Origin of the sequence: Arthrobacter subterraneus (assembly GCF_900099735.1) — a bacterium.
Lineage (GTDB): Bacteria > Actinomycetota > Actinomycetes > Actinomycetales > Micrococcaceae > Arthrobacter_D > Arthrobacter_D subterraneus.
The window spans coordinates 1-43,445 of record NZ_FNDT01000021.1; the positions used below are offsets into that span (position 1 = coordinate 1).

At 64.7% G+C, this 43,445-nt stretch carries 39 protein-coding genes; 22 read left to right on the forward strand and 17 right to left on the reverse strand.

The window, feature by feature from the left end:
• From BLS52_RS18700 to BLS52_RS15580, 11 genes are all read left to right on the forward strand, one after another.
• Window positions 1-210: HNH endonuclease signature motif containing protein (locus BLS52_RS18700; RefSeq protein WP_217636775.1), on the forward strand; the 210-nt coding region annotated here is incomplete at its 5' end.
• A gap of 307 nt (window positions 211-517) precedes the next feature.
• Window positions 518-874, forward strand: coding sequence for an ArsR/SmtB family transcription factor (locus BLS52_RS15535; protein ID WP_026545338.1), 357 nt, complete (start codon window positions 518-520; stop codon window positions 872-874).
• Window positions 871-1,350, forward strand: coding sequence for an SRPBCC family protein (locus BLS52_RS15540; RefSeq protein WP_090587934.1), 480 nt, complete (start codon window positions 871-873; stop codon window positions 1,348-1,350). Before BLS52_RS15535 ends, BLS52_RS15540 begins: the two co-directional genes overlap by 4 nt.
• A 15-nt stretch (window positions 1,351-1,365) precedes the next feature.
• The gene (locus BLS52_RS15545) at window positions 1,366-1,989 is read left to right on the forward strand and encodes a flavin reductase family protein (protein ID WP_090587935.1); all 624 of its coding nucleotides are present in this window, start codon (window positions 1,366-1,368) and stop codon (window positions 1,987-1,989) included.
• A 78-nt stretch (window positions 1,990-2,067) separates the two neighbouring features.
• The gene (locus tag BLS52_RS15550; protein WP_090587937.1) at window positions 2,068-3,183 is read left to right on the forward strand and encodes an acetylxylan esterase; all 1,116 of its coding nucleotides are present in this window, start codon (window positions 2,068-2,070) and stop codon (window positions 3,181-3,183) included.
• 221 nt (window positions 3,184-3,404) lie between these two features.
• Window positions 3,405-4,349 carry a carbohydrate ABC transporter permease gene (locus tag BLS52_RS15555; RefSeq protein WP_090587938.1) on the forward strand — a complete coding sequence of 315 codons (945 nt, stop codon included), beginning with the start codon at window positions 3,405-3,407 and terminating at the stop codon, window positions 4,347-4,349.
• Window positions 4,339-5,271 (forward strand): carbohydrate ABC transporter permease, encoded by a 933-nt coding sequence (locus tag BLS52_RS15560; RefSeq protein ID WP_026545343.1) that lies wholly within the window; start codon window positions 4,339-4,341, stop codon window positions 5,269-5,271. The genes BLS52_RS15555 and BLS52_RS15560 overlap by 11 nt, the downstream gene beginning before the upstream one ends.
• Window positions 5,272-5,302: 31 nt before the next feature.
• On the forward strand, window positions 5,303-6,613 hold the full coding sequence (locus BLS52_RS15565) for an ABC transporter substrate-binding protein (RefSeq protein WP_026545344.1): 1,311 nt from the start codon (window positions 5,303-5,305) through the stop codon (window positions 6,611-6,613).
• 56 nt (window positions 6,614-6,669) lie between these two features.
• On the forward strand, window positions 6,670-7,980 hold the full coding sequence (locus BLS52_RS15570; protein ID WP_026545345.1) for an ABC transporter substrate-binding protein: 1,311 nt from the start codon (window positions 6,670-6,672) through the stop codon (window positions 7,978-7,980).
• A gap of 25 nt (window positions 7,981-8,005) precedes the next feature.
• Window positions 8,006-10,051, forward strand: coding sequence for a DUF6807 family protein (locus BLS52_RS15575; protein ID WP_090587940.1), 2,046 nt, complete (start codon window positions 8,006-8,008; stop codon window positions 10,049-10,051).
• Entirely contained in the window at window positions 10,048-11,154 is a 1,107-nt protein-coding gene (locus BLS52_RS15580; RefSeq protein ID WP_090587941.1) for a M24 family metallopeptidase, read from the forward strand. Before BLS52_RS15575 ends, BLS52_RS15580 begins: the two co-directional genes overlap by 4 nt.
• A gap of 103 nt (window positions 11,155-11,257) precedes the next feature.
• Here the strand turns inward: BLS52_RS15580 and BLS52_RS15585 are convergent, their stop codons facing one another.
• The 7 genes from BLS52_RS15585 to BLS52_RS15615 form a co-directional block, all read right to left on the reverse strand.
• A complete protein-coding gene (locus tag BLS52_RS15585; RefSeq protein WP_245702898.1) occupies window positions 11,258-12,667 on the reverse strand; it encodes a glycoside hydrolase family 32 protein in 1,410 nt (469 codons plus the stop codon).
• A gap of 97 nt (window positions 12,668-12,764) precedes the next feature.
• Window positions 12,765-14,375 (reverse strand): ABC transporter substrate-binding protein, encoded by a 1,611-nt coding sequence (locus BLS52_RS15590; RefSeq protein ID WP_090587944.1) that lies wholly within the window; start codon window positions 14,373-14,375, stop codon window positions 12,765-12,767.
• Window positions 14,376-14,413: 38 nt separating this feature from the next.
• Window positions 14,414-15,394, reverse strand: coding sequence for a carbohydrate ABC transporter permease (locus BLS52_RS15595; RefSeq protein WP_026545317.1), 981 nt, complete (start codon window positions 15,392-15,394; stop codon window positions 14,414-14,416).
• A 7-nt stretch (window positions 15,395-15,401) separates the two neighbouring features.
• The gene (locus BLS52_RS15600; RefSeq protein WP_090587946.1) at window positions 15,402-16,367 is read right to left on the reverse strand and encodes an ABC transporter permease; all 966 of its coding nucleotides are present in this window, start codon (window positions 16,365-16,367) and stop codon (window positions 15,402-15,404) included.
• Window positions 16,364-17,398 (reverse strand): LacI family DNA-binding transcriptional regulator, encoded by a 1,035-nt coding sequence (locus BLS52_RS15605; protein ID WP_245702899.1) that lies wholly within the window; start codon window positions 17,396-17,398, stop codon window positions 16,364-16,366. The genes BLS52_RS15600 and BLS52_RS15605 overlap by 4 nt, the downstream gene beginning before the upstream one ends.
• A 204-nt stretch (window positions 17,399-17,602) precedes the next feature.
• On the reverse strand, window positions 17,603-18,232 hold the full coding sequence (locus BLS52_RS15610) for an alpha/beta hydrolase (RefSeq protein WP_026545314.1): 630 nt from the start codon (window positions 18,230-18,232) through the stop codon (window positions 17,603-17,605).
• Window positions 18,229-19,227: a ring-cleaving dioxygenase gene (locus BLS52_RS15615; RefSeq protein WP_090587949.1), complete on the reverse strand. Its 999-nt coding sequence runs from the start codon at window positions 19,225-19,227 to the stop codon at window positions 18,229-18,231. The genes BLS52_RS15610 and BLS52_RS15615 overlap by 4 nt, the downstream gene beginning before the upstream one ends.
• A 100-nt stretch (window positions 19,228-19,327) precedes the next feature.
• On the opposite strand from BLS52_RS15615, the gene BLS52_RS15620 reads away from it, so the two are divergent.
• On the forward strand, window positions 19,328-20,416 hold the full coding sequence (locus tag BLS52_RS15620; RefSeq protein WP_090587951.1) for a phosphotransferase family protein: 1,089 nt from the start codon (window positions 19,328-19,330) through the stop codon (window positions 20,414-20,416).
• A gap of 52 nt (window positions 20,417-20,468) precedes the next feature.
• Here BLS52_RS15620 and BLS52_RS15625 read toward each other — a convergent pair whose 3' ends face one another.
• The 4 genes from BLS52_RS15625 to BLS52_RS15640 are packed head-to-tail and all read right to left on the reverse strand — an operon-like array spanning window position 20,469 to window position 24,797.
• Window positions 20,469-21,542, reverse strand: coding sequence for a mandelate racemase/muconate lactonizing enzyme family protein (locus tag BLS52_RS15625; RefSeq protein ID WP_090587952.1), 1,074 nt, complete (start codon window positions 21,540-21,542; stop codon window positions 20,469-20,471).
• Window positions 21,539-22,444, reverse strand: coding sequence for a 5-dehydro-4-deoxyglucarate dehydratase (locus BLS52_RS15630; protein WP_090587954.1), 906 nt, complete (start codon window positions 22,442-22,444; stop codon window positions 21,539-21,541). The genes BLS52_RS15625 and BLS52_RS15630 overlap by 4 nt, the downstream gene beginning before the upstream one ends.
• A gap of 3 nt (window positions 22,445-22,447) precedes the next feature.
• Entirely contained in the window at window positions 22,448-23,395 is a 948-nt protein-coding gene (locus BLS52_RS15635; protein WP_245702900.1) for an NAD-dependent epimerase/dehydratase family protein, read from the reverse strand.
• Entirely contained in the window at window positions 23,388-24,797 is a 1,410-nt protein-coding gene (locus BLS52_RS15640) for a Gfo/Idh/MocA family protein (protein ID WP_090587957.1), read from the reverse strand. Before BLS52_RS15640 ends, BLS52_RS15635 begins: the two co-directional genes overlap by 8 nt.
• A 154-nt stretch (window positions 24,798-24,951) precedes the next feature.
• Here BLS52_RS15640 and BLS52_RS15645 point away from each other — a divergent pair, with 154 nt between their 5' ends.
• On the forward strand, window positions 24,952-25,977 hold the full coding sequence (locus BLS52_RS15645; protein WP_090587958.1) for a LacI family DNA-binding transcriptional regulator: 1,026 nt from the start codon (window positions 24,952-24,954) through the stop codon (window positions 25,975-25,977).
• A 58-nt stretch (window positions 25,978-26,035) separates the two neighbouring features.
• On the forward strand, window positions 26,036-26,302 hold the full coding sequence (locus BLS52_RS15650) for a GlsB/YeaQ/YmgE family stress response membrane protein (protein ID WP_026545306.1): 267 nt from the start codon (window positions 26,036-26,038) through the stop codon (window positions 26,300-26,302).
• 114 nt (window positions 26,303-26,416) lie between these two features.
• On the opposite strand, the gene BLS52_RS15655 is transcribed toward BLS52_RS15650, so the two are convergent.
• The 5 genes from BLS52_RS15655 to BLS52_RS15675 form a co-directional block, all read right to left on the reverse strand.
• Window positions 26,417-27,790 carry an NAD(P)(+) transhydrogenase (Re/Si-specific) subunit beta gene (locus BLS52_RS15655; protein WP_090587960.1) on the reverse strand — a complete coding sequence of 458 codons (1,374 nt, stop codon included), beginning with the start codon at window positions 27,788-27,790 and terminating at the stop codon, window positions 26,417-26,419.
• On the reverse strand, window positions 27,787-28,098 hold the full coding sequence (locus BLS52_RS15660) for an NAD(P) transhydrogenase subunit alpha part 2 (RefSeq protein ID WP_026545304.1): 312 nt from the start codon (window positions 28,096-28,098) through the stop codon (window positions 27,787-27,789). The genes BLS52_RS15655 and BLS52_RS15660 overlap by 4 nt, the downstream gene beginning before the upstream one ends.
• On the reverse strand, window positions 28,098-29,243 hold the full coding sequence (locus tag BLS52_RS15665) for a Re/Si-specific NAD(P)(+) transhydrogenase subunit alpha (protein ID WP_090587961.1): 1,146 nt from the start codon (window positions 29,241-29,243) through the stop codon (window positions 28,098-28,100). Before BLS52_RS15665 ends, BLS52_RS15660 begins: the two co-directional genes overlap by 1 nt.
• A 175-nt stretch (window positions 29,244-29,418) precedes the next feature.
• On the reverse strand, window positions 29,419-30,435 hold the full coding sequence (locus tag BLS52_RS15670) for a LacI family DNA-binding transcriptional regulator (protein ID WP_090587963.1): 1,017 nt from the start codon (window positions 30,433-30,435) through the stop codon (window positions 29,419-29,421).
• 62 nt (window positions 30,436-30,497) lie between these two features.
• Window positions 30,498-31,727, reverse strand: a complete 1,230-nt coding sequence (locus BLS52_RS15675; RefSeq protein WP_245702901.1) for an integrase catalytic domain-containing protein — start codon at window positions 31,725-31,727, stop codon at window positions 30,498-30,500.
• Between the two features lie 240 nt (window positions 31,728-31,967).
• On the opposite strand from BLS52_RS15675, the gene BLS52_RS15680 reads away from it, so the two are divergent.
• The 5 genes from BLS52_RS15680 to BLS52_RS15700 all read left to right on the forward strand — a co-directional run bounded on the left by BLS52_RS15680 (window position 31,968) and on the right by BLS52_RS15700 (window position 38,529).
• Window positions 31,968-33,992, forward strand: a complete 2,025-nt coding sequence (locus BLS52_RS15680) for a beta-galactosidase (RefSeq protein WP_090587966.1) — start codon at window positions 31,968-31,970, stop codon at window positions 33,990-33,992.
• On the forward strand, window positions 33,993-34,925 hold the full coding sequence (locus BLS52_RS15685) for a carbohydrate ABC transporter permease (protein ID WP_090587967.1): 933 nt from the start codon (window positions 33,993-33,995) through the stop codon (window positions 34,923-34,925).
• Window positions 34,926-34,990: 65 nt separating this feature from the next.
• Window positions 34,991-35,824, forward strand: coding sequence for a carbohydrate ABC transporter permease (locus BLS52_RS15690; protein ID WP_090587977.1), 834 nt, complete (start codon window positions 34,991-34,993; stop codon window positions 35,822-35,824).
• A gap of 73 nt (window positions 35,825-35,897) precedes the next feature.
• Window positions 35,898-37,229, forward strand: a complete 1,332-nt coding sequence (locus BLS52_RS15695; RefSeq protein WP_090587969.1) for an ABC transporter substrate-binding protein — start codon at window positions 35,898-35,900, stop codon at window positions 37,227-37,229.
• A gap of 217 nt (window positions 37,230-37,446) precedes the next feature.
• Entirely contained in the window at window positions 37,447-38,529 is a 1,083-nt protein-coding gene (locus BLS52_RS15700) for a fatty acid desaturase family protein (protein WP_090587970.1), read from the forward strand.
• 129 nt (window positions 38,530-38,658) lie between these two features.
• Here BLS52_RS15700 and BLS52_RS15705 read toward each other — a convergent pair whose 3' ends face one another.
• Entirely contained in the window at window positions 38,659-39,423 is a 765-nt protein-coding gene (locus BLS52_RS15705; protein WP_090587972.1) for a FadR/GntR family transcriptional regulator, read from the reverse strand.
• Between the two features lie 217 nt (window positions 39,424-39,640).
• Between BLS52_RS15705 and BLS52_RS15710 the strand changes: the two genes are divergently transcribed.
• The 3 genes from BLS52_RS15710 to BLS52_RS15720 all read left to right on the forward strand — a co-directional run.
• Window positions 39,641-41,425: an L-lactate permease gene (locus tag BLS52_RS15710; protein ID WP_090587974.1), complete on the forward strand. Its 1,785-nt coding sequence runs from the start codon at window positions 39,641-39,643 to the stop codon at window positions 41,423-41,425.
• Between the two features lie 31 nt (window positions 41,426-41,456).
• Entirely contained in the window at window positions 41,457-42,710 is a 1,254-nt protein-coding gene (locus tag BLS52_RS15715) for an alpha-hydroxy acid oxidase (protein WP_090587975.1), read from the forward strand.
• 99 nt (window positions 42,711-42,809) lie between these two features.
• The coding region (locus BLS52_RS15720; RefSeq protein ID WP_281241730.1) for a biotin carboxylase N-terminal domain-containing protein at window positions 42,810-43,445 on the forward strand (636 nt) is incomplete at its 3' end.

A 43,445-nucleotide genomic window follows, 5' to 3' on the forward strand; every position in this document is an offset into this window, starting at 1 on the left:
TCCTGGACCTGCGAAATCGACCACCTCACCCCCTGGGCCCACGGCGGACACACCGCCCTGGGAAACCTCGGACCCAAATGCAAACTCCACCACATGATGAAAACCGAAGGGATTTGGCCCGCCGGCACAGACGAGCGCGGTGACCCGTACGTCACGTCATTGGGCGGGAGAACGTACACCACCCTCCCCGAACCACCACCGCCCTTCTAACGGGGCTTGGCTCACCACAGAGGCAGCGGGGTTTGGCCAGCGGAATGTCAGGGTCGGTCTCCTGCGTGCACTCCGGCCCGCGGCGCGCGCCCGATCTGCTGTGTGCACCCGGTCCCTGTGCACGCCCGTCCGCTGTGCACTCCGGCCTGCGGCGCGCGCCCGGCTTCCTACCACCCGGCTTCCTACGCGCCCGGCGTGGCGGCGCAATTCCTGCCCTTCAATGCCAGAGCAAAAAATCTGTTGACTCTGCGACTCGGCAGGCCTACATTGTAATCAACCGATTAGTTGATAAAGGGTTTGGTTGACAATGGATGGTAGCGACGAACGTCTCAATCTGGCCTTCATGGCCCTCGCAGACCCGGCACGCCGCAGCATCATTGCCCAGCTAAGCCGTGGCCCGGCCACTGTCAACGAATTGGCTGCTCCTTTCAACATCACCAAGCAAGCAATCTCCAGGCATATCCAGGTTCTTGAAAAGGCTGAGCTGGTGACACGCTCGCGTGATGCGCAGCGCCGCCCGGTACACCTGAACCCTGCGAGGCTGGAGGCGCTGACCGCGTGGATTGACCAATACAGGCTCGCCCGTGAAAGCCAGTTCCGCGCACTCGATGCTCTACTCGAATCACAGGCCAGGCAAGGCCCCACACCCAAGGACCAATCATGAGTAACCCACTGAAACTCTCGGTGCCCCAGGACGCTCCCTTCATAGACTTCGAGCGGGAGTTCGATTTTCCGGTCGAGGCAGTTTTCGAGGCTCACCGTGACCCGGAAGCAATCGCGCAATGGCTCGGCCCACGCGGGATGACCGCCACGGTTGACCATTACGATTTCCGCACCGGCGGCAGCTACCGCTACATCCACACGGGACCTGACGGCATTTCCTACGGATTCAGCGGTGTCTTCCATACCGTCAGAGAGAACGACTTCGCCATCCAGACATTCGAGTTCGACGGCTACCCAGACGTCGTGAGCCTCGAGTTTCTCCAGTTCGAAGACCTCGGTGACGGACGATGCAAACTGGTTGGCCACGCCGTCTACCCGACGCAGGAGGCCAGGGACGGCATGGCCCAATCGGGCATGGAAGGCGGACTGACCGAAAGCTACGAGCGGCTCGAGGAACTGCTGGGGAGCCACCGGTAGCCTTAGGCTCAATACATGCGCAGGGACTTCTACCGGGACCACCATTCAGCCGCGGCCTTCTACAAACTGCTGACCGCCACGGTGGTCCCGCGTCCCATCGCGTGGGTGACCTCCCGCTCGGTGGACGGCGTGGACAACCTGGCGCCGCACTCGTTCTATACCGTCGCGTCAACGGACCCGCCGATCGTCCAGTTCACCTCCGTGGGCGAGAAGGACAGCCTGCGAAATATCCGGGCAAGCGGCGAATTCACCGTGAACTTCACCCCCGAGGACCTCTTCGAACGGGTCAACGCGACCGGCACAGCGTTTGGCCCCGACGTCAGCGAGTTCGATGCCGCCGGCCTCCACCGCGAACAGAGCATGTTCATCACGCCGCCGCGGGTCCGCGAATCACCCGTATCCCTGGAGTGCCGCCTGCACAGCCTGATCCCCGTGGGCAATTGCACCCTGGTACTGGGCGAGGTGGTGCATGCCGCCGTCGCCGAAGACATGCTCGACGGCGACCACCCCCGGATAGAACTCCTCAAACCGCTCGCCAGGCTTGGCAGAAACGAATGGAGCACCCTCGGTAAGGTCCGCCGGATCGACAGAATCCGCCCGGAGGATTGGCCTGACTCCTTCCCGGCGGACCAGCGATGACGGCATTCCCCAGCCCGATCGCCGGCTTCGAGAACCAGCCATGACAGCACCCCCTCGCCCGATGCCTCGGGACCGACGATGACACACTCTCCCAGCCCCATCGCCGGCTTCGAGGACTGGCCCGAGGCCGTCCGCCGGCTGGGTAGATCCAAGGGCCACAACACCGCGAGCGGACTGCTGGCCCAGGCTCTCGGCGTGCCGGCACCCATTCCGACCCCCGCTGTCACCGTCCGCAGAACGCGCACGGTGGACGGTGTCCAGTTGCAGGACTTGGAATGGCAACTCCCGTACGGCCCGCCGACCCGCGGCTTCCTGCTCAGACCGACACAGGCGGAGGGGATCCTTCCGGGCGTTCTGTGGCTCCACTGCCACGGAGGCAACAAGTGGCTCGGCGCAGAACGCTTGATCGATGCGGGCACCGAGACCTCCGAAGAGGTGACCGCGCTACAGCAGAACCTCTACTCCGGACATGCCGCCGCAAACGATCTGGCGCGCGCCGGCTTTGCTGTTCTGGTCCACGACTCCTTCAGTTGGGGCAGCCGCCGATTCCTCCTCGACCCGCCGCCTGCGCGAGTGGCCGAGGGCCTGTCGGCGCAACGAGCGCTCTGGCGGGAAGAAGGCGTCAAGCCGACGCCCGCCCTTGAATACAACACGGCTGCGGCCCTGCACGAGCACACGGTGGCCAAGACCGCCGGTCTTCTCGGCACAAGTTACGCCGGCATGGTGGCCTTCGAGGATCTCGCCGCACTGGACATCCTGCGCGCGCTTCCGGACGTCGACGGCAACCGGGTGGGAGTCGGAGGGTTCTCCGGAGGCGGCGGCAGGGCACTCGTCCTATCCGCCCTGGCACCCAAGGTGCGCGCCGCCGTCGTCTGCTGCATGATGACCACCCTCAAAGGCCTGTTCCCCGCCCACCTGGACACCCACTCGTGGCTGCTGGCGACACCGGGGCTCGCCTCCACTTTCGAGTGGCCGGAACTCACACGCATCAACCGTGACTGCCGGTACCTCGTGCAGTTCGCCGGCGGAGATCCGCTGTTCTCCTCTGAAGGCATGCACGACGCCGACACCTGGCTCCGTGACGATGCCGCGGGTACGCCGAGTCGGTACACCGGCACTTGGTACGACACCGGACATGTGGTCACCCCCGCCATGCTGGCGGAGACGCTGGAATACTTCACAGTGTCGCTGTAGGGCGCCGAATCCAACGGTGAATCGGCGCTTCCCACCGCCTCAGAAAACGTTTTCCTTGACGTGTGGCGGATGACACACTAGGGTCGGATGCAATCTGAGAAAGCGTTTTCTCGCGAATATAAAAGCCACCAACCGGACAGAAGGTTTCCCATGAAGCTTCCCAACGACGCACTGGCGACGACGCCCGGCGCGCGTCTTCGCGATCGCGGAAAGGACCGGCAATGTCAGCTTTGAGTGAGATGTCGCGGCTCAAGAAGGAGCCGCAGGCGAAGAAGCGGAAGCTGACCGCCGCGGAGAAGAAGGAAGAGCGGGTCGGGTACCTGTTCCTCGCGCCGTGGCTGGTCGGGCTGGTTCTGATCACGATCGGTCCGATGGCCGCGTCGCTGTATCTTTCCTTCACCGACTACAACCTGCTCCAGCCGCCTGAGTGGACCGGACTGGACAACTACACGCGGATGCTCGAGGACACCCGGCTGCAGAACTCGCTGCAGGTGACCTTCCTGTACGTGTTCGTCTCGGTACCGCTCCAGCTCATCGCAGCCCTGGCGCTGGCGCTGATCCTGGACCGGGGCATGCGCGGCCTGAGCTTCTACCGCTCGGTCTACTACCTGCCCTCGCTGCTCGGCGGTTCGGTGGCCATCGCGGTCCTGTGGCGGCAGATCTTCGGAACCTCCGGACTGGTCAACCAGGTCCTGGCCCTGGCTGGCATCGAGGGCAAGGGCTGGATCGCGGATCCTTCCACCGCGCTGGGCACCCTGATGGTGCTGAACGTGTGGACCTTCGGCGCACCGATGGTGATCTTCCTTGCCGGCCTGCGCCAGATCCCCACCATGTATTACGAGGCCGCGTCCGTGGACGGCGCCTCGAAGGTGCGGCAGTTCGCCACGATCACCATCCCGCTGCTCACCCCGATCATCTTCTTCAACCTGGTCCTGCAGATCATCGGAGCGTTCCAGTCCTTCACCCAGGCCTTCGTGGTCTCCGGCGGAACGGGCGGTCCGGCGGACTCGACCATGTTCTTCACCCTGTACCTCTACCAGCAGGGCTTCGGCAACTTCAATATGGGCTACGCCTCGGCCATGGCCTGGTTGCTGCTGCTCATCATCGCCGCCTTTACCTTCATCAACTTCATCGCCTCGAAATGGTGGGTGTTCTATGACGACTAATATCGCGCCCCAGAAAAAGACCTCCGCTGCCCCGGCAGAGACCACGACGCCGGATTCACCCCCGGTCCACAGCGACGCTGATGACGAGCTGAGCGGGAGCCGGACACGGCGGCTGATCAAGCACATCCTGCTCACCGCGTTCGGCATCATCATGCTGTATCCGCTGCTGTGGATGCTCGCCAGTTCACTGCGGCCCAACGACCTGATCTTCCGCGAAGCCGGTCTCTGGCTCACCACCTTCGAGTTCAGCAACTACACCGAGGGCTGGAACGCACTCCAGTCACCGTTCGGGCACTACATGATGAACTCCATGGTGGTGGTGATCGGCTCCATCATCGGCAACCTGGTCTCCTGCTCCATGGCCGCCTACGCCTTCGCCCGGCTCAAGTTCCGCCGCCGCAGCCTGCTGTTCGCGATCATGCTCATGACGATCATGCTGCCCATCCACGTGATCATCGTCCCGCAGTACATCATCTTCTCCGAACTCGGCTGGGTGAACACCTTCATCCCGCTGGTGCTCCCCAAACTCCTGGCCACCGACGCGTTCTTCGTCTTCCTGATGGTCCAGTTCATCCGCGGACTGCCCAAGGAACTCGACGAGGCAGCACGGATCGACGGCTGCGGCCACGTGCGGATCTTCACCCGCATCATCCTCCCGCTGATGATGCCGGCCCTGGCCACCACCACCATCTTCACCTTCATCTGGACCTGGAACGACTTCTTCAGCCAGCTGATCTACCTGACCGACCCGGAAATGTACACGGTGCCCGTTGCCCTGCGCTCCTTCGTGGACAGCACCGCAACCTCCTCCTGGGGCTCGATGTTCGCCATGTCCATCGTCTCCCTCATCCCGGTCTTCCTGGTCTTCCTCTTCGGCCAGAAATACCTGGTCAAGGGCATCGCCACCACCGGCATCAAATAAACCCGTCCACAAACAGGAAAGAAGAAATTCAATGAGGAAGTTCTCTCGCCCACTCCGCGCCGTCACGGCGGCCTCCATGGCCCTCGTTCTCGGTGCCTCCCTGGCCGCCTGCGGCGGCGCAAGCGGTGAAAGCCAGTCCACCGGTGAGGCCAACCTTCGGTGGTCCTGGTGGGGCTCGGACCCACGGCATGCCGTGAACCAGGAGATCATCGAGGACTACACGGCAGCCAACGAAGGAATCACCATCGAAGGGGAGTTCTCCGATTTCTCCGGTTACTGGGACAAACTGGCGACAATGACAGCGGGACGGGATGCGCCCGATGTCATCACCATGGATGAGAAGTTCCTTCAGGAATATGCCTCGCGGGGCGCGTTGGCTGACCTCACCGAGTTGGAGAACCTGGACCTCTCCAAGTTCGACGACGCCGCGCTTGATCTCGGCAAGTTCGAAGATGGTCTTTACGGGCTGAGCACCGGCCGTAACGCTCTCACGGTAGTAATCAACGCCGATCTCTTCGAGGAAGCCGGCGTGGAGATTCCCGATGACACCACGTGGACCTGGGACGACTACTACCGGATCTCCAAGGAGATTTCGGAGAACCTCGACGGCGTCAGCGGCTCCGACTATGGCAACTCCCCCGACGGCAGCCTGCGGGTATGGCTGCGCCAGCACGGAGAGTCGCTGTACAACGACACCAGCGACGGCGTGGGCTACACGCCCGAAACCGCCGAAGCGTTCTTCGAACACCTCCTGAAGGTCCGCGACGAGGCCGGCGGCGCTACGCCGTCGGAGTGGACGGAAGCACAGGCCGGCACCTTTGAGGGCCAGAGCTTCCCCACCAACAAGACCGCGATGAGCTGGTACTGGTCCAACCAGTTGGGGCTCCTCCGCACGTCGACCGACAGCGACGTCCGGATGCTCCGCGCACCGTCACACACCGGCAACGAAGCCGATAACGGCATGTACTACAAGGCCTCCATGTACTGGTCCATCTCCAGCCAGTCCGAGAACAAGGATGCCGCCGCTGACTTCGTGAACTACCTGGCCAACAACGAAGAGGCCGCCAAGAAGATGCTGGTCGACCGGGGCGTTCCGGTTAACCCGGACATGGCCGCCGCTGTGCGTCCCGAACTCGATGAAGCCGCCCAGTCGGTCGTCGACTTCCTCGAAGAGATCGAACCCAACGTAGCGCTCAGCCCCTCGCCTTCACCTGCCGGAGGCGGCGGAGTACAGGACATCATCCTGCGGTACGACTCCGAGGTCCTCTTCGGCAACCTCACACCCGCCCAGGCGGCCGAACAGATGACCACGGAAATCGAAGCCCTGATCGGTGCTGCCTGATCCAGGCCGGAACACAACCGACAGAAACCTATCAATAAGACAGGAAGCAGTTTTCAATGAAGAAGTTCTCTCGCACAACACGAACGCTGACGGCTGCGGCAGCCGCCGTCGTCCTCACCGTGTCACTGGGCGCCTGCGGCGGAGGCGGCGGTGACAGCGCCGCCTCCGGTGACGGCAACCTGCGGTTCTCGTGGTGGGGCTCCGACCCCCGCCACGTGGCGAACCAGGAAATAATCGACCTGTTCGAGGCCGAGAACGAGGACATCACCATCGAAGGTGAGTACTCCGACTTCGGCGGCTACTGGGACAAGCTCGCAACCACCACTGCCGGCCGCGACGCCCCAGACGTCATCACCATGGATGAGAAGTACCTCCAGGAATACGCCGGGCGCGGCGCGCTTGCTGACCTCAGCACCCTGGAAGGACTGGACACCTCCAAATTCGATGAGGCATCCCTGGCTCTAGGGCAGTACGAGGACGGACTGTACGGCCTGAGCACCGGGCAGAACGCCTACGTGCTGATGGCCAACAGGGACCTCTTCGAGCAGGCCGGCATGGAACTCCCGGATGACACCACCTGGACCTGGGATGACTATTACCGCATTTCCGCTGAGCTGAGTGAAAAGCTGGGCGGCGACATCGTCGGCACCGATTACGGCGCCCAGGACGTCGATCTGCGGATCTGGCTCCGCCAGCACGGCGAGAACCTTTATAACGACGACGAGCCGGGCACCGTGGGCTACTCGCCGGAGAACGCCACGGCATGGTTTGAACACCTCCTGGAGGTGCGCGACGGCGGCGGACCCAGCGCCGCCCGGTACACCGAGGAAATGTCAGGCTCCTTCGAAGCCGGCGGCTTCGCCACCAACCGAGCAGCAATGGGCTGGTACTGGTCCAACCAACTGTCGGCTCTCCGCACCGCCAGCGGCAGTGACGTGACCATGCTCCGCGTCCCGTCGGACAGCGGGTCGGCCAGCGAGAACGGCATGTACTACAAGGCATCCATGTACTGGTCCATCTCCAGCCAGTCGGATGACCAGCAGGCAGCAGCGAAATTCGTGAACTTCCTGGCCAACGATCCGGCAGCGGCCAAGAAGATGCTGGTGGACCGCGGTGTGCCGGCCAACCCCGACATGGCCGCCGCCATTGCGCCGGAACTCGACGAGAACGACCAGACAGTGGTGGACTTCCTCGACGAAATCCGTCCCGACATGGCAGAGCCGCCGCTGCCCTCCCCCGTTGGAGCCGGCGGAGTCCAGGACATGGTCAAGCGCTACGTCTCCGAGGTCCTCTTCGACAAGCTCACCCCCGAGCAGGCCACTGAACAGATGACCGCCGAAATCGAAGGCATGATCAGCGCAGGCTGATCATCCCGGAACGGAACCTACGATCATGCTTGACCCCGCACCCACCCTCCACGACGCCCTGGAACAGCCGGCCGATAACGCGGGCCCTCAGGACCCGGTTGGCGCTCCACGTGTAGCCCTGGTGGGCGTCCACGGCTACGGTGCCCGGCACCTCGACAACCTTCGCCGGTTGGAGGAAAGCGGCGCTGCACGGCTGGTTGCCGTAGCGGACCCCCGTCCGCCCGGAGACGGGACGCTGGGTGACGGGGTCGGCGTGTTCGCAGATCTCGAGGGTCTTCTCGCGGCGGGGGTGGCGCCCGACGTCGTCGTCATTGCCGCCCCCATCCAGGCCCACGCCCCGCTCGCCCATGCGGCGATCGCGGCCGGCGCGGATGTGTACGTCGAGAAACCTCCGGTGGCGTCGATGGAGCAGTACGAACTGCTCCTCGCCGCTGCGGACAAAGCCGGCGTTGCCGTGCAGACCGGGTTTCAAAGCCTGGGCTCGGCGGCGCTGGACCGGCTCGACGATCTCGTGGCATCGGGAACGCTGGGCTCGGTCCGGGGAGTCAGCGCGTCCGGGGCCTGGGTGCGGACCCGGGGCTACTTCGCGCGCTCCCGGTGGGCAGGAAAGCGAACGCTGGATGGGGTGGACGTGGTCGACGGCGTGGCCACCAACCCACTCGCCCATGCGGTTGCGACCGCCCTGCGCGTGGCCGGTGCGCGCAAGGCCTCCGACGTGGCTACCGTCGAGACGGACCTGTACCGGGCGCACGACATCGAGTGTGATGACACCTCCACGATCCGGGTGCGTACAACATCCGGTGCGGTGGTCACCCTCGCGCTCACCCTGTGTGCCGCGGAGCAGACGCGCCCCAGCGTCACGCTTCACGGCACGCAGGGGACCGCCGTGCTCTATTACACCGAGGACGAACTGGCCGTCACCACGGCAGAGGGCACCGTCACCGAGCACTTCGGACGCGCCGACCTGCTGGAAAATCTGCTCGCACACCGGGCATCAGGTACTCCCCTGCTCAGCCCGCTCGCCTCCTCGGGAGCGTTCATGCGGGTTCTCGACGCCGTCCGGCTGGCTCCGCCGCCGCACCCCATCGCTGCGGAACATGTGACCTGGGAGGGGACAGGTGAAGATGCGCGCCCCGTAGTGCACGGCATCGAGGACCTCCTGCAGCGGGCCTGCCTGGCACAGGCGACCTTCGCCGAACTGGACCCGGGCTGGGCGCGGCCGGCGCCGTCGTCATCCGTGCCGCTGGTACTGGACGGCCGGGAAGTCGGCTCCTACCGGGACGGCACCGCCGTCTCCCCCTACCTTTCACCGCGCCCCTACCTGCATCCACTCCGGACGCGCGCCGGTGTGGCGGTCACCGACCACTTCGGCGCGGACCACGTCTGGCACCTGGGTGCCGGTGTTGCCCTGCAGGACGTCGACGGCGTGAACTTCTGGGGCGGCCGCACCTACCGCCGCGAGGAGCAGGGTTACATCTGGCGCCCCGACCACGGTCGGATCTCCCGCACCGCACTCACGCAGCACGGAAACTTCCTTGAGGAGACGCTGCGGTGGAGCGGACCCGACGGAACCACGCTGCTGCACGAAGCCCGCCGCATAAGCTGGCGCGGAGTGACTGACAGCATCTGGGCCCTCACGCTCGATTTTGCGCTGACCCCTGCCGGTGACAGCCCCGTTTCACTCGGCAGCCCCGGCTCGAACGGACGCGTTGGCGGCGGCTACGGCGGTTTCTTCTGGCGCCTCCCCGCCTGCGAAAACCCCACAATTACGACGGCGGATGCCTCCGGTGAAGCGGGCGTGCACGGCACGGTCTCGGACTGGCTCTGCTGGCAGGGCACCTTCCGCAGCAGCCCGGCAACGCTTCTGTTCCTGCCCAATGACAACGCGGCTGACCCGTGGTTTGTGCGGGCCGAAGGCTACCCGGGGGTGGGGCTTGCCCTCGCCTGGGACCGCCCGGTCCTCACCACCCGCGAGGCTCCCGTGGCCCGCTCCGTCACCGTCCTTGTTGCCGACGGCACCCTGACTCCCGACGCCGTCCGCACCCTCGCGGCCGAAGAAAGGCACCCATGACCACCATCCCCGCCCGCGTCCTGGACCCGCTCACCGGGTCCGACGCGGACCTCGCCGGCGAGCGCGCCGTCAAGCGCAGGCGCCTCCTGGACATCCTCGACCGCACCGGCCGGGATTTTCTGCTGCTCACCAGCAACACGGCGATGACCTGGTATCTGGGCGGAAGCCGACTCCACATCAGCCTCGCCGGCGACCCGGTGGCTGTACTGCTGGTTGACCGGGAACGGGACCATCTGGTCACTTTCAACAATGAAGCGGACCGGCTGATCCGCGAGGAGCTGCCTGCCGACGTCGTCGTGCATCCTGTGCCCTGGCACGGATCGATGCATGAGGTGGTGCGCCGGCTCTCCTCCTCCACGCCGTTGGATGAGGCGGAGGTGAAGCGGGAGCTTCGTGCGGCGCGGCAGTCGCTTCTTCCGGTTGAGGCTGCGCTCTATGAGGATCTCAACCGTGAGGTGGCCGAGGCCCTCACCGATGTGCTCTCGGCTGCCCGGCCGCACACCCCCGAACGGCAGGTGGCGGCCGAGCTGGGCGCGCGTGTCATCGCCATGGGTGCGGAGCCGCTGGTCCTGCTCTGCAACGGCCGGGAGCGCTCCGCGTTCCGGCATCCGCTGCCGACGTCGTCGCCCCTGGGGCGGCGGGCGATGGCCGTGGTGTGCGCCCGCCGCAACGGCATGGTTGCCAATGTGACGCGCTGGGTGCGGTTTGATGGATCGACGGCGGGCGAGCGTGATGCCGAGGCTCGGATCGCCGCCGTGGAAGCGGACATTTTCGCAGCCACGGTCCCCGGTGCACGGCTGGATGGGATCTTCGACGTTATCCGCAGTTCGTATGATGCCCATGGATTCGGGCCCGATCAGTGGCGGCTGCACCACCAGGGCGGACCCGCCGGCTACGCCGGCAGGGACCCGCGTGTGACGGCGTCGACCGATGACGAAGTGGTCCTGAACCAGGCGTTCACCTGGAACCCGTCAGGACCCGGCGTCAAGATCGAAGACACGGTGCTGTTGACCGCCGATGGGGTGCGCGTGTTGAGCGTGGACGAGCGCTGGCCCACCACCGAGGTGAACGGCCTGCAGCGGCCGGTGACCCTGGAGGTCTAGCGGAACTTTCGCGCAGCTCTGGCGGGTTTATGCCCCGCGAACCCACCAGAGCTGCGCGATAGTTCAAGGACGGCGGAGCCAGTCGGCGGCCGCCACCCCGCCGTCACCTGTCGCCGATTCCCCGTTCAATACGCAGGTCAATGAGCGGCTCGGAGGGGAAAACCTGCTCGGTGAAGGTGACAAGTCCTCCCGCGGCGTAGATCTCCACAATGGTGGAGTCGGCCACGATGAGCAGGTCAACCTCGTCACCCGTACCCGCCGGCAGCGGCGCCCAGTCGACGGAGGGGAAGTCGGCAGAAAAGCTGACCTCGCCGCTTCGGGTTCTGTCACAGGTGATGCTGCGGGCGCTCCCGTCAACGTTGATGACCAGTTCCTCATCATTTCCCGTGCCGGAGCTCAGGATCAGGGATGTCCGCTCGCCGTCCGTGCACGGAACGGTCACCTCGAAGACTTCGATGCCGGCAGTTTCCCCGGGCAGGACCGGACGCTGCGTCAGGCGGAGTCTCCCGTCAGCACACCGGTCGAGCTCCACTTCGCGTACCAGCGACATGGCGGACCGCCAGGGGCTCGTAGGGGTGAGGTCTGCATACTGCCAGTTGCTCGCCCACCCGATCATGAGTCGGCGCCCATCGGGGGCATCGTTGAAGGAGACCGCTGCGTAGTAGTCCCGTCCATAATCGAGCCAGTCGAAATCCTCGAGCCGGTCTGAGGCCACGATGCTTTCGGCGGTGAAGGTGTTTCCATCGAAATCGCCGACGAAGTACTGGGTTCCCGAGCCACCGGCGATGGCTCCCGGATTGAGGCTCACAATGAGCACCCACCGGGTTTCATCGGTACCCCGGATGCGGAGCGGGAACAGGTCCGGACATTCCCAGACTCCGCCCACCGCGTGGGCGGGACCGAAGGAGGACCGACGGGTCCAGGCCATCAGATCCGGTGAGGTGTAGATGGCAACGCGTCGCTCGACCGCTTCCACGACAACCATGACCCAATATCCGTCGTCGCCTCCGTACCAGAACACCTTGGGGTCCCGGAACTCGCTCGATCCGATGTCCAGCACGGGGTTGCCGGCGTAACGGGTCCACGTGGATCCGCCGTCCAGGCTGAAGGCCAGGGACTGCGACTGGGACGGAGGCCGGCTCCCTTCGCCGGTTCGGGCACTCGTATAGATCGCGACAAGGGCGGTCTGCCCGGGGCCCGCGAAGCCTGCCGTATTGCGCACATCGGCAACCGCACTGCCCGAGAACGCCATCTCCTCGGGGGTACACGGGATGGCGATGGCCTTCTCGTCCCAGGTCACGAGGTCGGTTGAGACGGCATGCCCCCACGAGATGTTGCCCCACGTATCGCCGTGCGGGTTCGTCTGGAAGAACAGGTGATAAACGCCGTCGTGATAGAGCAGACCATTCGGATCATTGAGCCAGGACTCAGCGGCAGTGAAATGGGCAGCGGGACGCACAGCGGTAGGCGTCGGCCTGAGTGCCACGTTGGTGTCAGGTCGGGCGGTAGTCACAAAAACTCCTGGGCTCATCGAGGTAAGGCAAGCGGGTGATTGGGCGGGCATGGGCGGTCCGGTGCAGGATCACTCGCCTGCACCGGACCTGGTTGGGTTACTTTCCGCCTTGCTGGAAGCGGTCGTAGGCCTGCTGGTAGGTGGCGGTCACATCATCAACGCCCATGGTCTGAAGCTGTGACACGTAGCCGTCCCACTCCTGGGCTACGGTCCCGTTCGTGATCCAGGAGGCGAACTTTTCCTTGACTACCGAGTTGATGTCGGTGACGGCAAAGGAAACCTGTTCCAGTTCCTCGTTGGAGAGCAGGACGGGCGGGTAGGCCTCATTCGCCTTGAAGGGGGCGTGGAACTCGGTGACGAGATCCTGACGCTCCTTGGCCCGGGGCTCGGGTGCGACGACGGTTTCGAAATGTTCCGCGGTGGTGATCTTCGGACCGCCCGGTGCCACCTGCTGGCGGCGCTCGCCTTCCGATTCGCCGGCCTTCGCCGGAATCTGCACGAGGACGCCGTTCTCGTCCTCCTCCAGGGTTACACCGATCGGCCCCCAGCTTGCCTGGGCGGACATCACCGGATCGTAAAGCCGGTCAGCCCACCGCATGGTTGCTGCCGGGTACTCGTTGGCGCGGGTGATCGCCATTGCACCGCGGCTTATCTCCTGGTTATTGGCAACGCTGGCCAGTTTTTCCCCGTTGACGCCTTCGAGGATGCCGACCATTTCATAGTCGTCGACTCGATCCTCACCGACCATTTCCTTCAGCTCCCACCAGAAGAACGACCCGAGGGTAGGCGTGGTGGACTTGCCTTTGGACAGGTAGGCGACGTCGTCCTGGGAGAAGGACTCGGGATCAATCAGGCCATCCGCATACCAGCCGGCCAGAGCTTCCACACCGGCCTTGTAGCCGTCCGTATTGGCAGTGAATTCCACTTTCCCGTCCCGGACAATGCGGTGGTCATTGTTCTCGGGCTGCCCGCCCAGGGCGGCGATGAGGTCATGCGGGTTGGCGCAGAAGGAGTCGGTGCGGAAGGACAACGGGATTTCGTCGGCCTCCCCGTTGCCGTTGGGGTCCTGGGTGGCGAACGCTTCCAGCGCCTCGCGGTACTCGTCGATCGTTTTGGGCATGGGCAGGTCCAGGGCGTCCAGCCAGGCCTTATTGATGTAGAGGAAATTCGGGTACTGCAGGATTCCGAGCTCTTCGATGGAGGGCAGGGAATAGATGTGACCGTCAGAAGCGGTGATCGCCGCCCGGATGTCAGGCCGGTCCTCGAGGATCTTCGAGAACGTGGGGGCGTGTTCCGCGATGAGGTCTTCGAGCGGCAGGAGGGTTCCGTTGCTGCCGTTCTGGACAATTTCGGCATCCGTCAGGCCCGTGTTGTAAAGAACTTCGGGAAGTTCCTCGCTGGCGAGCATGAGGTTCTTCTTCTCGGCGTACACCTGCTCGGGAAGGTTCTCCCAGGTGATGGCTACGTTGGTGTCCTTCTCCCACTGCATGACGAGTTCCATCCCGGAATAATCGGGGGCGAGCGCCGATTTGGTGCCGCCGAAGGTCAGCGTCAGGGTCTCGTCGACGATCGGCAGCCCTTCCGCGTTGAATCCGTAGTCGGCTGATTTGTCCTCGACGCTTGCGGTGTCTCCTCCGCTGCATCCGGCGAGGAGTGCGCTGCTGGCCAGGGCGAGGGACGCTGTCAGGTAGAAACGGCGGTGTCTCATGATGATTTCCTTTTTTCTATTCGGTGTTCGGAAGTGGTCTAGCTCTTGACGGCGCCGAGGAGGGCGCCCTTGGTGAAGTGCTTTTGCATGAAGGGAAGGACGATCAGCAGCGGGATCGTGGAGAGGACGATCATGCCGTACTTGATCAGTTCGCCGAGCCGCTGCGCCGCGGCGTATGAATCAAGCGCTCCGGCACCGCCGGCGGCCGTCACTTCGGACTGGATAAGGACGTTGCGCAGCACCAGCTGCAGCGGGTACTTGTTCTCGTCGTTGAGGAAGATCAACGCGTCGAAGAAAGCGTTCCAGTTCGCGACGAGGTGGATCATGATCATCAGGAAGATCAGGGGCTTTGACAGTGGCAGCACAACGCTGAAGAAGAAGCGGAAGTCGCTTGCTCCGTCCATCTGGGCGGCGTCGCGCAGTTCTCCGGGAACGTTGTTCTCAAAGAATGCCCTGGCGATGATCAGGTTCCAGACCCCTACCGCCCCGGGGAGTACGACTGCCCAAATGGAGTCGAGCATCCCCAAATCACGCACCACCAGATAGCGGGCAATGAGCCCTCCATCAATGAACATGGTGATGATGAAGAGCAGCATGAAGAAGGTTCGCCCGTACAGGTCCTTCCGGGAGAGCGCGTACGCAGCGCAGAGAATCGTCGCCACGCTGATGGCCGTTCCGACCGTCGTGTAGAGGATGGAATTGGCGAACCCCTGGAGGATGGTGGAGTCCGAGAAGATCCGCGTGTAACCCTCGATCGTGAATCCGGCCGGCCACAGCCAGACGTTGCCGTTGAGGATTTCGGACGGTTCGCTGAACGATGCGATCACGATGAAGTACATCGGATAGATGATCACGAGGATTGCCAGGAGCAGGGTTCCGATGGCAACGGTGTTGAACAGCGGATCGGCGAAGCGGTCGCGTTTCCTTCCCCGCTTTGCCTGCTGCTGGGGGCCGCCCTGGGTTGAGACGGGTGTCTCTGCGGGCAGGGATGTCTTGACGATAGGGAATGTGTTGGTCATCGCTTCTTCACCAAAGGCTCGATTGGCCCGCGCGCCGGGCAACCCAGTTAAAGGTCATCAGCAGGGCGAGATTGATAAGGGAATTGAACAGTCCGATGGCGGCCGAATAACTGAATTGCGCTTGCTGCAATCCGGCCTTGTAGACGTAGGTCTGGATTACCTCCGAGGTGGGGAGGTTGAGGTCTGTCTGCATGATCAGGACCTTCTCGAAGCCCAGATTGAAGAGATTTCCGATTGCGAGGATGAACAGGATGGTGATCACCGGCATGATTCCAGGGATGTCTATATGCCGGATCCGCTGCCACTTGTTCGCACCGTCAACACGGGCCGCCTCGTGCAGGGCGGGGTCTATTGCGGTGAGTGCTGCAAGGTAGACAATCATCGAAAAGCCCGCGTTCTGCCAGATGTCCGACCCGATGTAGAGCGGGCGGAACCATTCAGGCGCTCCCATGAAGAAAATGGGGTCGCCGCCGAAGGTGACAATCGCGTTGTTCACGATGCCCGAACGCGGCGAGAAGAGGAGGTGGATCATGCCCACCACCACGACGACGGAGATGAACGACGGCGAATAAAGCACCGTCTGCGTGAATTTCTTGAACCGCTCGCTTTGCAGCTGATTCACGATGAGTGCCAGAATGATCGGCACCGGAAAAGCGATCAGCAGGCCAAGCGCGTTCAGGGTAAGGGTGTTGACGAGGAGCCGCTCGAACTGGAACGAGGTTACGAAGCGTTCAAAATGCTCCAGTCCCACCCACGGGCTGCCGGCAAACCCGTCTGAGGGGTTGTAGTTGCGGAATGCGATTTGCGCCCCGTACATCGGCCAGTACTTGAAGACCAGGATGTAGAGCACTGCTGGTAGTAGTAATACGTATAACTGCCATGACCGCGCCAATAGACGCAAGCGAGTATGCAGGTCGATGGATGAACGGGTTGGGCGCCGCGGACGGCTCTTTACTGATGATTCTGTGCTCATGCTGGCACCTTTGCACTAGCCACTGATTCACGGGGAATCAGCGAGCATTCGATGGGAAATTGATTGGGCCCGCTGCCTCGTTTGTCGAGGAGCAGCTGGACCGCCGTGCGCGCCATTCGCTCGAATGGCAGTTCGACCGTGGTCAGGCCGGGGCTGAGATAGGGAGCAATGGTGTCCTGGTTATCGAAACCGACGATGGAGCAATCGAGGGGAGCGCTCATTCCGAGCGCCTCCAGGGCGCGATAGGCACCCCAGGCCGTTCGGTCATTGCCGCAGAAAATGGCCGTCGGACGGTTCCGCTGATCCATCAGGTTGCGGGTGTGCTCCAGCCCGTCTTCCACGATTCCAGTGCCGTAACGGATGAACCGCTGGTCGACGTCGAGCCCGGCCTCATTCAGGGCGCGCTCATACCCGGCGAGCCGGCCGATTCCTGCGGGGAGGTCGCTGTCCGCAGGCTGGATGTTGATCATGCCGATGCGCGTGTGCCCGGCCTCGATGAGGTGCCGCGTGGCTGAGTATCCGCCGAGCTCCTCATCGGGAAAGACGCTGGGCACCAGGCCTGCCCTGTCCTGGGCGTTCAGGACAACGACGGGCAGCTCCTGCAATGAGGCCGGGACATCGATCACCCGGTGATACATGGAGGCGTACACCACGCCTTCAACACGGTAGGAAAGCATCATGTCAATGGCGGCGGCTTCAAGCTCGTTCTCATTGAAGGTGTCCACGCCCAGGATGACATTCCCGGCTTCCCACGCGCACAGCTGGGCGCCTTTGAGCAGCTTGCCGGCGAAGGGGGCACTGGCAACCTCATCAGAGATGAAACCGATCATCCCTGACTGGCCGCTGCGGAGCGACTTCGCATACGCGTTGGTGCGGTAGCCGAGCTCATCGACCGCCGCCATGACCCGGGCCTTCGTTGCCTCGGCCACGCGGCCGCCGTCCACCTTGTTGAGCACCAGAGAAACGGTTGCCTGGGAGACGCCCGCACGCTCGGCGACTTCCCACATGGTTGGCGTAGAGTGCTTTTTCACCGTTCCTCCTTTCGTCGGTCTTCTGTCGGCACTGTCAGTTTTCTGTAGCTCACTGGAGACCGCTAGTTATTCGTATAACTAGATAGTAGAGCACTGCCGCCTGTGACGTCAACCACACAAGGGATATTCGTCTCACCCTGCAATTTTGGGCACCTCTGGTGGGCCCACGTCGCCCGGACCCACCAGAGGTGCGCAAATCTTCCGTCAGGGACGGCGCTTCAGCCAGTCCACCGCCGCTTCCAGGTCGGAGCGGTCGACACCGTGACCGCCGTCGCGCAGAATCTGCCCGACGTCGGCGCCCCGGCGTTGGAGCTCAGCCACCAGGGTGGTGACGCTGGGCAGCGGCGCCATCGGGTCCGACCGTCCATTGAGCACGAGGAATCTGCTCCCGGACAGGGTGCCCTCCAACGCTCGATCACCGAACGGGTACATCCCCGAAAAGGAGATGACCCTATCCACGGTTTCGGGGTGCAGCATGGCCGTTGCCAGCGCGATGTTTGCACCGTTCGAAAATCCGACGGCGATAAGCATCCGGTCACCGAGGCCGTAATGTTCCCGTGCGTCGGCAACAAAACCTGCCAGCTCACCGGCACGCAGGATGACGTCGTCGACGTCGAACACTCCCTCACCCCGGCGAGCGAACCAGCGGAGCATGCCGCTCTCCGGCACCCGGCCGCGCGGAGCCAGCACCGCAGCGGCGGGGTCCAGCTCCGCTGCCAGAGCCGCGATGTCCTGCTCGTTCGAGCCAGTGCCGTGCAGCATCAACAGCACGGGATGGTCAGCGGCGCCCTCGCGGTACAGGTGCGGCCAGTCAGGAAACCGGGGTGCACTCATCCGGCAATACCTCCAACCGGCTGATCATTCTGCGGAGCGAGCTCGTTGTTGTCCTCCGGCACGTCAATTTTGGCGACCGACGCCTCAATCGCTTCACGGGACGGTTCCAGCCATGGCGGCAGCTTCAACGACCGGCCGAGTTCGAGCAGCGGCTCGTCCACATTGAACCCCGGAGTGTCCGTTGCAATCTCGAACAGGACGCCGCCCGGTTCCCGGAAATAGATCGAGGTGAAGTACTGACGGTCCAGGATGGCCGTGACATGGAATCCTCTCTCCACGAGATCCTGGCGCCACAGCTCCTGGGTGGCCCTGTCCGGCACCCGGAAGGCAATGTGGTGCACGGTCCCTCCCGCCACCAGGCCATACGGACCCGAAGGATCGGCGACGACGTCAACAATGTTGCCTGCACCGCCGTCGCCCGCTTCAAGGCGGGTGCGGCCGGAAGTCTCTCCGGTGATGCGCAGGCCGAGGTCCTCCGTGAGCACCCGAAGGGTGTGCTCCGGATTGGCGACCGTGAGCACGGAGGAGTGCTGGCCCCGGACCGCGTGCTCGGCAGGGACAAACGAGGAATCCCAGGGGTTGCGGGGATCCGTTGTGGAGGAGGCCACGAGGTCGAGCTGCAGTCCGTCGGGGTCGCGCAGCGAGAGCCGCTCCTCATCCGCCGACGCACGCGTGATGGACGCGTCCACGCCGAGGGCACGGAAGTGGTTCTGCCACCAGCCCAGGCTCCCCTCAGGAACGGAGAACGCGGTGGTGGTGGATTGTCCTGAGCCGATCCGCCCCGGCGCCACCTGGCCCCACGGAAAGAAGGTCATGAGCGAACCCGGCCGGCCGGCGTCGTCGCCGTAGTACAGGTGGTACGTGGACGGGTCATCGAAATTAACGGTCTTCTTGACCAGCCGCAGGCCGAGACCGCGGATGTAGAAGTCGATGTTCGCCTGCGGATCACCCGCAATGGCGGTGACGTGGTGCAGGCCCGTGGTGTGCGCTGTCATGGTGTCCTCCGGAGTTCCGGCCGGCCCCTGCGGTCGACGTTGTATATGCAAATGCATCTACTTCCGATGTTATTCCCTTTCCGGCCGTTAGTCTGTGGGGATGCACGAAGCGCTCAGGGAAGCCGTCGGCGAAGCAGTCGGCGGGCGCGTGACGGAGCTGACGGATCTCCAACGAACTCCTCTGGACTACGACGCGTTCCTCGCGCACCGGACGGTGAGCCGGCTGCGGGGCTATGCGATCGCCGACGGCATCCGGGTTCCATGGACCATGATCGAGAAGCGCACCGAAGGTCCGGGCCTGGCTTCGCCATATCTGCTGGACAACGGCAGTCGGGAGTTCGCGGCCTACGGATCGGGACTGCTCGACGACGTCGCTCCCGGCATCGGCGCACCGAAGCTTTATGGAGCGCTGCAGGATGAAACCGGCGGAAGGACCCTCTGGCTCGAGGAGATCCACCATGACGGGGCCAGGCCGCTGGACGCCGAATCGATCCTCGCCGCAGCGCGGGATCTGGGCGGGATGGCCGGCAGATGGCTGGTCCGTGAGCCGGCAGAACCCTGGTACTTCACGGGATGGATTGACCGGCATAGCCAGCCTGAAGCCGTCGAAGCAGGGCTGGCCACCCTGCGCCGAACCCACCCCGACGCCGTCACCCGCCTTGGCGACCGGCTGGCCCGGACCGAGCAACTGATCCTTGACCAGTCCCGCTACCGGACGATTCTCGAATCGCTGCCGCAGACGCTCTGTCACCACGATGCGGTGGGCGCGAACATCTTCCGCTCGCACGGCCGAACCGTGCTGATTGACTGGGAGTCCGTTGGAGCGGGTCCGGTGGGAGCGGATCTCGCGTCCCTGGTGTTCTCCTCCGTGCGCCGCGGCGATGCCCTGGCCGGCGTCATGCTGCCGGTGGTTGAAGAAGCACTGGTACGTTACGCCGCAGCCCTCCGCGTGGAGGCACCCAGTGTCACCGTAGAAGAGGTTCGCCTCGGCTTCGACGCGTCAGTCGCGCTCCGCTGGAAGCTGGCGGTCGACGTCGTCGCCGGCCTTGAGAAAGGACAGCCGCCCCGGCGTGGCAGTCTTCCGGATGAGGACCCGGACGTGGCCCTTGAGGAACTGATCGGCCTGGTGGATCTGCTCCTCGCATCCGCTGACCGGGCGCTCCACCCCGCCCGTGACCCCGGCCCGTGAGTTGGCAGGACACTCCCCCAATGGCGCCGGCAAAGCGGCGTGTCCTGCCAACTCAACGGGAGGGGCGGAGCTCCAGGCCGAGGCCGGGCTGGCCCGTGACCGTCATCCCGGCTGCCGTGATGCTGACGGGTGCGGGCCCGGCAAGGATGCCCAGCTCGGCCATCGTAGCGCCGTCGACCGCTTCCACCCACGCCGTCTCAGCAAGGGTGGAGGCCAGCTGTCCGGACAGCTCCGGAAGCAGGTGCGGCGCCACGGCAATGCTGTTGGCCCGTGCCAATTCGACGATCCGCCGGAACGGCGTGATTCCACCGACGCGGACGATGTTGGGCTGGATGATGTCCACGGCGTCGGCCTCGATGAAGTCGCGGAACCGGTAGATGGTGTGCACGTTCTCGCCCAGGGCAATGGGCACGGACGTGGAGCGTCGAAGCCGCCGGTAGGCGGAGAGATCATCCGCGCGGAGAGGTTCCTCGAGCCAGTGCAGGCCGTACTCACCGAGCCGGTCGAGGGCACGCAGCGTAGTGGGGAGGTCCCACCGCTGGTTGGCGTCGATCATGAGCGCACGGTCGGGGCCGATGACCTTCCGGACCGCGGCGATGCGCTCCGCATCTTCGCGCAGGTCCGGCTTCCCGACCTTCACCTTTACGGCCCGCCGGCCCTCGTCCACCCAGCGCTGGGTCTGCTCGACGAGCTCCTCCAGGCTGTAGTGCAGGTTCACTCCCGATCCGTACACCGGCACAGTCTCACGACGGCGGCCCAGCAGGTCAGGCACGGAGCAGCCCGCCTGCCGCCCGGCCAGGTCCCACAGCGCGAGGTCGACGCCGGCCATCGCGATGGTGGTCAGGCCTCCCCCGCCGGCCTCGTGGAGCCGGGCCCACAGTGCGTCCCACACCTCCTCGGCGCGGGCGGGCAGTCCCGCGACGAACGGCGCGATGTCATGCTCCAGCAGCGCCAGCACCGCCTGCGGGCCGATCGTGGGAGTCCAGGAGAATCCGGAGCCCACACCGCCGTCGTCGGTGGTTACCGTGGTAGCGATGAAATGGTTCTCGGGGACATCCGCTCCCCACGGGCGCGGCAGCGGAACGGTGAGAAGCCGGGCCGAGAGGCCGGTGATCTTGGCGTTCATGAGCCTGCAAGCTCACGGCCGGCGGCGAGGATAGCCTTCAGCTCCACCAGCTGGCTTTCGGAGGGATCGACCAGCGGTGGGCGGACGGAACCGACGTCGAGCCCATCCAGCCGCAGCCCGGCCTTGATGAGCGAGACGCCGAAGCCGGGAGTCTGGTCGCGCAGGCGCACCAGCGGGGCGTAGAAGCCCTCGATCAGGCGGTGCCGGGCCGGTTCGTCGTTGCCGATGTAGGCGCGGTAGTAGGCTGTGGCGATCTCCGGCGCCATGGCGAACGCCGCGGACGAGTAGAGCGGTATTCCGAGTCCGCGGTAGGCGCCCTGGCTGAGTTCAGCGGTGAGGAGCCCGTTGAAGAACTGGAAGTCGGTACGGCCCGTGGCGGCAACCGCAGTGACGATTTCCTGCGCCAACCCCACGTCGCCCACACCGTCCTTGAACCCGACCACCTTGGGGTTGGCGGCGAGCCGGGCCACCGCGTCGGCGGTGAAGGCCCCGTTGGCCCGGTGGTAGATGATGACGGGCAGGCCCGACGCCGCAGCCACCGCCTCGACGTACGCGATGAGGCCGTCGGTGGGCCCCTTGACAAGGTAGGGAGGCAGGACCAGCAGAGCGTCAGCCCCTGCCTCCTCGGCGGCGCGGGCCGCAGCGCGGGCATGGCCGAGCGGCCCCCCGGTACCGGCCACCACGGGAACCTGCCCGTTGACGGCACGGACAGCGGTTGTCACGACGGCGCGGATCTCCTCAAGATCGAGGGCATGGAACTCGCCGGTACCGCACGCAGGGAAGACACCCCCCGGCTGGTGGGGCAACCGCGACTCGATGTGCTCGCGAAGCATGCCCGGGTCCACGGATCCGGAAGGGGAGAAGGGCGTGACGGGAAAAAACAGCACTCCATTGAACTGCATGACTTACCTGGCTTCCTGGATAGCGGAGGCGAGCTCGGACGCTGCGAGTTCCGAACGCCAGCTGCGTTTCGGCTCCCACCCAAGCAGGCGGCGGGCCTTATCGACTGAAAAGGCCGGGCGTGATCCGGTGAGGTTCGCGGCGAGCGACCCGGTGGCGGGAAGATAGCGCGGAATGAGTTCAGCGAGCGGCTCACGGGCCAGGGCATCCGCGGCGCCCACAAAGAACGTTTCACCGTTCGGAATCCGGTCCATGGACTGCAGCAGCACGTCGAGGAAATCCGCCACGTCCCGCGCATCGACATAGTTGAAGACCGCCGGCGCGGACAGCGCCGGATCATCCAGGCGCTCGACGACGGTGTGCCCCTGCTGCGTGGGCGCGCCCGCCCACTCCTCCGGCGAGATGACATAGCAGGGCCGGAACGCGGCGTAACGGAGCCGGTCCCCCTGCGCGGCCGCGAACATCCGCATGGTCTGCTCGGCCACCAGTTTGGAGAGGCCGTAGGCGTGCCACGGCTTCGGCGTGGTCTCCTCGTCCAGCGGGAAGGCCTCCGGCACCCAGCCGGCCGGCGACCCGTAACCGAGAACCGTGGGGCTGGACGCCGTGATGATCCTGCCGATGCCAAGCTCGGTCGCAGCCCCCATCACCTGGAAGGCGAGCTGGCTGTTGGTCTGCAGGATGACGTCCTCGGGCGCGCTGAACGGGACGGCGATCGCGGCGAGGTGGATGACGGCGTCGGGCTGGTGCTTTTCCAGGACCCGGCGGGCCTCCCCTGCTGCCAGCAGGTCAACCGGCTCCTGGCGGATTCCTGCGGGGAACACTCCGTCGGGAACAGTTGTGCGATCCACGGAAACGACGCCATACCCTGCGTCGGCCAGGCCGGTCACCACGCTGCGGCCCAGCCTGCCGGAGCCTCCCGTGACGAGGACGGTGGTCTGTGCCCGCTCAGCCACGGCGCACCCCGTCTTTCCGGGCGGTGAGGTCAGCGCCCAGGTCCAGTTCGCTGATGCGCACCGGCATGGACGAGTCGAGGGAGGCATTCCCCGCGATTCCGACGGCGACGGCCCGCAATCCGTCCAGGTAGCCTGACGGCCTGCCCAGCGGGTCCTCCCCCGGACCCTCGAACAGGTCCGCGAGCAGGAGTGCATCACCGCCGCCGTGGCCGCCCTCCCCGTTCACAATCGGGATCTCGACGGCGGGCTCCCAGTGGCGCTGGAGGATGAGGCGCTCCCCGTTGGTACGGACGGCGTCGTCCTCCTCCACCGGTGTGGCGCTCGGGTCCACGACGTTCTTCTTGTCGGTACTGCCGGACACCGCTGCGCGCTCCACCACCTCAAGCTCGACGCGGCCCAGGGTTCCGTTCACCGCCACCCGGTACCCCTCCCAGGGGCTGTGCGCATTGAGGGAGTAGCTCAGGGTGGACCCGGTCCGGTAGTCCACCACCAGGGCGAGGTTGTCCTCGATGGTGATGCCGGGGGCAAAGACATCCTGATCGCGCTGGTAGCCGTCGTGATGCTCATTGGCGTAGTAGAGCGCGTTGAGGCGTTCATCGTCGCGCAGGTCGAGGGCAAAGGGATCACCCGCGGAGGCATCCGTGGTGCCGCGCTCCGGGCGGTCGGCCAGGCCGCGCGCGGCAGCGTTGCGGTCGCCGTAGAAGCGCAGGCCGCCGCTGGCGTAGACCCGCTCGGGCACGTCGTCGATCCACCAGTTCACCAGGTCAAAGTGGTGCGATGCCTTGTGGATCAGCAGTCCGCCGGAGTTCTCCTTGCGGCGGTGCCAGCGGCGGAAGTAGTCGGCGCCGTGGACGGTGTCGAGCATCCAGCTGAAGTCGATCGAGGTGACGGTGCCGATTGCACCGCTCTGGATGATCTCCTTCAGTGCGCTGTTGCGCGGCGAGTACCGGTAGTTGAAAGTCACGACGACGTCGCGGCCGGTCCGGTCGATCGCGTCGCAGATCCGGCGGCAGCCCTCGGCGTCGATGGTCAACGGTTTCTCTACGACGACGTCGGCGCCCGCTTCCAGCGCCTCAACGATGTAGTCGGCGTGGGTGTAGTCCGGCGTGGTGACGATGACGCGGTCAATCCGGTTGTCCCGGATGAACGAGGTCAGGTCCTGGGGCCTGAACTGGAGGATCTCCGTGCCGGGAGCCAGCTCCGCTGCCAGTCCGAGGTAGTACCCGGCCCGTCCCGGATTGGTGTCGGCGATGGCCACGAGTTCCGCGGAGGACGCGTGGTCGCCGAGCGCGGCGCGGACATACATCTCTGCCCGCGCGCCGGTGCCGACCAGCGCCAGTCGGGTACGTTCGCGGTCCGCGGCCGGGTTCCCGGCGGGAAGAGTCTGGGGGGCGGTGCTCATGTGGCTCCTTATGGTGGCCGTCAGGCGTGCGTCCAAAAAACTGCGAAATCGAGAAAACGTTTTCTGGAAAGGTTATATGCTTTCTATCAACACACCGGTACGCCCGTCAACCATTCGTTGCGGGGGCGCCGATCCCCATCCGGATGAGGAAGCAATGGCCAGGAAAACAGCCAACCGCAGGGTAGGCATTACCGACGTCGCGCAACGGGCTGGAGTCTCACTGGCCTCGGTCTCGCGGGTCATGAACGGCAACTTCAGCGTGGACCCCGATATTGCCGCCCGGGTCCGCGCCGCCGCAGCCGAGCTCAACTACCACCCCAACGCGGTGGGTCGGAGCCTGGCCCTCGGCAAGACGGACACCATCGGGATTGTGGTTCCGGACCTGGCCAACCCCACCTTCCAGGGCATGCTCCGCGGAGTCAGCCGCGCCGCCGCCCAGGACGGCTACCGCGTACTGATTGCGGACTCCTCCGAGGTCTCCAGCGAGGAATCCATCCTGGCGGGCGAGGCACGGCGGCGGTGTGACGGCGTCGTACTCTGCGCGCCACGCATGAATGAAGCGGAGCTGGAGGCGCTGCTTCCGTCCCTCCAGCCGCTGGTGCTCATCAACCGTTCGACGGCGGACACCCAGACCCCCAGCCTCGTAGTGGACTACGGCCAGGGCATCCAGGACCTGGCCGCGCACCTGGTGGAACTCGGCCACACCCGACTGGTGTTTCTCGCCGGACCGGAACGCAGCGCCGGCAACCAGGCCCGCCTGCAGGGGCTGGAGAAGTTCCGCGTGGACCACCCGGAAGTGGAGCTGACCACGCTCCCCGCGGGCTCGAGTTTCGAAGCGGGCCATGTGTCCGCGGTGGCGGTTCTCGCAACCGGCGCTACGGGCGTGCTGGCCTTCAACGACCTCGTGGCCATGGGACTGCTGAGCGGGCTCCATGAGCGGGGCGTCGATGTTCCCGGAGATATCTCGGTGACCGGCTTTGACGACATCCCGTTTGCGAATTACACGACGCCGCCGCTGACCACTGCGGCGGTGGCGATCAATGACATCGGCGAGCAGGCGTGGCATGAGCTGCGTCAGCTCCTCGGTGACGGGGATCCCGAACCCGCGCACACCACCTTCCAGCCGGAGCTGAAGCGCCGCGGGAGCACCGGTCGGGTCAAGAAGCCCACCCTAAGTTGATTCCGGATGCAAAGCAGACTTAGTGTTTTCGGAAGGAACACCACCTAAAGGAGGCATCATGATTGGCTTTATCATTGCCGGATTGATCATCGGGGCGCTCGCCCGGCTCATCAAGCCAGGCAAGCAGAACCTCGGGCTGCTCGCAACGCTACTGCTCGGACTGGCCGGATCGGTGATCGGAGGGCTGGTTGCCAGCTTCTTCCACACCGGCGGAATCTTCGAGCTGAACGTGCTCGGCTTCATCGTTGCGGTCATCGCAGCGGTTCTGCTGATCGGCGTTGCCGAGTCGCTATCCGGTCGCCGCAACCGCAGCGTTCGCCGGTAAGCACCGTCAGGGCGCACCGCGCCTCGCACAGAAACGGCCCTTGGGCGCAGAATCGCCGGTTCGAACCGGCGGTCCTGCACCCGGGGGCCGTTTTTGTGCCCGGTGCGGCGTCCGCTACAGCGCCTTCACCGCACCGAGCACCCTCGTCAGCGACTCCTTGGCGTCCCCGAACAGCAGGGTGGTCTTCGGCGAATACAGCAGCTCGTTTTCGATGCCGGCGAACCCCGGACGCATGGACCGCTTGAGGAAGACCACCTGCCCGGCATCAGAGACCTCGAGGATCGGCATCCCATAGATCGGTGACCCGGGCGACGTCTTTGCCGCCGGGTTCACCACATCGTTGGCGCCCACCACCAGTGCAACGTCCACGTTCCGGAATTCCGGGTTCACCTCGGCCATCTCCCGCAGGGACTCGTACGGCACGTTAGCCTCCGCGAGCAGCACGTTCATGTGCCCCGGCATCCGGCCGGCCACCGGATGGATCGCGAAGGAAACCTCGACGCCCCGTGCTTCCAGCGCGTCCGCGAGCTCGGCTATAGTGTGCTGGCCCTGGGACACCGCAAGCCCGTAGCCGGGCACCATCACCACCCGCTGCGCGTACCCGAGCATGACGGCGACATCCTCCGGCCCCGACGCCCGCACCGGCCGCTCGCTCACCGTTCCTCCCCCGGCCGTGGACCCGCCGCGGAACGCGCCGAACAGGATCCCGCTGACCCCGCGACCCATCGCGGCGGCCATCGCCCGGGTCAGGATGGTGCCGCTGGCGCCGACCAGTGTTCCGGCCACGAGCAGCAGCACGTTGTCCAGCACCACGCCGGAGGCCGCCACGGCCAGCCCGGTAAACGCGTTGAGCAGGGAAATGACGATCGGCACGTCCGCGCCTCCGACCGGCAGCACCAACAGCACTCCACCCGCCAGCCCGAGTAGCAGCAGCACGCTCGCCCACACCAGGTTGCCCGTCGCCGTCACCAGCACCGCAGCCACCAGAAGGGCAACGACGACGGCGGTCATCGCGAACCGCATGCCGGTGAAGATGACCGGGCGGGTGGTCATCAGTTCCTGCAGCTTCGCGACGGTGATCGCCGAGCCGGCGAAGGACACCGCACCCACCACGAGAGTGAAGACGACGGCGGCACGCACCCATGCGCCGTCGTGCGCTGCCAGTTCCAGGATGGCCACCAGCGCCGCCGCACCGCCGCCGACCCCGTTGAAAAGCGCGACCAGCTGCGGCATCTGGGTCATGTGGACGCGCCGCGCGATGGGCGCGGCGATTGCGGCACCCACTGCCACCGCAATCAGGATGGCCGGCAGGTTCTCCAGCCGGGCGGACAGGAAGACGGTGACGACGGCGATCGCCGCTCCCGCCGCACCGATGAGGTTGCCGCGGCGGGCGGTGCGCGGGGAGCTCAGGCCCTTCAGCGCTAGGATGAAGCAGACCGCGACCGCCAGGTACAGCAGGGCCGTGGCTTCGGAGGGGAGGACGTTCATGCGCCGTGCTCCGGGTCGGAGTTCCCTGACTGGGTGCGGCCGCGGAACATGTGGAGCATCCGGTCGGTCACTACAAATCCGCCCACCAGGTTCACCGTGGCAAGCAGCACCGCGAGCAGTGCGAGTCCCAATGGCAGCGGTTCGGCGGCCTGCCCCGCCACGAGGATGGCGCCGACGAGGATGATCCCGTGGATGGCGTTGGCGCCGGACATCAGCGGCGTGTGGAGGGTGCTGGTCACCTTGGAGACCACCTCGAAGCCGACAAAGACGGCGAGCACCACCACGGTGAGCAGGGTGGACAGGTCCATCAGGAGGCTCCTTCCAGTGCGGCGGCAGTGGGTTGGTGCAGCACCGCGCCCTCGGAGGTGAGGCACGCTCCGGCAACGACGTCATCGGCGAAGTCCGGGACCACCCGACCGTCGACGGTCATGAGTTCCACCAGGTTGGCGACGTTGGCGGCAAACAGCCGCGACGCGTCGGCGGCCATGGCCGAGGCCGCGTCCTTCATACCCACCAGGGTGACGGTGCCACCGTCCCCCGGCACCGCGACGCTGTGCCCCGCCCGTGTGCCTTCCACGTTCCCACCGGTCTCGGCGGCGAGGTCGACGACGACGGCACCGCCCTTCATTCCCTGCACCATGGCGGTGGTCACCAGGAGCGGCGCGGGCTTGCCGGGGACGGCAGCCGTGGTGATCAGGACGTCCGATGCCGCGATGTGCGGGGCGAGGAGCTCCCGCTGACGTGCCGCCCGGTCCTCGCTCATCTCCCGGGCGTATCCGCCGGAGCCTTCAATGGCGTCCAGGTCGAGGTGGATGAAGGTGCCGCCCAGGGAGGTGACCTCATCCTTGGAGGCGGGGCGGACGTCATACGCGGAGACCCTGGCGCCCAGCCGTTTCGCCGTTCCGATCGCCTGGAGCCCGGCCACGCCGGCGCCGAGCACCAGGACGCGGGCGGGGGGAACGGTTCCCGCCGCCGTCATATAGAGGGGGAAGAAGCGGGGAAAACGGATTGCCGCCTCGAGGACCGCGCGGTATCCGGCCACGAGGGACTGGGAGGACAGCGCATCCATGGACTGGGCGCGGGAAATCCGCGGGATGAGCTCGAGCGCAAAGGAGGTCACCCCTGCCTCGGCCAGGGCGCGGACGGTGGGCAGTTCCGCTGCCGGGGAGGCGAAGCCCACCGTAATGGTGCCGGGACGCAGCCGGCAGGCTTCCTCCACGGTCAGCGGCGCGACATGGCACAGGACCGCGGGGGCGATTGTGTTCTCGTCGAGGGTCGGGACGACGAGGGCTCCGGCCGCACGGTACGCCGCGTCGTCGTGCCCTGCGTGGACCCCGGCGCCGGATTCAACAGCGATGTCCAGGCCGAGCTTCGCCAGTTGGCGGACGGAGGCGGGGGTCGCCGCCACCCGGCGCTCGCCCGCCCGGGTTTCCCGCTTGATTCCCACCAACACAGTCCGGTTCCCTTCCAGGTCTCAGCACCTTCGCCCAGCCGCTGAGACTTAGCATCACACAGCCGGGGTACCTGCGGAATGCAACGGCGGCCGGTGTTGCGGGAAGGTTATGCGGCGGCTCGTCCAAAGGCGGCCATGGGTTGACGCGGCAGGCGGACGGCAGAAGGCGGCGGGCTCAGGCCGATTCCCGCCAGACCACGGACGTCTCAAGCATCCGCACCTCGGCATCCTTGCCCTCGATCTGCGCGAGGACCAACTCGGCAGCCGCCCGCCCCAGGAGGTCAGCGGGCTGCTTCACCGTGGACAGCTGCGGTTTGCAGCGCAGTGCCCAGCTGCTGTCATCGAAGCCGACAATGCCGACGTCTTCCGGCACCCGGCGCCCGTGCTCCTGGAGCGTGGCCATGGCCCCGGCCGCCACTGCGTCGGACGCGGCAAAAACGCCATCGAGGTCCGGGTGTCGGCGGAGGAGTTCCGCCATCCCGTCAGCTCCGGCAGCGTAGGTGTAGAGCGGGAATTCGATCACGAGATCGGGGCGGAACGCCGCCCCGACGGCCGTCCGGAAGCCCTCCAGCCGGTCCTGGCCGGAGTCGCGGTCCAGTGCGCACGCGATCATGGCCACCTTCTTCCGTCCGGTGGCCAACAGCCGCTCGACAATGGCCCGGGCGGCGCTCACATTGTCGATCCCCACGTACGGGAGGTCAGGGGTTCCCGGCGGATGGCCAACAAAGGCGGCCGGGATTCCGAGGTTCCGCACCGCCGTCGCAATTGGATCGGCAGTGCGTGCGGAAATGATGACGGCGCCGTCCACCAGGCCCCCGCGGAGATAGTCCGCCACCCTCTGGCTGTCGCGGGCGGTGTCGATGATCAGGGAAACCAGCTGGTAGTCGGCGGCGGAGAGCACCGAGTTGGCGCCGAGGAGGATGGACCCGATGTTCGGGTCCTCGAAGAGCAGTGAGTGCGGCTCGTGGATGATCAGCCCGATGGCCCGGGACTCCTGGCGCACCAGGTTCCGCGCCGCCGAATTGCGCACGTAACCGACCTTCGCAATGGCTGACTCGACGGCCATTTTGGCCTCGGGCGAAACGTACTTCTCCCCATTCACCACGCGGGACACAGTGCCCCGGGACAAGCCCGCGGCGGAGGCAACGTCGTTGATCGTTGCGCGCCGCCGGCGCGTGCGGGTGGAGTCCATACCGCTTACTGTAACCGAGCCTGCGGTGCCCGCGCCGGGGAGAAAACGCCTGAGGAATCATGTCAAGATGCGCGCGTAGATTCCTTCGTGGAATCATTCGAAAGTGCGCGCGTGGCGGGTTTGGTTTTGGGTCCTTGTTTGCTGGTCGTGACTGTGAGCAGTTCGGCTGTGAGTGCCTGAACCTGCCGCTGGAGTGCTGCTGGATTCAGGGGCGTGTTCTGCCGCGCCAGTTTCGCTTTGGTGCTCTTGCGGACCGTGCCGATATCGTTGATGACCCGTTGGTAGGGGGTGGCCGGGGTGTCGTACTTCTTGATCACTTTCGCGCCGCGGCGCTCTTTCGAAACCAGTTTCTGCTGTGGCGCGAAGTGGTTTGTCAGCAGGCTCTGCAAGAGCCAAATCCTGTTCAGCAGCTCTAACTCGACCGGAGTGTCATAACGGTGGTAGCCCACCGTTTGACGGACCACATGCCAGTTCTTCTGCTCCACGTGAGCGCCGTCATTCTTGTTCCCGGACCTCGACCTGGTGAAGGTGAGCTTCTGCTCTTCACACCAGCGGAACAGTTCCCAGTTGATAAATTCTGACCCGTTGTCCGAATCCACCCCAAGGACCGGAAACGGGAACGCCGCAACGGCGTCTTGTATGGCAGCCAACACCCATTTCTGCGCCTTATTCCGTACCGACCGGGTCTCCGTCCAGCCCGTGGCGATGTCGGTGATATCCAGAGTGAAGCAGAATTCACCGTGGTTGTTTCCGCCCTCGTGGCCGACCAGATCAATCTCCACAAAACCCGGCCGGTTATCGTCCCACTCGGCCCAGGTGCGCATCGGAATCGAGTCCTTCAACAGCGTCCCGGGCTTGGTATGAGACCGGCCACGCGGATCCAGCTTCGCCCGGTCAGCCTTGAGCCGCCGATCTATCGTGGCCGAGGAAATCCGCAGTAACGCTTCCGCTGTCGACTCATCAATTTCAAGCTCACCGTGCCGGCGCAACCGCGGCACCAGATCCGGCAGCGCCGCAGCCAGCAGCCGCCCACACGGCGTACCCTGCACCGCCCAGCAGAACCGCAGCGCCGTAATCACCGCCTCCCCATACAGCGGCGGCCGCGGCGGCCGGGCCTGGACCTCCCTCAGGACCAACGCCTGCTTCAACACCTTCCGCGCATGCGAACGATGCCATCCGGTCAACGCACACAACTCATCGAGGATGGTTTTCTTTCCCGCCCGGCTCGAACGCGCATATCTCGTCGCCATAGCCTTGGTAACAGCCTTACGTTGACCCATCGTCAGCTCCATAGCCGCAGGCCTACCGCCACCACGAAACCGGCCACAGCAGACACACCGCTACGCGCGCATTACCAAATGATTCTTCGATACCTCCTACGCGCGCATCTTCTATGAGTCAACGCGAAACGTTGACAGCCCAATGTGATGCACGCTACTCTGTGAACGCTCCCAGATAAGACGACCGCTCTTCGCGCTTCCGACTCTGGGAACGTTCACAGAAGCAATAGGCCAGTACAAGTCAGGATCAGCGTGCAGACCAACTCTTCCCCGGTTACCCAGCTTGCCCCGGACGGCGGACTGGTGTTCGGATGCGACTACAACCCCGAACAATGGGATGAGGCCACCTGGATTGAGGATGTCCGGCTGATGCGTGAAGCCGGCGTGAACCTCGTCGCGATCAACATCTTCGGCTGGGCAGAACTCCAGCCCGACGCCGACACGTTCACCTTCGACCGGCTCGACGCCGTCATGGACCTCCTCTCAGCCAACGGCATCGGCGTGAACCTGGGGACCGGCACCTCCTCCCCTCCCCCGTGGCTCACCACCGCGCACCCCGCGATCCTTCCCGTCACCGCGGACGGCGCCACCCGCTGGCCCGGTGGACGCCAGGCCTGGTGCCCCAGCTCCCCCATCTTCCGGACTTCGGCCCTGCGGCTCGTCGAGGAAGTCGCCCGTCGCTACGGATCCCACCCCGCCCTGCGCCTCTGGCACGTGTCCAACGAGCTCGGCTGCCACAATGCGCTGTGCTACTGCGATACCTCGGCGGACGCTTTCCGCCGCTGGCTGCAGGACCGCTACCCCACCCTGGACGCCCTCAACGCAGCCTGGGGTACCGCCTTCTGGAGCCAGCGGTACTCGGCGTGGGAACAGATCCTCCCCCCGCGCACCCCGCACGCCACACCGAATCCCACCCAGGTTCTCGACTTCCGACGCTTCAGTTCAGACGAACTCCTCGGGTACTACCGCGCGGAAACCGCTGTGCTGCGTGCACACAGCAGCCTTCCGGTCACCACCAACTTCATGGTCACCGCCCACATCCGCACCCAGAACTACTGGCAGTGGGCGCCGGAAATGGACGTCATCGCCAATGACCACTACCCGGATCACCGCCTGGAGGACCCGGTGCAGGAGATCGCCTTCGCCGCCGACCTCACCCGCGGTCTCGCCCGGAACCGCCCCTGGCTCCTGATGGAACACGCCACCAGCGCCGTCAACTGGCAACCCCGCAACATCGCCAAGGCGCCCGGTGAACTGCTGCGCAATTCCCTGGCACACCTGGCCCGCGGCGCTGACGGGCTGTGCTTCTTCCAGTGGCGGGCATCGCTGCAGGGAAGCGAGAAGTTCCACTCCGCCATGCTCCCCCACGCCGGCACCGACTCGAAGATCTGGCGTGAAGTCAGCGAACTCGGGGACGCCCTGGGCCGCCTCCGCGAGGTGGCCGGCAGCACGGTCACCGCCCGCGCCGCCGTCGTCTTCAGCTGGGAAGCCTGGTGGGCCTGCGACGGTGAGTCCCACCCCTCCTCGGACCTCCGCTACCTGGACCAGGTACACGCCCTCTACGGCGCACTGTGGGATGCCGGCATCACCGCCGACTTCCTGCCGCCGGACGGCGACTTGTCCGCCTACGACCTGGTGCTCGTGCCCGCGCTCTACCTCGTCACGGACGACGACGCCGCACGGCTCACCGACTATGTGCGCCAGGGCGGCACCGCGGTGATCTCCTTCTTCAGCGGCATCGTCGATGAGAATGAGCGGGTCCGCCCGGGCGGCTACCCCGGCGCGTTCCGCGACCTGCTCGGTGTCCGGGTCGAGGAATTCCACCCGCTGGCCGCAGGCCGGCAGCTGGCACTGTCCAACGGAACCTCAGCGGAGCTCTGGAGCGAAGCGCTCCGCACCACCACCGCGGAACCCGTCCTGACCATCACCGACGGCCACCTCTCCGGGACTCCGGCCGTGACCCGGAATTCCTTCGGGAACGGCACTGCCTGGTACCTGGGCACCTCCCTCGACAAGGAAACCCTGCTCGAGGTCCTCAGCGACGCTGCCCGTTCCGCGGGCATCCCGGCCTCCGGGACGCGCGGGGTGGAGACCATCGAACGGGTCGCCGGCGACCGGACCTACCTCTTCCTGATCAACCACACCACACAGGACCACAAGCACCGCGTCACCGGAACGGAACTGGTGACCGGCACGGACGTTGCCGACGTCGTCGTTGTTCCGGAAGGCAGCGTGCGCGTGGTGCGCACCATCCCAACAGGCAAGGAGGCCAACTGAATGGCTACCGTGGACCAGGCCCAGACTCCGCCGCGGGCGGCGGAGAAATCCCCGCGCACGCCCCACACGGGGCGCAGCACGCGCAGGGCGGTGACGGTGTTCGTTGCGCCGTTCGCCGTATTGTTCCTTCTCTTCTATGCGGCACCGATCATCTACGCGATGATCCAGTCGCTGCTGATGGTCGAGCGTCAAGGCACGTTCGGTGCACCGCAACAGGTCTTCGGAGGGTTCACCCAGTACGCGCTGGTCTTCCAGGACGAGGCATTCTGGGCCTCCGTGGGCCGGGTTCTCCTGTTCGGCGTGGTGCAGGTTCCGGTGATGCTCGGGATGGCGCTGCTGTTCGCGCTGCTGCTGGACTCACCGCTACTGAAGGGTAAGCGGTTCTTCCGGCTCGCGTTCTTCGCCCCCTACGCCGTGCCGGGCGTGATCGCCGCGATCATGTGGGGGTTCCTGTACTCGCCGTCGCTGTCCCCGTTCGGTGCCGTCACCTCGGAGATCAACTTCCTCGACGGATCCCTGGTTCTCTGGGCGATCGCCAATATTGTGACCTGGGTATACGTGGGCTACAACATGCTCATCATCTACGCCTCGCTGCTGGCCATCCCCACGGAGATCTACGAGGCGGCCCGGCTTGACGGTGCCTCCAACACGCAGATTGCCTGGCGCATCAAGATCCCGCTGGTCACCCCGGCCATCATCCTGACGGCGGTGTTCTCCATCATCGGCACCCTGCAGCTGCTCGCTGAACCGCAGACGCTGCGCAGTTTCAGCTCTGCGATCAGCAGCACCTACACGCCCAACCTCGCCGTCTACACCACGGCGTCGATTCCCAACTACAACCTGGCAGCCGCGTTCTCCGTTGTGCTGGCGCTCGCCACGTTCATCCTCTCCTTCGTGTTCCTGAAGGCCACCCAGCGGAAGGTATCCCAATGACCACGGCAGCCGCTCCCCTGACCGCCGCCGAGAAGGCGCACTCGCGGGGCCCACGTCAGAACGTGATGTCCCGTGCAGCCGCGATGCTCGTCATGGGCGTCTTCACCCTCTATTTCCTGACCCCGATCTGGTGGCTGCTGGTCACCTCCACGAAGACCGGCAGCGAGATCACCGGGACGGCACCGCTCTGGTTCACCCCGAATTCCATCTCCACCTTCTTCACCAACCTCACCGGACTGTTCCAGTACCAGGACGGGTTGTTCGTCAAGTGGCTCGTGAACAGCGCGCTCTATGCCGGCGCGGGAGCACTGCTCGGCACCATCATTGCGGCCATGTGCGGCTACGCGCTGGCCAAGTACGAGTTCAAGGGGCGCGAGGCGATCTTCAACGTGGTCCTCAGCGGTGTGCTGGTCCCGGCGACAGCGCTGGCCCTGCCGCTGTTCCTGATCTTCAGCGAAGTGAACCTCACCAACACCTACTGGGCGGTATTCCTGCCCAGTCTGGTCAGCCCGTTCGGGGTGTACCTCGCGCGGATCTACGCCGCAGCCAGCGTGCCCGGTGAGCTCCTCGAAGCGGCCCGGCTGGACGGCTCCGGTGAGGTGCGGACCTTCTTCACCGTCTCCACCCGCCTGATGGCACCCGCGCTGGTGACGATCTTCCTGTTCCAGTTCGTGGCCATCTGGAACAACTTCTTCCTCCCGCTGATCATGCTCCGCGACCAGGCGCTCTTCCCGGTCACCCTTGGTCTCTATGCCTGGAACAGCCAGATCAGCCAGATCCCGGAGCTGCGTACCTACGTGATCATCGGGGCGCTGGTCTCGATCGTCCCGCTCATCATCGCGTTCCTCGGCTTGCAGCGCTTCTGGAGCAGCGGCCTCGGTGCGGGAAGCGTCAAGTAATCCCCAAAACCTCCCAACCGCCGGAAGGCACCCGTCTTCCGGCACCGTCCCATACACAAAAGGAAAAACACACATGCGTATGCATCACGGAAAGACCACCGCCGCCGTCGTCATGGTCTCCGCGCTGGCCCTCGCGGGCTGCTCCGGCGGGTCCAACACCGCCGGCGGTACGGAACCGGCCGCCTGCGAGCCGTCCACCGAACCCGTGGACCTGACTTTCACCACCTGGGTTCCGGGCATGGACCAGGTGGTGGAGCTCTGGAACGAGGAGAACCCGGACATCCAGGTGACCGTGCAGTCCGGCCCCAACGGGAACTCCGGTACGTACCAGAACTTCTTCAACCAGCTCCAGGCGGGCAACGCCCCGGACCTCGGCCAGATCGAATACGACGCACTGCCCAACTTCCGCGTGCAGGACGGACTTGAGAACATTGCCGCCTGTGAAGGCATCGGTGACGCCGGGGACCAGTTCATCGACTGGACCTGGAACCAGGTGACGTTCGGTGAAGAAGACGCTGTCTACGCGATCCCGCAGGACAGCGGTCCGATGGCGATGTTCTATCGCGCGGACCTTTTCGAGCAGGCCGGCATCGAAGTGCCGACCACCTGGGAAGAATACGCCACCGCCGCCGAGCAGATCCGTGAGGAAGGCGGCTACATCACCAACTTCCCGCGCTCGGACGTGAACTGGTTCGCCGGCCTCGTCTGGCAGGCAGGCGGCGAGTGGTTCAGCAACGAGGAAGACGGCTGGGAGGTCAATCTCACCGGCGAGGAATCCACCCAGGTGGCCGAGTACTGGCAGGGCCTCCTCGAGGATGACCTTGTCTCCACGCTGCCCTCCTTCTCCGACGAGTGGAACGCGTCCTTCAACGAGGGCGACCAGTGGACCTGGGTGTCCGCGGTCTGGGGTACCTCCACCCTGCAGAGCGGCGCGCCGGATACCTCCGGCAAGTGGGCGGTTGCTCCGATGCCGCAGTGGGACGCGGGTCAGAGCGCTGCCGGAAACTGGGGCGGATCATCCACCGCCGTGCTGAAGGGGTCCGACCACCCCTATGAAGCCTCCCAGTTTGCGCTGTGGCTCAACACCGACCCGGAGGCGCTGGCCCTGGCCAACGAGCTGGGCGGGCTCTACCCGGCCGCATCGGCAGGATCAGAGCTCGAGGCGTTCGCCGGTGAGTCGGAGTTCTTTGGTGGACAGGCCGTCTACGACGTCTTCGCCGAAGCCTCCGGCAACGTTGACCCCGAGTTCACGTGGGGCCCCACCATGACCCAGACCTACACCGATGTCTCCGACGGGTTCGGCGCCGCAATCGGTGGTGAGTCCACGCTGAGCGAGGCCCTGCAGAACGGCGAGACCAAGACCGTCGACGCCCTGAAGGCACAGTCCATCCCCGTAGTGGAGTAGGTCCGGTTCGATTCGTCGGCTGGTTGCAGGTCCGTCGGTACGTTGCGACGGACCTGCGGCCGGCCGACGTTTTTGTGCCAACAGGCGCGCGGACGTAAGCGTCCGGCTGCATACTTCCAGCCGACCATCAGGTGCAACCTGTAGCCTTGGGACATCTTCGGGAATCTTGGGGACCCCTCCGCGGCTGGGAAGTCGGTTATCGACTTCAGGGATTTACATGACTATCACTGCACCCGCCCGCACCGTGCGCGTTGCCAAACCGAACGACGTCGTTGCCTCCTATACGACGCTCCTCAAGGAAGTGCGCAGGGAAGGCCTCCTAACTCGGAAGCGCGGCTTCTACATTTCCGTGATGGCCTGCCTCGGCCTGGCGCTCGGCGCTTCCTGGACGGGCTTTGCCCTTCTGGGCGACACCTGGTTCCAGCTCCTCGTCGCCGGCGTGCTCGGCATCGTCCTCACGCAGATCGCGTTCCTCGCCCATGAGGCGTCCCACCGCCAGATCTTCGCCTCCCGTGGCGCCAACGACTGGTCCGGGCGCATCCTGGCCGCCGGCGTCGTCGGCATCAGTTACCAGTGGTGGATGAACAAGCACTCCCGCCACCACAATGACCCCAACGTAGTGGGCAAGGACCCGGACATTGAGGTGGACACCATCTCGTTCATCGAGGAAGACGCCGCCAAGGCGAAGGGCATTCAGGCGTGGGTCACCCGGCGTCAGGGCTACCTGTTCTTTCCCCTGCTGACCTTCGAGGGCCTCAACCTGCACGCCCGCTCCATTGCCACGCTGTTCCGCCCCGGGGCGATCCAGGGCCGCTGGGTTGAGCTGGCGCTCCTTGCGGTGCGTTTTGGTCTCTTTTTCGGTGTGCTGTTCTGGTTCCTGCCCGTCGGGATGGCCTTCGCCTTCATCGGCGTGCAGATGGCCGTGTTCGGGATCTACATGGGCGCTTCCTTCGCGCCGAACCACAAGGGCATGCCGATCATCCCCCGCGGCAGCAAACTGGATTTCTTTCAGAAGCAGGTCCTCACCTCGCGCAATATCCGCGGCGGCAACTTCATCAACAATGCCTACGGCGGCCTGAACTTCCAGATTGAGCACCACCTCTTCCCGGACATGCCGCGCCCGCACCTGCGCCGGGCGGCCGTGATTGTGCGCGAGCACTGCGAGCGCCTCAAGGTCCCCTACACCGAGGTGGGGGTGGCCGCGTCCTACGGCGCCGTTGTCTCCTACCTGAACCGGGTGGGCCTCTCAGCCCGGGACCCCTTTGACTGCCCGATGGTCAACCGGTACCGCCGGCGCTAATGTCTCATAACCAAACGAACTGAGCCAAACGACGACGGCGACCCTCACCTCATGGTGAGCGGTCGCCGTCGTCGTATGGTTACCGGGATTCCAGCGTCAGGCGTTCGAGCGATCTGATCTATCGACAGGTCATTCGCCGGGGCTATGCAGAGCGGGTAAGGCTCCTGAAGCAGCGCGAATGTGATGCTCCGTGAGGTCCGCCGCGAGCTTTCCGTCGCCCGCGATGATCGCGTCGAAAATGGCCTGATGTTGTTCCCGCAGCATGGTCACAACCGGCGACCAGTCGTTCAACTGACGGAACGCTTCCAGGATCGGAGCACGCAGCGAGGCCCTGATTGCAATCGTCAGATCCGCTACCAAACGGTTTCCGCTTGCCTCCGCGATAGCAACGTGGAACGCAGTGTCGGCATCGTTGAACTCTTCGCGGGAAATTGCTTCCGAGTTCATGCGATTCAGCGGATCACGAATGCCCGCCACGGACTCGTCGTTCAAGTTCTCCGCAGCGAAGATGGCGCTGGATCGTTCCAACATCACGCGTGCGTCGATGACATCCGCGAGCTGGAAGTTGGATAGGGCAATGTGCAGCCGGAGGAAACGGGTAAGCGCTTCGCCTGAGAAGGAGGCTATGAAGGTTCCCGCTTCCGCTCCAGCTCCGACGCTGGAACGAAGTACGCCTTGTCCCTCAAGGACTCTTATCGCCTCACGGACGCCCGCCCGGCTCACCTGCAGTCGCGCCGCAAGCTCACGTTCGGCCGGTAGCGGATCCCCCACTTTGAGCGCGCCGCTCAAAATCTGGTCTTCAATTGCCTCGATGACCAGCTCATGCGCGCGGGCGCGTGCAACCGGGCGCCAAGTGGGGCTGTCCAGCCACGAACTAGGGACGTTTTCGCTCATGCTCCAATGATGTCACGCCTCGACACCTCAGGAGGAAAGCGATTTCCCCGGTGAATTCCTTTTCGCCTTGACCGAGCCTTGACCAAGACCGGGTTGACGTAGATCACATTTACCCCCTATGGTCATTCAGTGGTCAGACCACTAAAAGGTCAACTGACCACCCTCAGCGGCGCAGCAGTACCCCATAAGCACCAATCGGTCAGAGAGGATCGAAATAGTGGACAATCTCGCAGTACTCAGTCTCTTAGCGCTGACGCCCATTCTCATTGTGGGTGTTCTCTTGGCGGGATTCCGCTGGCCGGCGAAGTTCGCCATGCCGGTCGGTTATATCGCTGCAGTTCTCGTGGCGATGCTGGTCTGGCGGATGGACTTCACCGGCATCCTTGCCGCATCCCTCGAAGGCCTGGTGATCGCGGCAACCCTGCTCTACGTGGTGTTCGGCGCACTGCTGTTGCTGGCCACGTTGACGGTAGGCGGGGCGATGTCCACCATCCGTGCCGGATTCAACAACATCTCCGCAGATAGGCGTGTTCAAGCGATCATCGTCGGCTGGCTGTTCGGCAGCTTCATTGAAGGCGCCTCAGGCTTCGGCACGCCAGCCGCCGTCGTCGCTCCGCTGCTTTTGGCGCTCGGCTTCCCCGCCATGGCCGCGGTAATGATCGGTCTGATCATCCAAAGCACACCTGTCAGTTTCGGCGCGGTCGGGACCCCGATCATTATCGGTGTCGGCGGTGGGCTCGGAGGAGATCCGGCGGTCGACGAGCGCATGGCCGAGCTCGGCGTCACCTTCCCTGACTTTGTCGCATCCATTGGATTCGAGGTCGCTCTCATCCACGCCATTGTGGGCCTGCTCATTCCTCTCTTCCTGGCATGCATGCTGACCGGATTCTTTGGCCCCGAACGGCGCTTCCGTGACGGTCTGGCCGTCTGGCCGTTCGCCATCTACGCCTCACTGGCCATGACCGTCCCTTACGTCCTGGTCGCGCGTTTCCTCGGCCCTGAATTTCCCTCACTCCTCGGTGGAATCATCGGCCTGACACTGGTCATGTACACCTCCGGCCGCGGCTTCCTCATGCCCAAGGAAACCTTCGACTTTGGTCCAAGGTCCGGCTGGGCCGAGCGGTGGATAGGCCGCATCCAACCCGCTGAAGCTACGGACACTACTGCGCGCATGAGCAAGGTGCGCGCCTGGACTCCCTACGTACTGATGGGCCTCCTGCTGGTGGCAACCCGCGTCATCGAACCACTCAAGTCCTTCCTGACGGGCCTTGCCATCCCTTTCGAGAACATCCTCGGCACCGGGATTACAACCTCAATACAGCCGTTCTACCTCCCAGGCTTCATGCTTATCCTTGCCTCGATTGCAGGCTACGTGCTGCACCGGATGAGTGGGAGGCAGATTGTCCAAACCTGGAAGATTTCCGGCGCACAGCTGGCAGGAACTGCGGTCGCACTCCTGTTCGCCGTACCGCTGGTGCGCATTCTTATCCAGTCAGGCCCCGATCTGAACGATTCCGGCATTGCGAGCATGCCGGTAGTCCTAGCTGAAGGTGCTGCGGCCCTGACCGGCGAGGCATGGCCTGTCGTGGCGCCATTCATTGGCGCACTGGGTGCCTTCATCGCGGGCTCGAACACCGTGTCCAATCTGACCTTCTCGCAGTTCCAGTTCTCCACCGGCAGCACCATCGGCGTACCTCCGGAAACAGTGGTGGCAGCACAAGCCGTCGGTGGCGCCGGCGGTAATCCAATCGCGATCCACAACATTGTCGCGGCCTCCGCCACCGTGGGCCTGCTCGGACGAGAGGGAGACCTACTACGCAAAACAATCATCATCACGACCTACTACTGTCTGGCGGCCGGATCGATCGCATACGTGTTCATCCACGGGCTCGGACTCAATTTGGGAACCATCATGCTTGTACTGCTCCTGGCAGGTTTGGCCGCCCTTGTCGGCTGGATGAAACGCCAGCCATCGGCCATAAGCACGCTGAAAACGCACTGAATAGATCCGGAAGGAATTCAAGGAGAAACAAATGGTTACCCGACAAGTACCACGGACAGCCGATATCTTCGACCTGCTGCAGTTCAAGAAAATTGAGCTCAACCCACGTAAACGTAGGCTCGATTCGGCACTGACAATCCATGATCTGCGGGACATCGCAAAGCGTCGTACTCCCGCGGCTGCCTTTGACTACACCGATGGCGCCGCAGAAGGAGAACTTTCCTTGAGCCGCGCACGCCAGGCGTTTGAGGATGTCGAGTTCCACCCCGCCATCCTGAACGACGTCTCGACGGTGGACACCTCCACTACTATTCTCGGCGGCGCCTCCGCCCTGCCGTTCGGTATCGCACCCACGGGGTTCACCAGGCTCATGCAAACCGAAGGTGAGATCGCCGGGGCCAGCGCGGCCGCTGCGGCGGGCATACCATTTACGCTCTCCACACTCGGAACGACCTCCATCGAAGATGTGAAAAACGCGAACCCGACTGGACGGAACTGGTTCCAGCTCTACGTTATGAAGCAGCGGGAAATTTCGTACGGGCTGGTCGAGCGCGCGGCCGCCGCCGGGTACGACACACTCTTCTTCACTGTCGATACCCCGGTCGCCGGCGCCCGTCTGCGCGATAAGCGCAACGGCTTCTCCATTCCCCCACAAATCGCGCTTGGCACTATCCTCAACGCTATCCCGCGACCCTGGTGGTGGTGGGACTTCCTCACCACGCCGAAGCTTGAGTTCGCCTCGTTGTCATCCACCGGAGGCACCGTCGGAGAGTTGCTCAACTCAGCAATGGATCCAACGATCAGCTTTGATGACCTCGGCATCATCCGCGCCATGTGGCCCGGAAAACTAGTGGTCAAGGGTGTGCAGACACTCGCGGACGCCCGGAAGGTCACCGATCTGGGAGTTGACGGCATTGTCCTGTCCAACCACGGCGGCCGGCAGCTCGACCGCGCACCCATACCCTTCCACCTGCTGCCCACTGTCGCCCGAGAAGTCGGAAAGGACATCGAGGTCATGATCGACACGGGGATCATGAACGGGGCAGACATTGTCGCCTCCATGGCAATGGGAGCGAAGTTCACCCTGATCGGCCGCGCCTACCTATACGGGCTCATGGCCGGCGGACGTGAAGGCGTGGACCGCGCGATTCAGATCCTCTCGGAGCAGATCGTACGCACCATGCAGTTGCTTCAGGTGAAGTCCATAGAAGAGCTGTCCCCTGACCACGTCACACAGCTCATGAGACTTGAACACCGCGCTCTGGGAGCAGAAGCCAGAATCTGACCAGCAGTTTGGGCCTCGACGCGCCTTAATAGTCATCTGGCAAACGTTCTTGGTAGTGGGCCTTCTTCGCCCCTGCCCAAGACAGGAGATAGGCAGTACATGTTCTCGAAGATTCTGGTAGCCAATCGTGGCGAGATCGCCATTCGTGCATTTCGGGCGGGTTTTGAAACCGGCGCGAAGACTGTTGCGGTGTTCCCGCATGAGGATCGTAATTCGATTCATCGGCAGAAGGCTGACGAGGCGTACCTCATTGGTGAGGAGGGCCATCCGGTCCGTGCATACCTTGATGTGGATGAGATCGTCCGCGTGGCCAAGGACGCGGGCTGCGACGCCATCTACCCCGGGTACGGTTTCCTGTCCGAGAACCCGAACCTCGCGCGTGCTGCAGCCGACGCCGGCATCACCTTTGTGGGGCCGCCGGCCGAGGTGCTGGAGCTGGCCGGTAACAAGGTCCGTGCCCTGGAAGCTGCACGCCAGGCCGGTATCCCGGTCCTGAAGTCCTCGAAGCCGAGCGCCGACCTCGAGGAGCTCGTTGCGGCGGCGGATGAGATCGGTTTCCCGATTTTCGCCAAGGCGGTAGCGGGCGGCGGCGGACGAGGCATGCGCCGCGTAGACAAGCGGGAGAACCTGCGTGAGGCGCTCGAAGCTGCAATGCGCGAGGCTGATTCCGCGTTCGGTTACCCCACCATGTTCCTCGAGCAGGCTGTCCTGCGTCCGCGTCACATCGAGGTCCAG

Excerpts from the sequence above, each read along its gene's own strand:
- BLS52_RS15535 (WP_026545338.1), top strand. The coding sequence starts at position 518 with ATGGATGGTAGCGACGAACGTCTCAATCTGGCCTTCATGGCCCTCGCA.
- BLS52_RS15540 (WP_090587934.1), top strand. The coding sequence starts at position 871 with ATGAGTAACCCACTGAAACTCTCGGTGCCCCAGGACGCTCCCTTCATA.
- BLS52_RS15545 (WP_090587935.1), top strand. The coding sequence starts at position 1,366 with ATGCGCAGGGACTTCTACCGGGACCACCATTCAGCCGCGGCCTTCTAC.
- BLS52_RS15550 (WP_090587937.1), top strand. The coding sequence starts at position 2,068 with ATGACACACTCTCCCAGCCCCATCGCCGGCTTCGAGGACTGGCCCGAG.
- BLS52_RS15555 (WP_090587938.1), top strand. The coding sequence starts at position 3,405 with ATGTCAGCTTTGAGTGAGATGTCGCGGCTCAAGAAGGAGCCGCAGGCG.
- BLS52_RS15560 (WP_026545343.1), top strand. The coding sequence starts at position 4,339 with ATGACGACTAATATCGCGCCCCAGAAAAAGACCTCCGCTGCCCCGGCA.
- BLS52_RS15565 (WP_026545344.1), top strand. The coding sequence starts at position 5,303 with ATGAGGAAGTTCTCTCGCCCACTCCGCGCCGTCACGGCGGCCTCCATG.
- BLS52_RS15570 (WP_026545345.1), top strand. The coding sequence starts at position 6,670 with ATGAAGAAGTTCTCTCGCACAACACGAACGCTGACGGCTGCGGCAGCC.
- BLS52_RS15575 (WP_090587940.1), top strand. The coding sequence starts at position 8,006 with ATGCTTGACCCCGCACCCACCCTCCACGACGCCCTGGAACAGCCGGCC.
- BLS52_RS15580 (WP_090587941.1), top strand. The coding sequence starts at position 10,048 with ATGACCACCATCCCCGCCCGCGTCCTGGACCCGCTCACCGGGTCCGAC.
- BLS52_RS15590 (WP_090587944.1), bottom strand. The coding sequence starts at position 14,375 with ATGAGACACCGCCGTTTCTACCTGACAGCGTCCCTCGCCCTGGCCAGC.
- BLS52_RS15595 (WP_026545317.1), bottom strand. The coding sequence starts at position 15,394 with ATGACCAACACATTCCCTATCGTCAAGACATCCCTGCCCGCAGAGACA.
- BLS52_RS15600 (WP_090587946.1), bottom strand. The coding sequence starts at position 16,367 with ATGAGCACAGAATCATCAGTAAAGAGCCGTCCGCGGCGCCCAACCCGT.
- BLS52_RS15610 (WP_026545314.1), bottom strand. The coding sequence starts at position 18,232 with ATGAGTGCACCCCGGTTTCCTGACTGGCCGCACCTGTACCGCGAGGGC.
- BLS52_RS15615 (WP_090587949.1), bottom strand. The coding sequence starts at position 19,227 with ATGACAGCGCACACCACGGGCCTGCACCACGTCACCGCCATTGCGGGT.
- BLS52_RS15620 (WP_090587951.1), top strand. The coding sequence starts at position 19,328 with ATGCACGAAGCGCTCAGGGAAGCCGTCGGCGAAGCAGTCGGCGGGCGC.
- BLS52_RS15625 (WP_090587952.1), bottom strand. The coding sequence starts at position 21,542 with ATGAACGCCAAGATCACCGGCCTCTCGGCCCGGCTTCTCACCGTTCCG.
- BLS52_RS15630 (WP_090587954.1), bottom strand. The coding sequence starts at position 22,444 with ATGCAGTTCAATGGAGTGCTGTTTTTTCCCGTCACGCCCTTCTCCCCT.
- BLS52_RS15640 (WP_090587957.1), bottom strand. The coding sequence starts at position 24,797 with ATGAGCACCGCCCCCCAGACTCTTCCCGCCGGGAACCCGGCCGCGGAC.
- BLS52_RS15645 (WP_090587958.1), top strand. The coding sequence starts at position 24,952 with ATGGCCAGGAAAACAGCCAACCGCAGGGTAGGCATTACCGACGTCGCG.
- BLS52_RS15650 (WP_026545306.1), top strand. The coding sequence starts at position 26,036 with ATGATTGGCTTTATCATTGCCGGATTGATCATCGGGGCGCTCGCCCGG.
- BLS52_RS15655 (WP_090587960.1), bottom strand. The coding sequence starts at position 27,790 with ATGAACGTCCTCCCCTCCGAAGCCACGGCCCTGCTGTACCTGGCGGTC.
- BLS52_RS15660 (WP_026545304.1), bottom strand. The coding sequence starts at position 28,098 with ATGGACCTGTCCACCCTGCTCACCGTGGTGGTGCTCGCCGTCTTTGTC.
- BLS52_RS15670 (WP_090587963.1), bottom strand. The coding sequence starts at position 30,435 with ATGGACTCCACCCGCACGCGCCGGCGGCGCGCAACGATCAACGACGTT.
- BLS52_RS15675 (WP_245702901.1), bottom strand. The coding sequence starts at position 31,727 with ATGGAGCTGACGATGGGTCAACGTAAGGCTGTTACCAAGGCTATGGCG.
- BLS52_RS15685 (WP_090587967.1), top strand. The coding sequence starts at position 33,993 with ATGGCTACCGTGGACCAGGCCCAGACTCCGCCGCGGGCGGCGGAGAAA.
- BLS52_RS15690 (WP_090587977.1), top strand. The coding sequence starts at position 34,991 with ATGTCCCGTGCAGCCGCGATGCTCGTCATGGGCGTCTTCACCCTCTAT.
- BLS52_RS15695 (WP_090587969.1), top strand. The coding sequence starts at position 35,898 with ATGCGTATGCATCACGGAAAGACCACCGCCGCCGTCGTCATGGTCTCC.
- BLS52_RS15700 (WP_090587970.1), top strand. The coding sequence starts at position 37,447 with ATGACTATCACTGCACCCGCCCGCACCGTGCGCGTTGCCAAACCGAAC.
- BLS52_RS15705 (WP_090587972.1), bottom strand. The coding sequence starts at position 39,423 with ATGAGCGAAAACGTCCCTAGTTCGTGGCTGGACAGCCCCACTTGGCGC.
- BLS52_RS15715 (WP_090587975.1), top strand. The coding sequence starts at position 41,457 with ATGGTTACCCGACAAGTACCACGGACAGCCGATATCTTCGACCTGCTG.